We start from the raw sequence: 48687 nt of genomic DNA on the forward strand, positions 1-48687 counted from the left end.
AATGTTACCAAACCCAAAATTTCCTCTTTTACAATAAGCACAATATACTTTGCATTTAATTGCTGAAACACCTCATAATTAACGAAAAGTTTTTGAATGATATTGGCATCTCGCTCAATATGCAAGACAATCGGTTCACCTCTATAACGTGTGTCAACTAACTCTATTTCTGTATAGTATTTTTGATAATTAGTAACGTCACGGTAACCCTTGATTTTTATGACTTCAGTAACAGCATCATATATACCAAAAGAAGTCACCCTACTACCTGATACTTCACTAAATACTTCCGTGGCTATCGTGTAGAGTTTTTCCAAAGTCACTTCAGATAACATCACTTTCGTATTTTGATTAATTGCAAACAAGTCGAAATTCTTCTGATCTAATTTAGCATTCGATTCTTTCAATTCAGCAAAATAGTTGCAATTTTCCAATGAATTGTTAATTAAACGCATCAAAGCATCTGCAATGATGTAATCATCTTTCTTAAAATCATCAACAACTTTTCCATTAGTTAAAATAAAACCAACCATGTAATTGTCAACCATAAGCGGAATAACCAATTTGATATTAAACTGCTCTATGATTTGCTTTGAAAAAAACGCATCAAAGTTATCGACAACAATATTACCAAAGTGAGCTGGAAAATGACGTAGCTCTGTAGAATCTGGAATTATACATTCATCAAACGGATATAACCTGTTGTACTTTAAAACATACGCATCGTTACTTTTTATAAATAACGCAGATGCATTTAATGTTAAAATTTCATTTGAAAATTCAAAAGCAAATTCTGTAATTTGCTCTGTATTAAAACGCTGCGTGAAAAATTCAACAGCCTTTAGCAAACCTTCATACCTATACAAACGCTTTACTCGATCCATAAGAATCCCCCATTTATGCACAATTAAGTGAAATCGACCCAATCTTCGAATTATTCAAAAAACAGTTTGCCTTTTTTAACATAATACATCCCTGTCATCGATTTCTTAAGTTTCTTCTGAATATTTTTAATTTGCATCGTCGTTTCAGGATACGCTTTATAAATGGCTTGTATCTCTCCCTCTCCCTTCGTCTCCAAGAAAGAAACAATTACTTGCCTTTGTTTTTCCAACATAAACACTTCTTGACTAAGCTTCTCTTGCACATCGAGATTGTTTTCATACTCTTTTAAAGCATTAACTTTACCATCAGACTCTTCCTGTAGACTGAAATAGGTTTCATACACTTCTAATTCTCTATTTACTTTCTCTAATTCAATCAATCGTTTTTTATAGTCTTTCAACAACGCTTCTAATTGTTGTTTTAATTCTAATCGATTAAAGCCTTCAATTTTAATCTCGGTTTCACGTTCATATTGATTGCCAATAAAAGCTGATATAACCTGAACCTTTGCTTTGACACTTCCCCCAATTATCTTTCCTTTGTGCTGATCTAAGACAACTTTTTTGGCCATCAAATCACTTCCGATAGAGTAATATCCAATATTTATTTCATTCCCCGCGACAATTGTACATTCATTGGCATGTTTTATATACACGTTTTGCGCAGCTTCGATGTAGGCTGTTCCCTTACCAAATACGCCACCTTGTATATATACATCCCCTTGTCGAGATATAATCTTATCTATTCCACCAATACCCAACGGGTTTAATATCGAAATATCCTTAGTCGCAGTAACTGAAAAACTATCAGTAACCGTCCCGGTTATCTTGATGCTCCCATCAAATTCAATATTTCCAGTGTCTACGCCAACATCCCCCGTAATCACTAACATATCATCAACTTTAATTTTTCCATTTTCAATGACAACCGCTCCATTTTTCTTCGCATATAGCGTAATGGCGCCATTCTCTTTTACTTCCTTAACAGATTTAGGATCGAACTTAAAAAGAGATTCGTTTCCTTTTTTAGCTGGAAGTATCTCACCAGTAACTGTCCACCCAGGGGTACCCTCTGTTGCTATAATTTTTTCACCTAGCCAATCGCCTTTAGCTACTTCATCAATAAGGTTCATTTCATAAAAATTAGCCGAATGATCTTCGTTAATTTGTGGTCTTTTTTCTGAGAGCTCAATATATCTGACCTGTGCACCTTTTCCATCAACCGGCTCAGCACCCCGCGCAATAACGACCTTTTCGTTAAAAGGAAGTTCGTTTTTAAGAACTTCTGGTAATATACCATCCGTCACTCCTGCTGTTTCCAGTGCTTTTAATATTTCAGATACCATATGTTTGTGATCACATACTTCAATTTCTTCCTCTAACAAGTTCAACTTTATTGATGCTTCAAGCAAGTCTTTAGAAAGGATCACTTCAATAATAGGCTTAGCTTCTCCAATAACGACTGGCTCATTTGTGGCATTTTCTATCGCTTGTTTCAGTTGCATAAAGTTAGAAATCTTGATCATAGGAAGTTCTGCTAAGATTGAATTAAAATCGAGCAAATTAAACCCCTGTTTACTTACCGCTATCAAGACTAAATGCTCCTCTGCCCACAAGCTAAAATATTCATGATCAACTAATTTTCTTTGTGTTTTATTTGTATCCATATACCCTACCCCTTAGTTAGAATACTTTCGCAACATAAGAATAAATGAGTCTTTTGATTTATGACAATAGTTCCGTAATTCTTCTATACCAAGTATAATATGATCATTAATAAATTGATATAAATTATTAAAAAAAAGCTGGATTAAGATGCTTTCTATAATGATTTATATATAGATTTGTCACAAAAAAGGTAACTATATACTTAACAATGACACAATTTAATAGCAATTATAAATTTTAACATCTCAGAAAAGTGAAACAAACATTTAAAAAGACGTGAAAGTAGGACAAGGGGACATAACAGCTCGTGAAGCGGGAAGTTTGCGAAATAAGGAGTAGATTGCTCAACTTTAAAAGAGTGGAAGTTCATGTTTCTCACTCCCACCCTACTCACCATATTTTTTTATAAAAAGGCTCGCTAAATCAATACGCATGATCTCTACTAACTGTCTAACTAATGAGACTGTTAAATATTTCCAATTTACTAAACGAACCTTCAATCGGGACTTTAGCGGGCGTTTTACGAAAGGTGATCTATGATAAATGTGATCAAATCTATATCAAATCTCATTCAAGAGTAAAAGAAGCTAAACTTGCTCGGCCATTACCTGTATAAGTTAAATAAATGGACTGAACACCATCTGGAATAACCACTTCTGATCGATATTCTGTCCATACATTGGTAAACGCAACCGGAATGGTCGTAAGTGTTTCTCCATCCCAGGATGTTTTTACTTCAAATGCTCCACTACAATAGCCCCTCACCTTAATTGTGATCGCTTTAATACCTTGGCAATCAAAATATTTAAATCCTGCTGTGGCCGATTCGGTCATGTTGGCAATGTACCCTATCTCTTCGTCTCCATCCTTGCCATCTTGCGTAATTTTAGGAAAGTGAGAATCCATCCACAAATCACCTGTGTACATCGCCTCATCATTACAGAACAGATGACACGCAATATAGGCTGGATACTCTCCTCTACCCACAAGTGGACCACCATTAGAACCACAGGACGTCATCTCTACTTGAGGAATCGTCCCATCGCTTAGTATCTCAATCGGCTCGACACATCCCTGTCGACTAAAATTAGATCCGTTCGTATGGCGGTGATAAAAAATGTACCAACTTCCTTTTATATCAACAATACTCCCATGATTATTACCACCATAGTACATCGGCTTTTCAGCAGGCTTATAGATATCAATATGAAGATCGTTATTGCTTACAATCACCCCGCCATAAACAAAACCCTTTGTCGGGTGCTTACTCGTCGCATAGCACAATTCATGCATGACAATGGAGGAATAAATAAAGTAGTAAGTATCATCTTTTTTCCTAATTGAAGGTGCTTCAAAAAATTCGTGCCCTTCAAAGCCACTACCTGCACTATAAGGCTGACTTGGCATGATAAATACCGGATCCTCTAGTATCGTCAACATATCTGCATCAAGCACTGTCGCCATCGCCCCACTCCTTGATCGATCGCCTGGCCCACAAAATCCCGTATAAAGATAGGTTTTATCGCCTTCAGTTAATACACCTGGGTCAAATTGAGGTTCATCACCTTCTCGTTCCCCTAAACGTGTACCATCAGAATAATGAACATACCCGTAAAATTCGTATTGCCCAGCAGGTGTATCTGACACCGCCACGGAGACGATTGGAACCTTGTCTAACACATAGTATAAGTAATATCGACCGTCTGGCCCAACAGTGACATCCGGCGCATAAAGACACATGTTAGCTGCTGTATTCAGTGGATCATCAGTTTTTTTATAGATCACACCTTCATATGTCCAATTTGCTAAATTATCGATCGGCGCAGACCAGCATACGTAATCATTAAGACAATATGCATGGCCGTTAAAACGATCATGTGAGCCATAAACATAAATACGATCATTAAAGACATAAGGTTCACCATCAGGAATATACTCCCACGAGGGGAGATAGGGATTAAAACCTTGTTTTTTCATTAAAAATGCACCACCCGAATTTTAATTTTTAATTTTTTTATTGATCATCATTAAACAGCTTTGAATATCCAGCAATGTATTTCGATGTTTCTCTGATAATAACCATTGATTAATTAGTTGTTCTCATGCCCAGAAAAAAGAAAGCGCTATCAAACTATGACACAAAGTAACTCGATTAACCACTACCTCCTTCCGTGCTTGTAGTTTTATTTCAAACTGTTTCACTATTCTTTATGTTATATAGCCTTCTTCTATTGGATTCAAAAATTACCTAGTAATCTTAATTTACAATATAACGGAAATTATTTCAAGATTGTAATGGATGCTTTTCTATTGCTTGTCTGACTTAAGACAAGCAGATCTTATAGCATTCCAAATCATTCGCATTACTAGACCCAAATCGAAAAAACTTCTTCACTTATAAAATGACAAAAAAGCAATAGATTTACGCGCATTAAGCCCATGGCACATTCGTCCGTCGCCCACGGATTGGTCGTTCAGCGAATCAGGACATTAACATCCGTTATCTCTCCCTAAATAGAATTGCTCAACACCCTATTTTGAAGCGGGCATTTTACCTCTAGGGGCATCTATGATAAAACTTTTTTTATACCACTCTAAGTATCTCTATCCTTTGCAAACCACTCAACCTTTAGTTATCTTGGATACTAACATACTTAGAATCCTTTATAAAAAAAGCAAACACCTTTTTTCAGGTGCCTGCTTATTATTCAATCGACCAGATATACTTCGAACCTTTTTAAATTTTTCTAATAGCCGAAAGTAATTTCTCGAAACCTCATTATTCCAATGGAAAAGGTCTCATTCATCTATATAGCGTTGCCTCACTAACCTCTAGGGTAATCTCGATTTTCAAAGCTTTCAGAAACGCCTCTAGCCACTTTACAGCTTGATGAATAAAGCGATTTGACATATTGACCATATTGACTAAACATTACTGGTTATGACGTATTACACCATTACAACTTAATCGCAATTGTCCTTTGAAGGACTATTCATTCTTAAACCAAAACTCACTTAAGTTTGCTCCACCACTAGTAGAAACAATATAAACATCATGAACACCACGCACACTACTATCTAAATTCGGGGTGCCATTCCATTCATAACTTGACCAACCTCCCGTCGGTCCGTAGTTAACGGTACCAATTCGCCTGCCGCTCGGACTACCAATTCTTATATCAAAGCTTCCTTGAACAGATGATGCGTAACTAACCGCAAACGCATTATAACCAGTAGAAAAATTAACATTATTAAACTTGATCCAATTTCCCGGACTGAAAGACCCGACTCCACAATTCCAAGAGGTCACACCTCTCGAATCATTAAAATCACATGCCCGCAATTGAAAATCCTGCGCTACTCCGGGTTGTTGCCCCCCACTTGTAGTTGGTGTATATCGAACCCACTCATAGTAGGCATTTGCATTTTGACCTGAGTAACGCCCCGCCCATTCATCAATACCATAAGTATTCCAAATGTTCATCATTATTTTACTTGGACTACTCGGTATATTTTCTGTAGCTGTCGCAACTAATCGACCATTAACGTACCATCTAATATAGTTTGGCTGCCAATCAAACGCATAGGTGTTAAAACTTCGAGAAGCATCAAAACCTAAATCATAAAGAATCTCATTTCCACCAACACCGTTTGTGTAGTAATTAAACTGGACCTTTGTCGTATCGTTCCCTAAAAACTCTATATCAATCTCATCCCAAGGAGCGCCATTATAGGAAGGGCCAGTATAAGTGAAAAATGAGGAAATTACACCAGATACATTAGACGGCCTCATTGACACTTCATACAGTCCATACCCGTAAAAATTATGCGTTGTATATTCGCCACTTTCATAATTATACGGACGTGCATACGCGTCATTTCTACGCAGTGATAATTCTAGTACACCACCACTAAAATTCACTCGATTAGCACTCCAATGCGAGCCGAAGAAAGCGTCATCATTTTTCCAGCCATCGGACATTTGCCAATTATGTGAATCATGATTATTAAAAGGGGCAAATAAGCTATCTCTTGTCACGGGATTGTTTGCGTAGGTTACTGTAGGTAATGAGAACATGAATAGCGTAAAGATAAATACAATAATGGTTTTTTTACCTTTAATCATAACGGATCACACTCCTATTTATTTTTTCCTTTTTCACTGTTGTTAATTCTAATTAATTCGTCAAACCAAACTCAATTTAATTTCCTTGATCGCACTTCTAAAGTGTTGGCTTCGAAAAAGTTAAGACGAACTCAAATCAGCGATAATCTTTTAAATCATCTTTAGACAGATTAAATGTAATTTAGCATCCCCCCCTTAACAGGTATTTGGCTTAAAATTAAGAATGAAGCACTGTCATAATACGGAAACTAACGATGTCGTTTGGTCATCTTTCATATATGTGTAGTCTGAAGTTTCATCCCATTAGCTAACGCGTGTTAGTTAATGGGTAAGAAAGAATAAGAATAGACTTGTAACTGCAGGGGTGTCGTAAAGAAATTGCCAACATTCAGAAAGCGCTTTCATTAATGATATTAAACTATTACACAAAACTTTTCAATCCTTTTTTGTAAAATTTTCCGAAATTAAATTGGGGCATGTGATGCTAGTGTGACAGCTTATATTTAAAGCGCTTTTGCTAATAATATGATGGTATAAAAAATTAGAAATGGAGGGTTTTGATGCAACAACCTAAGAAAAATACAAAAAACACAGCTTCCAAAACACACGCTGCAAAAGTAAAGCAAGAGATTGAAAAAGATGTCAATGCAGGACAAGGTGACATAACCGCACGCGAAGCTGGGGGATTAAAACACAAGAAGTAAACAGCAAAGGGAGGAGGTTCGTTAACTTCCCCCTCTACCAACACTCCCACTACATACACGATTCGAGTACACAGCATCCAACCTTTTGTTAATATATCCATGATCCCTCACGTGCATCGGCATCTTCAGAACATTTCCTGCCATGGCGGGCTGGACCAGGCGATTGCCGAGCCATTTTGTAGACATCTTGGTGTTGACCGAACACCCTCAACATGTTGTTTGAGTCGCTGATTAGGTTCATGGTACTGCTTCTCTCGTTTATTTGCCAGGGTATTTGCTTTGGCTAGCGATGCTTGGTGCACTTCTTCTGTAAGACGTTGTACTATTAAAAACACGGTAGCTATCACTTTAGGATTGGCTACCGCATTCTAATTATTTTATTCTTTATAAGCTTCCTCAAATGCTTCCAAAAACTTATCTGGTAGCTTTAATTTACAGTAATTATCTAATTTACCCAAATAAATATTGAGTTGCTCTCTATCATTATCAATAATTAGTCTCTCCCCAAATACGTTTAAAACTTTGTGCTCTGAGTTTACTATTATCCCCATACCAATTGTATGGGTTCGTTCTTCGATAATACATTTAATTACAAAAGTATCATACAATACAAAGGACAATTCTTCTTTTTCAACATTAATCTTCGGACTAGTGAACTTATATCCAAAATAATTTTGTAAAATAACATATAAATCATTAATACTTATCGGTTTATCCATAGAATCATACCCTCTTATTGTAATATTGGTTTTGCAAGCATATTTACTTCATCAAAAAAATAACCATTTCTCTGCAAATATTCTAATTCTTGCCCTAAAAAACCGAAATCATCTACAGGATTATGAGAAAAATGAATGGTTTTACGGGCATTGATCGCATCATCTAAAAATGCTTCATTATACAACTTAAACATTTCATTATCTGTTAAGCCTTGGGACTTCTTAACTTCTCCCCATTGTGCACCTAAATCAAAATAAGTATGGTCTTTTCCAGCACGTGTTATATAACTTGTTTGTCCACCACCATCATATTTACCTAACATCACTTTATTTGCATCCGCATTTTTAACACTCGTTTCGTATACTTCAGTGTATGCTTTAAAATCAATTTTTTTTGCTTGACTAGGTAATCCAGTTAGTTTTTTGGGTTTAAACGCATTGTTTATCCCTTTCAACATATCAGGTGCAAACGGAGCAGCAAATAATGTTGAACCTAAAACACCTTGAGCAAGACTCGCACTGCGCTGTTCGGCTGTTAATTCATTACCAAAAACATCTTTGCCAGTGATATATTCTGAGAAACCATTGGCGGCAGCTAAACCGTAAAGTCCCATCTCTGCCTTTTGAATTGTCGAAAATGCATTGGCTGTTTTGTAGATATCTAAGCTTGTATTAACCGCTTTGACGCCTTTGGTCGTCGCGTAGATGTCTTTGCCACCTTTGATCGCTTTGCCTGCCCAACCGACAAACGGAATAAAGCCAGCAGCGGCTAGACCCGCATAAGCGATCCGCTGCCCGGCGGTGTATTCGACGCCAGTAACTGGATCGACCCCTGTAGTGGCGCGAATGGAGTCATAATAGCCGGTCGCTTCACCAACAAAGGTTTTGGTTCCATCCCAGAGGACTTCGTACCACTCACGGTTCTGTAGTTCTCTTGCATGGGCTTGTTCTTGTTTATGAGCGAGATACTCAGCCGTATAAGCTTCGGCATCCTCAATATTTTTGTAAACATCGCTACTGTGATAAGCATTAGCGTCAAAATGTATCGTTGACGCATCGCCACCTTGCATGGTTGCTCTCAAGAGCTCGTCAAATAATTCCATTAAGAAACTTTGTTCCGGTAAAGAGGCGTGATATTCTTCACTTAATAAAGCATCGATATCATCAATCGCCTCAATCGTTTCTACCCGCTTCTGATGCAAGTCGCTCATCTGCTGATCAAATTGATCTCTTGAAAACGGACGTAGGGTCATGATATCTTCGATGTCACTAAAGATCTGTTCTAATGTTTGTTGTTGATCACTGACCATTTCATCTGCCTGGACTTCACGCTGGACAAGGTCTTCACTTAAAAACTGGCTATCTACCTTTGTTTGACCGCTTAATTCAAAGTCAGATAAGGTACCTGATACCCCCTCGAAAAAAGCAATTTGATGATCGATAAAACGATACCAAGCATCAATCACATCCATTTGCCCTTGATAGAAACCTTTAATCGCTTCAGCCCCTCGCCCTTCAAAGCGATCTAAGCCGATGATTTCTTCGAAAGATTGGCGAAGTTGTTCAAATTGGTCTCGATACTCTTGGTAATGCTTGACTCGTGCTTCCATTGTATCACGTAATCGCTCTGCATTTAATTGTTTCATCGGACATAGCCTCACTTAGAAAAGATAAAAATGATCTATTATTTGATCAGTGGTGATCATTTTTCCTACCTTCTTCATTTAGTCTGTTACGCGTCGTTATTGATCAGCGGAGCTAACCAAGCTGATTTAACTGTAATAACCGTTCATAAATCAATACTAATTGAAGTGTTTTTTACCGTAAATAGGAAAAATGCTTTGTTTTTTAGCCACTTATTCTAATGTGAGTTTTTTTTCTCAGACCTTAGGAACTAGTTTTTAAGGGTTTAACTAACTATATTTATAATGCTTAATTATTCGCCTTTGTAATTTACTGGATTTGCTTAAGTTTATTTTCTATTTTCATTAATATTAGTTTACTCCAGTTGTGAGTGATTTAAATGTTAATTTGTGTTGTTACTTCTCCCAAATTAATTCTGCACGTTTTAAAATCGAATCCCAGGAATCTTTTCCTGCAGTGATTTTTTCTACATCAAAATCGACATAATACACCGCATCAACCGTGTCACTTTCCACCAGATTAAAGGTATATTCCTGATCATTAAAACCTTTTTCATAATTGAAAAGATTTCTTGAAGGCGACTCGGCCATCGTTTTTGTATAAAAAATAAAACTCACATTCTTTTTCTCTCCATCAATTTCAAATGTCATAGGATGCGTTTCGTTAACAGCTGCATAGCTTTCACCTGAATAATGTAAAGTCAATTGATTATCATTTTGTTTTTCAATCTTAAATAAAGCTTCCGAATAAGGAATAACTGTTTCATAATAAAAAACATAGGCAAATGCCCCCAATAAAATGATCGCCGTAGTAACAATAGAAGCCATTGAAATAAACACTTTTTTCTTACGCCATTTCTTATTAATCTTTTTAATAATGGGGGCTTTATTTTCTGCTGGAATATACAGTTTCCCCTTCATTGTTTCATATGCCTTTTGGCATTTTTCACAATGCTGTAAATGCTTCTCTACCATTTCTCTTGTATCTTGACTAACAACCTCATCAATATAAAGAGGTAAAAGATCTTGTATAATTGTACATTTAATCTCTTTCATCATTCTTCTCCTCCATATACTCAATAATTTGTTTCCTCGCTCTGTAATAAGTCACCCTTGCCCATCCTGCACTCCTGCCAAAAAGACAGCCTATTTTCTCAAAGGATAATTCCCCAAAAGTACGCAGTGAAAAAACCTCCTTATATGGATCAGTCATCGAGTGAAGAAACTGATGGACGATGAAGGCATCTTCCTCATTCATCAAATGATTGACAATTTCCACATCCATACATGATTCTTCTACTCTACCTAAATCTATTTGTCGTTTACTTCTTTTGTAGTGAGAAAAATATGTATTCCTTGCGATGGTAAAAAGCCATGCTCGAATATCTTTAGAACCATCGAATTTTTCGATTGCCTTTAAGGTCTTAAAAAATGATTCTTGTGTTATTTCTTCGGCTACTCTCTCATCGTGACATAATGATTTGACAAACAAATAAACTTCTTTAAAGTATTTTTGATAGATTTCCTCAAAGTCCATCTCTCTTCACCCCTTCCACTTATATAACTCCTGAAATTTAATTTCGTTACAAAGATATCTATGTATTTTACACTATAAGCATTAAAACGAGTCCTCAATCAGCGGACATTTGCGTTCTTTTCCGCTAATCGCTTTTAACTTTAAACCTTGAAGGTAGGGTATACCTCCACTTCAGATGCGTTTGTTATGCGGTATCCTGTTTTTTAATTATTAACCATGCCATAAACATTCAAAGTAGATTTCTCTTTGGCCATGAATAAAAGCTCTTTCTTTTTAAAAAAAGAGCTTTTATTTAGTATAGAAGAAGAATGGAAAATAAATGGACGACACACAGAACAAGACATCACTTATCCCTTCTTCATGCTCGATTATAAATTGCAACCATGGCAAGCGCCGCTTAATACGGCATTATGACCTTATTGTAGGTTGAGTCAAACGCGTCGTAAATAAAGGGTTATCAATATATATATCGGATACAATAAAAACGCTAGCAAAAGGACTAAGCCGAGGACTTGGGCAGGTAAATCCCCTCTATCTGTAAAGGGAAACAGATAATAAAAGATATTTTCCATAACTTTAAAATAAGGGAACCACAGTACAACCAAAATATAATCAAGTTTTTTGCTATTATTTGAAATGTTTTTCATTTTTAATACCCATGGAACCGAAATAACAGCAGCTATAAAAATAGCTACTGCTACTAAGTTAATCGTAGAAAAATTAACATTTAAAACCCTGTTAATTCTGTAGACATTTAACATAGTTGTCGCCCAGATAAACAAGGGAGCGGCCAGCAAAATCCCAATTATATTTAATCTTAAGAAATATTTCACGTTAACCCTCCTAGAATATTGCTAATGTGTTTGATAGTAATTAAGAATCTATGTTTTAATGATTAATAACGTTCAAATAAATAGAAGGGGCAACTCAAGCCTTTTTATTTATTAGACAAACTTAATTCATTCAGTTGAATTTTTTGTCTTCCCAGTCTTTTTTAGTCATTTTATTACCTTCCGGGACTTGGTTTAAGCATTGATTTATGCTTTGATATTTATTGATATGATCATTTTCCGCTGACGCTAAACGTTGCATGTCTTTATAATAATCATCAAATACCAAAGGAACTTCTTCTAATATTCTTACAAACACTTTTATGTTTTCCTGTCCACTTGCTTTATTCAATTCTTCAATAAAATGTCTCTTTTCTTTTATCTTAGCTACATGCCCACCATTAGAGTCAAACATCCTTTCATAGATGCTAACTGAGCGCCCTACATATACACACCTTATCCTTTTATCCACACTATTTTCATCCTTTACGAAGATGCCGTAAATACCCCTAATCGGATTTTTATAATCTTCAATTCTTTTATCAAGATCAATGTTTGTTCTTTCTTGTAGCCATTTCACGCTTGTATTTTTATTTTCCATTGTTCTTCCTCCCTTTGCCTAAATCACGATTAGTGTGAACAAATATGACCGAAGACGAATAGCAAGCTACTTATAGCTATCCCAAGCCAAAAAGAGATGATGCTGAGTGAACATGAAGCTAATATAGCCGATTGCTAATACAAGCATTGAAAAAAATTGAAGCGCTTCTTCTCTTTTTTCACCATCGTTATTACACCACCCTTACCAATAAATTGAATTATACATTATTTATAAAAAATTTACCTTATTGAAATCATCCTAAATGGTGGCATTTTAATTAAACAGATACTAAATGCTATTGCTTGTCCAATTTATTAACAACAAAAATATTAAACATCGAACTGATAATGTTGTCTTAACGAATTAAAAATAATAAAACCTAAAATCTTAAGCGTTCTCAAAGTAAATGCCAGCACAGACGTTAAAGACAGAAATAATTGCAATAAGACTCAAATTAATGTGAATGGAGTATTTATTTCATAAAATGCGTTTTATTATATTAAATATTGGAAAAAATGACATTATAGTTTTATATTTTTTCGGGAAAAAGAATTCTAGAAAAGAGGTGTAAAAATGTTTGAATTTATAAAAGAAATACTATTAACCTTGGGTAGAATAGCAACTATTTTACCGTTGCTATTGATCACAACGATATTTATGGGAAAGCGAGCAATCGGTGAATTGCCTATCTTTGACCTTTTGATCATCGTCATACTGGGAGCAGTTGTGGGGGCTGATATCGCAGACCCTGATATCAATCATTTTCCAACTGCGATAGCAATTATCGCAATTGGCATTATTCAAAAGGTTGTGGCGAAATGGAAAATCTCCAATCGAAAAATAGGTCGCTTAATTACATTCGAACCAACTGTCGTTATTCAAAACGGCAAACTCATCAAGGATAACCTTAAGAAAATACGTTATTCTATTGATAATATCCTTCAAATGCTTAGAGAAAAAAATGTCTTTGATATTAATGAGGTCGAAACAGCATTAATTGAGGCCAATGGGGCTTTAAGCGTGTTAAAAAAACCACAAAAAAACACTGTAACGCTGGAAGATATGAAGATGGTAAAAACAACATCGTCGATTTCCTTTCCTGTTATCTTAGAAGGGACTATATACTCAAATGTCCTAAAGGAGTTCAGCTTAAATGAGACGTGGTTAAAACAGCAATTAGCCAATCAAGGTGTGAATGAAATAGACCATGTTTTTTTTGCTTCTATCGATCATAATCACGCATTACACGTTTCTTTAAATAATGAAAATAACATAACCACTCCACCCATCCAGCACTAGTTTCTCATTGACTTTATCAAATAAATCGCTTAGCCCGTAAACAGAAGCTGATTAATTGGACTAACTTCGCACTACAAGTAGCGCCTAACTATTTGTGGTGCGACTTTACATGGTGGATGTAAATAAGTTTTTTTAGTTCAAGGCAAACACATGGTCAATTCCTGTCTTGTATTCTGCAATTTTTTAAAGATAATTGAAGAGTACATAAAACGAATCTTCAAACAGTAGGATTTTCAACAAGAATTCCCCCACTTACATATTTTCTAGCATCATTTTTCTAAAAGAATTTGCTCACATTAATTCAGGTAATTAAATGTCATTTGACCATAAAGTAAAAAAATTTGACATTAAGTAATATAAAGAATACAATATGTATAATATTTATTACGTTATATATGCGTGAACGATCCTCATTTTAACGAGAAGAATGGCTGTTATTCTCGGTCAACTGTTCATATCAAGTTTGGTTTTGGCAACCTTTTAAGGGGGTTACTCCGTTTGAAAGAAAACCCAATGTGAAAGGGGAGAAGGAAACAATGAAAGTACTGGTTCTTGGGGCAAGTGGTGCTACCGGTAAACGCGTTGTCAGGCAGTTGATGAAAAGACAAATCAAGACGCGGATTCTGATTAGAACAAAGGCTGTGCTTCCAGACGACATACAGAAAAATACTTATGTAGAGATTGTGAAAGGGAATGTGAGCGAGTTAAATGATTTGGAAATGCAACAACTCTTATCTGGATGTGAGACGATTATTTCTTGCCTTGGTCACAATATGACGCTTAATGGGGTGTTTGGTAACCCTCGTTATTTGGTATTTGATGCGGTGAAAAAAGTTATAGAGAACCGCGATCAAAAAACTGACAACAAGCTAAAACTCATCCTGATGAGTACAACAGCTTATACAAATGCTTTGGCACAAGAGAAACATTCGATTGGTGAAAAGCTGATCTTTTCATTGCTTAACCTCTTGCTTCCTCCACATCGTGATAACGTTAGAGCAGCCAATTACTTGGTTACCGAAATGAGGAATGAAGATGCACAGGTTGAATGGACGGCCGTTCGACCAGATACCTTAGTCAATACCGATCATGAAAGTAGCTATAAAGTTTATGAATCTCCTGTACGAAGTCCCATATTTAATGCAGGTAAAACGAGCAGAATCAATGTCAGTCATTTTATCGCTGAACTTGTAACAAATGAATCACTTTGGGAGAAATGGAAAAGGAAAACACCCGTTATTTATAACGCGAATTAAAATGCTTGTTCCACAATCCTAATAGATGACTTAAGAAAAGGGGGTGAATGAGTGATGTCCTATCAAGAGAAAAAAACGATCGTTTCAATTTTAACTGGTTTATTGATTTTAACGTACTATTGCTTTTACGCGTATGGGAAATATCAGTCTGGTGTGGTGGCGATCAATGATTTGGCTTTTTGGGCAAGGACAATGCTTCTTTTTATTGCGATCAGTATTGTCGCGACGATTGTGATTCAAATCGTATTTAACATTTTACTTTCGATTGCGATTGCCGTACAGGAAACAGCGAGGACCGGAAAAAGTGATGATAAAGAAATCGAAAAAACAATTGAATCAGAAATGGTTACAGATGAAATGGATCGGTTAATTGAAATGAAATCAATGCGTATTGGCTTCTTTTTTGCTGGAATCGGCTTTATTATTGCGTTAGGTGCAGTCGCACTTGACTATTCAGCTGCCATAATGATTCAAATTATCTTTATCTCCTTTCATCTGGGTTCATTATTGGAAGCATTTACGCAGCTTTATTTTTATAGGAGAGGAATCAAACATGGCTAAGAAATTGCAGATTACAAACAACATTAGACGTTTTCGTTTTTTTGCAAATGAAATGACACAGAAACAGCTTGCCGAAAAAATAGGGGCTTCCAGACAAACGATCGTCGCAATCGAGGCAGGGAAGTATTCACCTTCACTAGAACTTGCTTTTCGTATTGCTGATGCATTTGGGGTGGAGATTGGTGAAGTGTTCGACTATAAAATCATAGAGAAGGAAAAATAAAAGTATCGGAAAGAAGGAATCGAAACATGGATACGAATCAAATGATTGCTCGGTCTGTCGGCGTGCTTTATATTATTGGAACCGTGGCTGGCATACTTAGTGTTGTATTTCTCGGTTGGGTTCCAGGAAATGCGTTTGCGAATATGTCTGCTAATCAGACTGAGGTTCAAATAGGGATACTGTTTATCTTAATTATGGCCTTTTCATTGGCAATGGTTTCAGTCATCATCTATCCTGTAGCCAAAACATATCATCAAGTATTAGCACTGGGATATGTCGTTTTTCGCGGGGCACTTGAGACTTTCACGTATATCATAACGGCGATTTGGTTATGGCTTGTTCTGTTAAGTAATCAACATATCGATACAGCTACTTTTGATAACACGCCCTTTCTATCTGGAGCAGGCGAGCAAATCCATTCAATAACAATGATCGTTTTCAGTCTTGGTGCTTTGATGCTTTATTATTTACTGTATCAATCGAAACTTTTACCAAGATGGCTATCAATCTGGGGACTTCTTGCAAGTATGCTTTATTTACTAACAGGTATCTTTGACTTTTTTAGAACAATCCCGACGATATTACTAATGCCACTTGCCCTACAGGAAATGGTGATGGCTGTATGGCTAATTATAAAAGGGTTTAATCGCCCCACAAACTAAATATATTTTCAGTATAGCCCTGAGTGACACACCTAGTTGGGAACGATTTTAGTAGAAGCTCTTTTTCTCAATGCATCATTTTTATTGCACTTTCTGAACGGCGCTTAAGGCAAAGATATTTCCCAGGGAATATGCTAGCCCGAATCACCCACTGATCAACAAAAAAGCAAAGCGAAAGCGACTAGAAGGTCGCCGATCACTTTGCTTACCGTTCTTAACTATTTACTTTTCAATACGTGCCATCGACATCTAGCGTGACATTTTCACTTGTCTTCGTAAAGGTCGAGTTCACGATCTGTTCCTTTAATTTTTCATAAAACAGTGCTTCGTCTAGCGGGAGCTCTACCCAGCCGTCTGTCCACGCTGACAAATGCATCGCGTTGGAGATTGTCAGGCCGTTGATGCCCTCTACGCCTGGTGCTAACAGCGGGGTGCCGTTCAGGATCGCGTTTACCCAGTTTTTCAGGATGCCAACGTGTTGTTCATTTTCGCCGTGAATTGGGATGTCGCACTTCCAGCATTCTGGACTGCCGAAGCCGCCTTTGAATTCTTGGTTGAATTGGCTTTCTGATGTACGCAAGCGCCAAAAGGTGAGCTTGCCGTTCTCGATCACCATTTTACCTTTGTCACCACTGATTTCAAATCGGTTTGTTCCAGGGGCTTCTCCAATGCTGGTGACGAACAGGCCAGTCGCACCGTTCTCATACTCGACATAAGCGGTCACGTCATCCTCTACCTCGATGTCACGATATTTGCCGAATGACATGAACGAGCGGACACGTTTAGGCATGCCGCAAATCCATTGCCAAAGGTCGAGCTGGTGGGGGTCTTGGTTAAGTAAGACGCCGCCACCCTCTCCACGCCAAGTTGCGCGCCAGCTACCGGCATCATAATAGCTTTGCGGGCGATACCAATCGGTAATGATCCAATTCGTTCGCTTAATTTGACCGAGCTCATCGGATTCGATTAGATCCTTAACCTTTTGATAAAGTGGGTTCGTTCTTTGGTTGTACATAATCCCGAAAACCTTATCGCTTTGTTCAGCGACTTGATTCATTTCTCTGACTGCTTTTGTATAGACGCCCGCGGGTTTTTCGATTAAGGTGTGATAGCCCGCTTGCAAGGCTTGAATGGCTAAGCTCGGGTGATCGTAGTGTGGCGTTGCGATAAAGATGGCGTCACATGCTTTGGCGGCAAAAAGCTGCTCTGGTGTTTCAAAGCGCTTGACACGATCGCCAAACGTTTGCTTGGCCCAATCTAATCGTTCAGAATTGACATCACAAATGGCGCTTAGTTCAGCGTTAGGAACGTGATGGTCGAAGAGCTGTCGTGCATGAAAGCTACCCATGTTACCAATGCCAATAACCGCGATACGTATGTTTTCCAATGTGCTTCCTCCTCACTATTTTTCAATCTGCTTGAGCAGCTTTTTCAATGCCTGTACGGCGACCGCAAAGCTTTTCGCTCCGCCTTCTGGTAAATGAAAGCCAGGTGAATCCTCTTCTAAAGCATCAAAGCCCTTGAAGTCCCACAGATGCGGTTCGAGCGATAGAAAGCCGTCAAATCCGGCTTCATAGAGTGCGGTTAAAATCGGCTTCACATCGCCGTCCCCTTCTCCTGCTGGGACAACGTGGTGATCGCTATAAACGGCATCTTTGATATGAATATAGACCGTGTAATCCTTGAGTAATTCAAATGCGCCTGGGTAGTTCTTCACATCACACTGAACAAAATTTGCAAAGTCAAAAATGCCCTTTACGTAATCACAATTTAATGTCGACAGTAGATCATGACAACGCTCTGGTGTATCACCATAAATGCCTTTTTCGTTCTCATGAAGCAGGACCACATCATAGCCCTTAGCCGCTTCGACAAAGGCTCGCCATCGTCTGATGACTTCAGCGCGATGGTCAGTGGGGTTATCCTCAGATGGGATGAAAAAACTAAACATCCTAATATAAGGGGCATCCATTAGCTTAGCAATTTCTAACGTATGCTTGAATTTTTCTAGATGGGGTGCGAATACATCAGTGATCTTAATTTTTCCAATTGGAGAGCCTATTGCGGAAAGCTTAAAGCCTCGCTCATCTAGCTGACGCTTAATCTCACGCACACCATCTAAATCGTAATCGACGAGAAATTTGCCATTGACGCCCCGCATTTCAATGTGCTCAATGCCGTGCTGTTCTAATACGTCCATTTGCGTCTTTAAATCCTGATCAATCTCATCTGCAAAAGCTGATAAAGTAAATTCACCCATGTGTTAGCATCCTTTCAAATTATGATTTCCTCTCACTACTTAGTATTCTATTGCATGTCCACGTTGAATATCATTGACTTTGTTGCTCTATAAATTGCAAATCTTGCTTTTTCTCCATTGAAGTAAGCCCTTACATAAAGTAAAATGAGAACGGAGGTGAGTGAAATGAACAAGGAAATCCTGAATTACAGTAGTCGTCCCTTTTCATTTATGCATATGGTAACGGCGTCGCCAACGGATATCGCGACGCATATTCACGACTGCTATGAGCTGTTTTTCTTTATTTCTGGAGATCTCACCTATTACATTGAAGGGCAAGCTTATCAGCTCCAGGAGAATGATTTAATTATGACGAATGCAAAGGAGCTCCATCGCGTTGTGTTCAATTCGCAGGCAACCTACGAACGGAAGTATATCCATTTTAGACCTGACTATGTGTCCTCATATCAAACGGAGCAGTATAATTTGCTTTCCTACATTGAAAAGCGCAAGTTGGGGCACTTTAATTTGATTCCTGCAGACAAGGTGCTGAAGCATGGCATTAAGCACCTATGGGGAAGGGTTGAACAAGCCTCTACTGACCCAACACCAGAGGGACAAATTTTAATGAAGACGTATTTTATCCAAATGCTTATTGCCATTAACAAGGTGCTTGCATCGTACCGAAACCCACTCGTTGATCATCATAAATACGATCACAAAATAGTCGCAATGCTTGAATTCATCAACCAGAATCTTGATGAAAAAATCACCTTAAATGCATTGGAGCAGCGCTTTTACGTCAATAAATATTATTTATGTCACATTTTCAAACAGACAACGGGGTTCACAGTAATTGAGTACATTACCTACAAACGGATTATGAAGGCATCTGAGCTGCTTATGTCGGGTACGACAGCACTCGATGTTGCCCATGCGGTTGGCTTTGGTGATTACTCGACCTTCTATAAAGCGTTCAAAAAAATAACCGGATTATCACCTAAGCAGGTTATCAATAGTCGAGCCTAATAGATCATTAGTGGGTAAAACTAAAAAATTTGGAGATCACTTGTCATGACATCAGATGGGGACACTTTTAGCTGACATTCTTTTTATTTTTGAAAATACGGGTCAATTTTACGATGTCTTGGCTGATCAGTACGCGTCCTTCTGCTTGCCAATAACGAAATCCTAGCCAAACCTGTACCGCTCCAATAACAAAGAATAGCAGATGGAGAAAAACCACATCAGAAAGCACATAGCATTGAATGATGATCCATAAGCAAAGGATCACCCCCATAAGTACACTTGTATAGCTGTAAAAGATCCATTTCCTCATTATCAGGATACCGGTCACAATATTACCACCACCAATGACTAAGAACAGGAATAATCCCGGAATCAGGAAGCTATTAAACGGACCATTAACTAGTGCATCAGCAGGCATCCCCATCGGATTAAACGGATCTAACATTGCTGGAGTTCCACCTGCTAAAGCCCCTATACCAACCCAAAAGTGCAGCAACACCAATCGCCATTTTTTCTGCATCTTTTTCACCTCATTTAAATACCATTATAGCAAGCACCACCCTTTTCGTTAGCCTTTTTATATGCTTCGTACTGTTTTTTTACAGATGTTCACAAATTTGACACAGGATAGAGGTCGACATGAATGGAATAGTTTTAATTGACATACTGGCAAGTCTATAAAACGAACATTCAACCAGTGGACTTATTCCCACTGATTGCTCGCTGAACGAACCAGAACATTTGCGACCGTTAGCTCGTGCCTAACCTGCTCGCTATTTTGATGGGGGATGTTTTACGGACAGTTATCTGTGATAAAGCTGATAGGAAGACTGAAATAGATATAATTACAAACTTCACAGAAAAAAGCAGGGAGCTTATGGCGTGTATAGATAAGTTCCCTGCTTAGATAATATTTTTTACGCTTTAAGAAATGTTGTTTTTTTCTAATACATTCAAATTAAACTTTACTTTTTGTTGCCCAAGCACCATATCGTCCTCATTCTTCCATTGTAGAATCACTAAACACTTTGTAATGCCCGGGCCTGTATGAGGAGCAGTATAAGAAAAAACACCATTTGGTATTTCCTCTTGCCAATATGCTTGTTGCCCATCCTCAAATACAGCAAAAGCAATGAAGTAATTAGGAATATCTTCTGCCGTAGTGAAATCAAAATCAAGATAATAATTATCCAACTCCACTTCATAGGGAGGTAATTCAATAGGTTCAGAAGACAATTCCATCGATGCTTCGAAAACATCATTATCAGAAAGCATTTCTCTCTCTTCATTCCAGAATGCGGTTTCAATTATCATTGAATCTTTGTCTTGTACATAAGTTTTTATTTGATCTTCATTAAAGGTTGCCATAGATAGTTCAAAGTCAGGCGCCTCACTTCCGCTCAAACCAAGTTGGTTATTACATGATGATAAAATGATTAATAATAAGAATATTAAAAAAAACCTTAAATAATGCTTCATTTGACTTTAACCCAAGTAACTTTTCCGGCCTTAGGTTGGTATGCATAGCCAGTTTTTTTCTTTCCGGTTGCTTTACTTTTCCCCGTCTTGTAATGGTATTCTGCTTGATTAACCTTGTATTTGTCTTGACCTTCTTGGTAATAAGCTCTGTAAACCTCTCCTTTTTTTGTCGGTCCAGAAGTGGTTCCAACAGATACCACAGAATACGAGTTTCCTGGCGTGAAACCGAGAGAAACCCCCACTGCATTCCAAGTCACTGAGAACGAACCAGACCAAGTAGCTTTTTGTTTATAACTAATATTAACGAAATGTTGTTGGCCTTTTCTAGTCGTTTCAAATTCATCAATGTAATTTCTTTTAGACTTGTACTCTTTACCGATTCGAGTCGTACTAGTAATTTTCCAATATTTATAGTCACAAGTTGCACAATTAACTGTAATCAGATCTTCATTCTCTGAATTAGTTGCCCCTAATATTTTGTCTGGAACAAAGGTAGTGAACAAAAACATAAAAACGAGTGAAAATTTTATAAATTCTTTCATACACAATCCTCCATCTCAAAGATTTATTATTACCTTTATAAAGTATAATCAATATTCAAAAAAAAGTCTATAAAATACTAAAATTTTACTGTAAAATTTATATTTGTTGTTAATATACATTATTCACCTTTATATAGCGTGTAATTAAGTTACAATAAAAGCTTATAAACAATATTATTTATTAGCTAAAGTCATGTTGAAGAATGAATTTCTTGCTAACTGCCTACAAATTGTTTTGTCAAATAAGTAGTGGCTGTTATATGTTAAATTAAAGATGAGGCACTGTGTTAATCCACTGATTGTTAATTGAACCATTCGGGGTGCTAGCGTCCGTTACTCCCACTTAAACATCTTGGTATTCTCCTTGTTTTGAAGTGGAAGTCTTACGGACGCTTGCTCCGGGATAAAATAATCGTCAGTAAGACATTGCCCTACCTAAAGGGCAATTAAGCTTTAAGGGCGTAAAAAAACAGGGCATAACTTACATGCCCTGTTTGAATAGGCTTCGGTTAGCGTGAACCACCGCCTCCGCCGCCGAAGGAACCACCACCGCCACCGAAGCTGGTCACACCGCCTCCGCCACTGGCTGAATTAACCGCACTGCTATAGCCGCTTGACATATTTCTCGAGAAAATATGCATCATATATATATCAGCATACGAGATATGCCCTTCCTCAAAATAGGTCGGATGAAAGTCCTTTAATTGCTCGGCAACCTGTTCGGCAATGCCATACAGGCTCGCCCAAATCAGCAGGTCATCCCACAACGCAACCTCTTTTGCTTCCCTTTCGTCCAATAATGAGAAGTCCTTCAAATAATTTTCAAATTGGACGATATGGTTAAACAACTGCTCGCCCTTCTCGGTACCTTTCATCACCTTTGTCTTCATATTACCCAAATACGTTACCTCTATTTCATCAAGGTAAAACTGATCAATCAGTGTTTGCTTTGATTTTTCAGGCAAATCGGTTTCAATGACCTGGATTTTTTTATAGTTCTTTTGCGCCCACTTTTTTAGCTTACTATCACTGACGACCCCATCATCATTAGCGGCAGAAGCAAGGATCTCCCAGAATCGTTGCTCAAATTCATCGGTAAATGATTCCCTTGGATCAAGCTTTATTGACGTTTTTTCACTTTTAAAAACTCGGCCCGTTTCTTGATGTGAAAGGGTCACACGTTCTTCTTTTAACCACTTCAGCATAAAGGCATTAAAATAAGCTGCCATGCCTCCGTTACCGACTTCTTTCAGTAGATAAGCTATATCGGTAACGGAACCGTACTTATACGGCACATCACGATGATACTGATCCTCATTCATTTGCTTACGCTGCTTACCCGTTATAAGCGGGTTGGCACGTTTGATTGCGCGCGAATAAGAACCACCAAAAACAAGTGCCATAAGCGCCACAAGCAGACCTACACCACCAAGCGCAATGCCCACCAGCAGTCCTAATCTATCGCCAGCGTTATCCGTATTATAGGTACTCCCATCTGTAGCTAGCTCTTGCTGCTCGCTTAGCGTTTGGTCTAGTGATAAACTCGGTTGAAACGGGCTGTCCAAAAATTGCATAAGAATGGTAATGTGATGTGAATCAGACAGGGTAGCGTTTGACCAGCCCACTAGCACACCATCTTCTAGGTAAATCTCACCATCAAAACCAAAACCCCAAATCCGTGTATCATCCGTTGTAAACGGCTCTGGCCCAGTAATTGTGAGCGTAACTTCTTCAGGATTAATATTGTCTCGCCCATCAAAAAGCCGCCAATTCATCCCTTGTCCATCCTCAAGCTGACGGACCATATCAGTAATCGTATACGTGACGGTATACTCGTGCTCTCCATACTCACCAATTCCCCAGCTCAGCTCTTGTCCATTACTCGTTTCAACAATCCCGTATTTACCGGCTTTTTCCTCACGACTCGCGTCAATATCCCAGTTAGGCTCATAAGTTAGCGGCTCGCCAAAGTCACTGACATGAAAGTCAGTCACCTCTGATCCGCCTAAGTTTTCCATCACAATATAAATTTCCGTATCCTCTGTTAAATACATCTGTCTGGTTTCCGTAATAATACCCGAACCACCCTCCTGCAATTCAATAAAATAGTCGAGTGAAGACATTGAATTAGCAAAAATTCGTGTTGAAAATGTCACACTAAGCGCTAGCGTGACTACTAATGCTATAAGAACGTTCCGAACATTTTTCCTCATTAAATCAACTCCAGCTTGGCATTTCAGTTTTTGTCTCCGTGTTTTCGAAATAAGCTTCTTTGGTGAAGCTAAATAGTGAAGCAATAATATTTGAAGGTACAGATTGAATGATTCTATTATATTTTGTTACCGTATCGTTAAAGATCATCCGTGATTGTCTGACCTGCTGTTCGTAGCGATCAACATTTTTTAATGTCTCCTGATAAACTGAGCTTGCTTTTAAGTCTGGATAGCTTTCTCCAATCGCAAGTAAGCGACCCATCGCTTGATTAAAAAGCTGATCGTCCTTATTCACTTCAGATACAGAAGTATTCTGACCGAGTGAAGCACGTTGCTCTGTAATCGATTCTAGCGTTTTCGCTTCATATTCAGCATATTGCTTCGTGCCTTCAATCATATTCTGAAGCGCATCCCAGCGCGACTCAATCTGAGCTGATATTTGTCCCATCGAATTACGGACAAATTCTCTCGCACGGATAAGCTGATTGTATGTAGAAATCGCCCAAAGCACTACTATCACAACCAATACCATCAATACAATAAAACCAATGTTGCCTGTTAAAAATCCCATTATAATTGTCCCCCTTAATTGCCATACAGGATAAACTTTTGAAGCTTATCCATAATCCACCCTTATTACCTCTATACCCTTTTTATATGCCTTTCTAACCTAATTATAACCTAAGTGAGCGCTTCTAGGGCGATCATGCACTGTTTTCTTCAGGCTAAATGTCATGTGGCAAGCTAATGCAAAGAACCTGATCCAACGCGCCCTCAATCAGTGAGAGGTTCATGTAATCCAATACCTTAAAAATTTTAACTCAGATGAGGCAGGGTTAGAACAGTAATTAGCCTAGCAATGACTGCTAAAAGGTTTCTGATTTTCATGCTGTTTGATTTTCTGTTCTGTAATTATATGTAAAAATAACAGGGTGGATATTTACATAAGAAAAGGGGGCGAATTGAATGTCGAAAGGATTACTCCATCATATTGAAATATAAGTAACATATTTAAATAGAGCAATAAACTTTTGGCGTTGGTTTTTTAAAGAATTAGGATATACCCTAGTTCAAGATTGGGGTAGTGGGTGAAGTTAGAAAATAGACGACATCTACATTGTTTTTGTACAAACAGATAGATACATAAAGTGGTGATCGTCAGTTTCCATAGAAAAACATCTCCACCACTTCGAGTGCTTAAGGTTCAATCGTTTTACTGTTTTTATTTACCTAATTTGACATAGTATAAAAACCTGATTATATACTAAAAAAGAGGGGGCGATGTGCTAAAATACCGTCTCAGACCATATTCTAGCACAACGCGTATCTTGATAGATGCCCATCTGCTATCTAATAATCACTGACTATGGTTAAGGTATTTATTAAATATCTGATTTAAGAGACGTGCATTCATATAACCAACAAGTGAAAAACCAATAAAAAGAAAGAAATAGAGCCCAAGCAATAAGAGCTCAGCAGACACTAGCATAATGCCAATCGGCACTACGCTAATACATGCAATGCTTAATGTTCGAAATATATTATCTGCTATCATCTTCAAAACGTTTTTACTGGCATTTCGCATCGAATCATGAAATTTTGCAAAGTAGGGGTAAATCAAGGTCGAAAATAAAAATATAATAATCGAAATAATGATAAGTGCACTATTTACCAAGGGTTTAAAGACACCTTGGTAAATAGGATACAGCATGATATTTGTAATCAATACACTTGAAATGAGTAAGATTAATAAATTCATAACTGTGCTCTGCTTCCAATTCTGTTTAAAGGTCCGTGTGTAGCAAACAAAAATATTCTCTTCTCGATTTACATCATAATTTAGTAGAACACCATAAAGTGCACTTAAGGCGGCACCTAAAGTGAAAATGGGCAGAGCAGTAATAATAAATAAAAAGTTAACGATCATGAAGTCAGCTATTATGGCCATCGCACGATAAAATGGTCCATCCATTTCAAATAAGTTAAACATCATTCACACCTCAATTAAGTAGACTATCAATGTTTGTTTACTCTTTAACCGAGCCCACTACAATCCCTGTTATAAAGTATTTTTGTAACAATGGGTAAATAAGAATTAATGGGATACTTGATACGACAATTTTTGCTGCATTCAAGTTTCGATCCGAGACACCCATAAGTTCAGACAAATTGGTTGAATTAATGCCTTGCTGAATCATCTGTTGAATATCAACCGTTAATGACTGAATATAGGTCATCAATGGATAGTTAGTCGTTCTTGTCATATAGATGAGACCAGAGAAAAAGTCATTCCAGCTCCCCACAATACTGAATAAGGCTACTGTTGCTAATGAAGGGATTGAAATTGGTAAATAGACCCTTAATAAAACCTGCATTGGTGTGGCGCCATCTATAATAGCTGCCTCCTCTAAAGCCTTTGGAACCCCTCTAAAAAAGTTCATCATTAGAATAACACTAAAGACTGGTACTGCACTAGGCAATACAAGTGACCATATTGTATTGAGTAAACCTAGATTACGGACAACCAAATAGGTTGGAATCATTCCACCATTAAAGAGCATTGCAAAGATTAATAGGTTCATATAAATGCTACGTCCTTTAAACTCAGACTTTCTTTTTGACAGTGGATAGGCCATGAAAATAATTAAAATCATATTTAAGCCTAATGATAGAAACACGCGTTGTACTGATATACCGAAGGAACGCCAGAACTGTGGATCGTCAACAAGCATTTTATATGGTTCTAACGTGAAATTTACTGGTATAATCCCCACCGCATTTGCCGTTACAGCCCCACTACTACTCAAAGAGATTGCAACAATATTTAATAAAGGAAGCAGTGTTACTAACCCAAGAAAAATAATGATCACATATATCAATGTTTTACCGATCTTCGCGGATAAGCTTTTATTTTGAAGATTCATAATATCCCTTCTCTCTAGAATAGTTGCCGTTCTGTAAATTTTTTTGCTGTTTGATTAGCAGATAGAATTAAAACTAGACCTATAATTGACTTAAATAAGCCCACTGCTGTACCAAAGCTATAGTCACGTCCCATCAGCCCTACCCTATACACATACGTATCGATAATATCCCCCGACTGATAAACCACTGGCGAATAGAGGTTATAAATTTGATCAAAGCCACCATTTAAAATATTAGGTAGGTTTAGAATCGCTAGTAATAAGATGATCGGGAGCATTCCTGGCAAAGTGACATGCCAAACACGGCGCCACCAGTTTGCTCCATCAATGCTGGCCGCTTCATGTAGGCCTGGATCAATGGAAGTAATAGCAGCTAGGTAGACAATCGAGTTAAAGCCAAAGCTTTTCCATACATCGGTTCCAATTATTAATGGTCTAAAGAGCTGATTACTCCCTAGAAAATTAAAAGGCCCGACACCAAAGTTGTCTAAAATATGATTGACACTTCCGTCTAGATTGAACATGTTGACCACAACTGAAGCAAGAACAACCCACGATAAAAAGTTGGGCAAATAAACAATGGTCTGAACCGACTTCTTCAGCCAGCGAACCCTAATCTCATTCAGAAGGATGGCAAAGACAATCGCCAAGAGCGTATTAAAAATAATTTTACCCCCTGCGATCACAATTGTATTTGTAAATACACGTTCAATGCTTGGCAGTGAAAACATATAAGCAAAATGTTGGAAACCAACAAAATCCGAATTAAATATCCCTTTTGCTGGCACATAGTCTTGAAAAGCCATAACCAAGCCAAACATCGGTGCATAATTAAAGATAAGTAGAAAAACAATCCCAGGAAGTATCATCAAATGATAGGTTAGATTTGAATTAGTTAAACGTTTTGAAGCAGTCCTTTTTCTTTGTTGCATGATTCTAGCCCCTTTGAAAATATAGTCTAACTTCATTCAGCAGAAATCTCCCACGTCTACAAGTGTTAAGATGGCTGCTCATTTGCATTCCAATTCAGACGGGGGCTAAATCCCGACTGAATAAGGTAAAGCTTCCCGCCGATGCCACAGATTTTCAACTGAAATACAGCTAGCAAACGTTTGATAAAATCCGGGCACAAATACGCCAAGGCACATTTGATTAAGGGCTGCCCTCGGACAGGACAGCTCCTTAGTATGCTTTAATTTCACTCAGCTATTTCGGCTTCAATTTCAGCTAGAATCTCGTCACCACCTTGACGATGCCACATCTCTACAAATGTATCGAAGTGATCGATCGATTCTACGCCTGTTACAATCTTGATAAATTCTTCTTCTTCCATTGAAAGTAAGTTACCATAATATTGTTCAATAGCCGGTGTTGTCCCAAAGAATACGGGATGCACCCATTCAAAGTGATTATGATCAATTAGAGACTGACCTAACTTAAGACCTTTCATACGCGAGTGATAAAGCGCCCAAGCCGCTGTTGAGGCCCCCTCTGGGTTATCATTGTATTCCATAATTGATAGCGCAATCGACTGATTCCTAGCATCTGGTATATCAGAGACTTCAATCTCTCCATTAAGTGCATCTCTGATCTCTGCATAATGTTCAAGTTCTGAGGTTGATCCAAGAATCTCCATGTTTAGCGGTCGTACAGCACCATCAACATCTAACACTTGATACTGATAAATGTCCGGGTATACCTCTTCGAGATTTGGCTCATTCTTTAACGTATCGTAGAACAGATTAATCATCTTAATCAAAATATCTGGGTCACTAAAGTCTTTTCGCGCTACTGCAATTGAACCACTAGGATTTTGACTAGCGATATTAACTTTATGTTGATCGTCAACTAACGTATAGGCTTCAAACACAACATCTGGATGCATTTCTTTAACATTGCTTAAGCCCCAATCTGGCATATGCCACGCTCCAGTTACAATTCCTGTTTGGCCGTTAACTGCTAGTGCCATGATGTCATCCCATGAACGTGTACCAAACTGGGGATCCAAAATCCCACGATCAAACCAGTCTTTAACCTGAGCCAAAGCTTCTTTGGTTTCTGGCATTAACGAACCATTGGTAATGTTTCCATCCGGACGCTCAATCCAGTTTCTTGGATAAGAACCAAATATCGAACCAATAGTTGTCATGGTAAAGGCGCCACCGTAGCCGGGTTCATTTAACCAATGTGCTAACGGTATGCCGACTGGATTGCCCGTATGACCAGGATCCTCTTCAATAAATGTTTGTGCGAGGGATTCTAATTCTTCTATGGTAATTAATTTATCACCATCAGCATCAAAATCTAATTGAAGCTGATCAATCCAGTCTTGTCGAATCCAGATCATGTGCGGAGGCGTCACATTAACCGCTGCCGGAAGTCCATAAATGCGCCCCTCAAATGTTGTATCCTCTAGTGGATTAATGTCATAAGAGTCATAGAGCCCTTGAATATAATCACTCGCATGTTCTTCAAAAACATCTGTTAAATCCGCAATTAAATCGTTCTCATAAAGTTCTTCAAATTCCTCTTGGCTAACCTGCATCATATCAGGCAACTCTCCTGACGAGATTGCTAAAGCAACCTGGCGATCATAATCTTCTCCATTTGCTTCAAAATCATTAACAAGTTCAATGTCTAACACTTCTTCAGCAAGGCGCGTATAAGCATTATCTTCAAACGTGTCGCCTTCAGGTAACTTCGGATTGGTTGCTGTTTGCTTGCCTAATTTGACAATTAACTGACCGTCTTCATTATGCTCTGGCTCACTTTCTCCAACACAACCTAGTAAACTAAACAAACTAATTAACAAAACAAAATAGATCAAGCTTTTCTTGGTGTTCATTTTACTAACCCCCATAAAATAAAATCATTGCCAAATTAATATGATCATATCAAGTATGCCTAACTTTAGTTTAACGCAATGGCATCGCCACACCTATATTAAATAAACCGCTTTCATATCACTTTTTCCTGCTCCCCCTTCTCCGTATTGTGATTGCATGATTAGCGTGGTATGTTATAGGCGTTGAACCATTCACGACTAGTGATCCACGCGGAAAGGAAGCTTCAAGATGAAAAAAATCAAACAATTTTATTTACAATTAAAAATTAAGAATAAAGTACTTATTATTAGTTTAATATCCGGCTTTTTTCCGCTTTTACTATTGGGCATATTCGGATATTTGCAAATAAACGAACTCTTACATAATCGGGAACAAGAAGTATTAGAAGAGACAATGAATCACGCCATACTCCATTTGGATTATAAAATGAATGCTTACCATAATAGTTTGAACTATGTCTTACTCGATCATAATTTGAATACGGAGCTGACAAACGAGTTTACCAATAATTACGAGATGTATTTATTTTTCCGTGATACATTAGAACCTTTATTTTTTAATACACTTTCTTTAAATCGAGACTTTGCCGGGATCACAGTCTATACCGATCAAAAAATCAATCGATATGACCGATTCCTCCGTCCTTTATCAGAAATTGAAGCTAACGACTGGTATGAACAAATTCAGCGTACAACACGCCCTGTTTATTATGTATCTGAAAACCAAGATTTCCTAAACCTTTCAGCAGAGCTCTATACCCATGCAAAGGATACAACAAGCATTATTAATCTATCCATTTATTATCATTCACTATTCGATTCGCTTTACAGCCTTTATGAGGATCAGTATGAAGTATTCATCTTTGATACGAATCAAAAGTTAATCTTTGATTTCCAAAAAAATACGCAATCGGACCAAGCTTTTATTGATCCTGCTTCTATTCCTGATTTCCTTACAGATGCTTCCTTTAAGCAAAATTACATTTTTAAACAGGATCGCATTCCAAGTACAGATTGGTCGATTATGATCATGAGGCCAAAGCATTCCATTAACCAATCGATTATGAGCATTGCCGTTACTTTCATTATTGTGACGCTAACCAGTTTATTTTTGTTAGTCTTACTTGTTTATCTATTTTCAAGAATTATTGTTCGTCCATTAGAAAACCTAGCCTTAAATATGAAAGCTATTGACTCAGGTAACTTTAATGTCACCGTTACAACCAACTCAAACGATGAAATTAGCACACTTATTCATATGTTCAAAAAAATGGTTGGAAGAGTCGAGCATCTTATTAATGAAGTCTATATCTCAAAGATTGAAAAGCAGGAATATGAGTTAAAAGCCTTACAAGCTCAAATTAACCCGCATTTCTTTTATAATGCTCTATCCCTCATTAATAGTAAGGCCATTTTAGCCGACCAAGTAGACATTAGTCTGATGACCCAATATTTATCTACGTTTTATCGTACAACCTTAAACCGTGGCAAGGATTATATTACAATCAAAGAAGAACTAGAAAATGTCCGGTCGTACTTAAAGATTCAACATATGATGCATAATCAATCATTTGATTATTATCTAAATATTGATGATCAGTTATTGACGTATCAAATGCCTAACTTGACTTTACAGCCTTTAGTCGAAAACGCAATCCATCATGGATTAGATCATAAAGAAATCGGTCTGAAGGGTATTGTATCAATAGATGGAAAACTAGATCATGATCAAATTGTCTTTATTGTGAGTGATAATGGCAAAGGGATGAATCAAGAACAAGTTGATCAAATTTTAACTACTAAAACGAAGGGCTATGGCGCTCGAAATGTTCATAATCGAATCCAGTTAAACTATGGCAATGCTTTTGGCCTCGAATATGTTAGCTACCTAAATAAAGGCACACATGTGACCGTTAGATTACCCCTAATAAAAAATGAGTCGTAAAGTGCTAACGACTCATTTCTGGTATGATTGACCATTATACTGGTGTTGTCTACAGATTAAATCAACTTTTCACATCTGTATCTCGTTACATTTTCGATAACAGCGCCCCCAATCCTACGAGAGCATTTAAAGTTCATTTTTAGTAAACAGCTGTAAACAGTCTATTGGGTATTTATTGCTCTTTTGACATAGGCAAATGAAGGTGCTTTTGTCGATACTTCTCAGGAGGAAAACCTGCCTCTTCTCTAAACGTCTTAACAAAGTACGGATAATTTGTGTACCCCACTTTTACTGCGATGTCTGCCACCTTTAAACTTGTATTTACCAACAATGCCTTAGCTTCCGCTATTCGAATCTGCTTAATGTATCGAGTAATACCGATCCCCTCTTCTTTTTTGAAAAGATCACTTAAATATCGCGGTGATAAAGAAACTTGCTCTGCTAACAATTCAAGATATAACTCTTGGTGATAGTGCGTAATAATGTACTTCTTAACATTCTGAATCGATAAGTTAGTGGAAGCATAGACTTCATTTAAATAGCTGTTAATACCCGCTATAATTGATTCGACAATCACAATAATTTCTTCGAGATGATTAGCCTCAATAATTTTCTTTATCATGGTTTCTTTATTCTCTGGTAAGCTGATCAGCGTTTCGCTGCTAAGTCGCTCAATAAAATTAGCATAAGAGAAGCGAATAAATGGTATCGATACAGTTGGACGATAGGTGTAATAGTCTAAAAATGCTAGAATGTTTTGCTTAAAAGCACTTTTGTCTCCAAGTTTAATGGCCTTTATCACCTCAGACATTAACAAATTCTCTTGATCAACATCTTGACATGGGTTAGATGGGTCAGTGATCGTTCTTCCATATTGATAGAAGGCTTTTTCTTCTAGTTTTTTTTCAGCCTTATAAAAATGTTGATGCAGATTCTCTACTGAATCAATCCGCACGGTTATTTGATAGATCAACTTATGACCAAGAGCTGTATTCAGGTTTGCCATGGCTTGCTGAATTGCTTCAAAATGATCCTGCCTATGAAAGTAAATAATGAATTGGTTTGCACTATGTTTAAAATAATCGGCACCCTCTAATTGCCTTACATATTGGTCAATTTGTGGCGTATGTTCCGAGCTTACATACCCCTTGATTTGGCAGAAAACATAATAATAAATCGTATTTATGAAATCAAAACTAATAAATGGATATTGCTTTTTAAGACTAAACAGAGGAACTTCATTAATCAGCTCTCTAATAATATGTTTTTGTAATGCACGCTCTCTTTTTTCATCTGTTAATTTAGCATTTTCCTTTTGATCTAATTCCTCGACAATTTGATTGATCGAATTAAAAAATTCATGTGGTTGAACAGGCTTAAGCATATAGGTTGTTGCATTAACTAATAGTGCCGTTTTCAAATGGTTATAATCATCATGTCCACTGAAAAAGATAATCTTCAATTCTGGATGATTCACCTTAGCATATTCTGCTAATTCAGTTCCCATCATAAAAGGCATTTTTACATCTGTAATCAAAATATCGATTGCATGCTGATCTAAAAAATCCAACCCCTCTTTTCCATTTCTTGCTTCAAGAATGTTAAACAGGTTAGGCCATTGATTTAAGAGAAATTTAATCATCTCACGTTCTTGTTTCTCATCGTCTAAAACCAGAATATTATACATGCTGCCCTCCATCCAATGAAATTGACTAGAGTTTAACCCCCTACTTCAAATCTCAGACTAGGGGATGGTTATGAAATGGTATAATCAACGTTGGTTAGCCAGAGAATGCGTTTCCCCCTTCTACCCGTCTATAAGTCGCTCAAGGCATGGTGTTGGTGTTTTTCACCGTCTGGATCGCCAAGTACACTAGAACATGTTTTGACAATTGGCCCACTTATAAGGCCCGCAGTATTTTAAAATTCTTTATCAAATCCTGATCAGGTAAAGTAAGAATATCCGATCACTAAAAGCACTAATGGTTAAGCCACTATTTGTTAATCTTTTCAAGCATGCCCCTCATTTAGCCTCGCTTCCCAGTAACTCAAAAGGCTTAGCATACTCGCCTGCTTGTGCCAATTTCACTAGCATCTATAATCCTGCGTCCTCTAACATTTATGATTTTTCTGATATCCTCTCAAGTGACTGTACATTCCCATACTTATGGATGGGTGTGTCCAGTGGAGCAGCCCAGTTCACCGCATTTTTTATTACCGTTTGAACATTTTGATCGTAATAAGTTGGGTACGTTTCATGTCCTGGACGGAAATAAAACACTTTACCCTTGCCACGTTGATAAGTCACACCGCTTCGGCATACTTCGCCACCTTCAAACCAGCTAATAAAAATGAGTTGGTCAGGAACTGGGATATCAAAGTGCTCGCCATACATTTCTTCTTTTTCAAGTTCAAAATATTGATCCAATCCTACAGTAATCGGATGACTTGGATCTACCACCCATAGTCGCTCCCGTTCATCAGCTTCACGCCACTTTAAATCACAGCCTGTTCCCATTAATTTTTTAAATATTTTCGAAAAGTGCCCTGAGTGCAACACGATTAAGCCCATTCCCTCTAAGACACGTTGATGAATTTTTTCAACAAGCTGATCTTCAACCTCATGGTGTGCAAGGTGCCCCCACCAAATTAAAACATCCGTATTAGCCAGCTTATTTTCAGTTAAACCATGCTCTGGCTCATCTAATGTAGCTGTTGACACATCGTGCCCAGCCTCCATTAGAAATTCAGCAATTGCTCCATGAATGCCATCTGGGTAAATGTCGGCAACCACTGGGTTTTGTTTCTCGTGACGGTTCTCATTCCACACGACAACTTTCATATCCCATTCTCCTTTTCTATTTTGTTAACGATGATCATTAAAATTTGAATGCGTCATTTTTCTCTACTGATAAATGGCATTAATCACCTCTCCGGCGCTAGTGCGTTACAAACAGCCACTAAAGTTGTATCCTCGCGCTTTACACAGATGCGACAAGCATATTAAAAACATGACTACATCAATAATCCACATCTGCATTTTTACTGCATTATATAAAGCGCTTACAAAAAACAATCTGATCTGGTGAAACAGTCTATACCCACATCCTAATGTTATATTGTTATTTTTTATATAGACGATATAACAAATACGTACACTATTTTGCTAAAAGAAATTGAGCAGGTGGTTAAATGCTTAGAGAAAAATGCATGTGATATTCATGCCATTATCAAGATAAATGATAAAATAAACGGCTATCCAGAAGATAACCGTTTATTAATCGTTCTTAACTTAATGACCGCTTCTAAACTTAAACCTGAATTTCCAACATTTGTTTCTTTTGCAAAAAATGTGTTAGAATAAGTGAATAATGAGCTAACCAAAACAAAAGCTATTAATATCATAAGCTTTTTCAAACCATTTAATTACGTCGAAATTTAGCACCGATTATAGGGAGTTTATCATAATATGACAATAACAAAAAACAGAAAATACAAGTATATTTTTATCATAATTATTGCTTTATCTCTATTCATAGGAGGAACAATTTTTATGTTTTTCTACAACAAGAAAAAAGATTGTACTGAAATAATAGATTCATACATCTCTGAAAATAACTATGAAGACCTTATTAAAGAAAAAGACATTGTATTTAACTCAAAACAAGGAAATTATAACGCAGAAGTTGTTTTCAAAGATGAATCGGAAAATTTCTATGAATTTTACGTAGAACCATCTACAAACACTGTATACGCAGCTGCATTTGACAGTGAAAATGTAGAAATTACAGATAAATCAAAAGCAAAATATATTGATAATTAACTAAAAGGCAAGTCAACAAAACTTGATGGTTTAACCATTATCAGTCCAAGTTCTGGATGCCGTCACCTAATGATTTGACCAGACTTGCTAACCTATGACATTATTTTTCTCCAGACGTTAGTGACAATAACATAAATGAGATAGAGAGTTCCTAGTATTAATACCAAACTCCCTACGACATTAAACAGCTCATCTTGATAGATGTTTAAAAAATTCACTCCCATTCTATCAAGTGTGCCAAAAAAATTTTCAGTTCCAATTGTATTAAAATTAATTAAATCCATTAAAAACATAATTAAATGGAGAAAAAATATTGTGATTAACCCAGAGAACACTTGTATAATTGTGTTTTTCATGTTTTAAACAACCCCTTTGTCAACCGATTTTATTTACGATCTTTTAATCGCAGCCGCAAGAAGGGCTTTTATTTATCCGTTGGTCTTCGATAAACATAGTACAGATTATCAATTCATTTCTTTTCTTAAAGCGCTTTTCTTTGGTAAATATAAGTGGTAATCCCCCAAGAAGCAGTATAGAGAAAGATAATAATTACAGCCGATCCCATATACATAACCGTGGTGGATAAATTAATAATAAAATCAGCAACTACAGTTATATTATCCATTAAAAATATTACAATAGGAGGTCCTATACCAGCTAATAGGAGAAAACTAATGAGAACAACGGAATAGATATAGCCTGGTTTGAATATATAAAATAGCGGAAATGTAAATGCGGAAAATAACAGGAATAAGCAACAAGCAACAGCGATATCAGTTAAACGAAAAGGAATACCAAAAAGAAACAATTCCAAACTTGTCACTCCGATAGCTAAAATCATATAGATCATCGCACCAATATAGCGTGACGCGATTATTTCTTTCCGTGTATAAGGTAAAGAATTTAATAATATATTTGTTTCTACTTTTTCATCATAAGCAAATGCATTAAATGGAATAAATATACTAGCAACAAGAAAAGTCAGAGCTGGGTGCGCGTCCATAATAATAAAAAAAGTAATAAAAGGGATAAAGATTAACATTTGTCGCTTTTGTAATATGACATCTCGCCTAATCAAATTAAACACGTTGTACACCCTCTTTCATGTAAACCATAATATCTTCTAATGACGCTTGTTCAATGACAACCGAATCACCAAATATCTTTTTTGCTTGTTGAACATTACCGGTCAATGCTTCAAAGCCTGTTGGTGCACGATGAACACGAATTAAAGCCTTTTCCGTGTCTCTGTCTAAAAGATCCATTCTCCCTTTAACGAGTGCATAGTTTTCAGCTATATCATGAATAGACTGATTAAATATTAATTCTCCTCTATTTATAAATGCAAGATAATCTGCAATGCGATTTAAATCTGTAGTCATATGAGTAGAGAAGAAAATGGTACGATTGCCGTCCACCATTAATTCTTGTAATAAATCAAGCAGTTCCCTTCTAAAAATAGGGTCTAATCCCGCTGTTGGTTCATCCATTATTATCAACTCTGCATGATGTGACAAGGCAATAGCCAATGACGCCTTCATTTGCATCCCTTTTGAAAATGTTTTAATCGCTTTTTTTAGTGGTAATTCAAATTGTTCCATATATTGATAAAAAAGTTTATCATCCCATTGTTTATAAGAAGGTCCAACTATACGTTTAATATCTAACAAATTTAACCCTTCAAAAAAAACATTACCATCGTATACAAACCCCATACGTTCTTTCATCGCCTTTTCATGCGTCTTATAATCCATACCAAATACCTTTACTTCACCGGCATCAGGCTTTAACAAATTCATCATTAACTTTATCGTTGTTGTTTTCCCTGCACCATTTGCTCCTATAAACCCAGTAACAAACCCCTTTTTCACTTGTAAGTTAATGTTGTTCACTGAAAAGTCTTTGAAGTTTTTTGTTACATTTTCTAATTCAACCACATGCTCCATTATTTATCCCTCCTCGTATAAAAGCTTCAGCAATTGTTGTAAGTCATCTATGGTCAATCCAATTTGCCTACTATTCACTATGACAGCGTTCAACTGCTCCTCAATGACTTTGAGTTTCTTCTCTCTAATGATGTCTAAATTTTGCTCCGCCACAAAAGAGCCCTTACCAACAATAGAATATATAAATCCTGCCTTTTCCAATTCTTCGTAGGCACGCTTTGTAGTTATAACACTAATTTTTAAATCCTTTGCGAGTACACGCATTGAAGGTAACGATTCCCCCTCTCTTAGATCACCCGCTAAAATAGACGATTTAATTTGATTGGTAATTTGTACATATATCGGCTCCTTTGAACTGTTTGATATAATAATTTGCATAACATTCCCTCTTCTTTTATTATTTGTAATTACACTTTACAAAAAACATCATCTCCGATAAAAAACAATATTAACATGACTCTTTTTGTAAACAGATTTAAGTTAACATGGACTAAATTAACTTATAACTCTTCTTTTAGCAAGGCGTCTTGAGTCCAATATTCAACCTTTACACTATGGCAAATAAGCAACGCGATAGATATTGATCAACTCAAGCTATGTGTATAAACGGCAAAAAGATTAAAGAACAAGCAACAACTCAGACCTTTTCTCATGGTTCTTGCTGTCAATACCATGCACATCATTCCACATCTTTTTAATTCATTACTTACATAGTTAAATCAATATGTTAAGATTTCTAATGTTCTTATAATAAGTTTATATATTGGATATATGTTATATATACATTGTACACAATATACACATATATGCAACCATTTTTATAAACTAACCTTTAAAAAATAGAAAAAGAATTTTTAACTTAGTGAATGTACGTGCCTGCTCAAATCGGTCTCCATCCCTTTCAAACAAGGTGGATAATCGTAAAGTTTTTACTGAATAAAAGTTAATATCTCAGAAACATAAATCCAAAAATATATAATCGATACCAATTTCTTTACCGTTGAATAAAACAATTTAATGTTAATAGTCTGGACAGATAAAATGAGGACTTGAAAGTTTAAAAGAAGCTTGACTACGAAGACACGTCAACGTTGAATTTTTACACCTGAACTTGAACTGCAATTATGAAGGTGGTAAATCGCATGCAGATATTGCGAGAGAGTGTGATATTACACCTTCTGCGTTAGAAGTCTGGATTAAAAACCTCAATAAACAAGTTCATTTGCCACCAAAGATAATCGTTCTGAAGAACTTCTCATAATGGAAAATAATATTTGCCCTAAAAGATAAAAGATTCTAAGAGCTAAAGCTCAAAGAATCTTATTCTCATCTTTCATTTTACAACTAGGTTTACGAACATTTTCATTTATAACTTCTGCTATATTCTCTGTAAGAGTAGAATAGTTAGGTTTCTTAGAAAAGCGGTTATAATCACCAATTACATATAACTCTTCTTTCGCCCGTGTAACAGCAACATTTATCAAGTTGGGCTTTGAACAAGACCAGTTAGCTGCACCATCGCTATTTTCATCTGTACCAGTAACTAAATAAACAATATCAGCTTCTTTTCCTTGAAATGTATGAACAGTACCTACTGAATTTTTCAGCCAATCATTTAAAATTTCTTTAGATATATTCATATTTGTTAATCTCTCTTCTAGAATTTTTTTAATTCTTTTTTTTACTGCAGTAAATGGAGAGATTATATACGCATTCGGTGGACCTGAAGTTTTTTTCCATAATTCAACAACATGATCTGCCACCAAATCTCCCTGCTCTTTAACAAATTGGTCTTCTATAGCCGAACCTTTACAGTCCAACCATACACCCTTTCCTTGTCCGTTTTTGCCTAATACCATTTTATTATCGTAGGCTATTTTGTTAGAAATAGAAAACATGGGATTTAAACACCTTCTATGAACCCATAATGGGGTTCCAACTCTTTGACCATAGCTGTTATACATGCCATATGGATTAGCAGCATCTGCTAAAGTTTGAACGGAAGTACCTATCCCAATATATTTGTCATTTAAATTGAAGTACTTCTTAATATCCCCTAAAATTGTTTTATCAATAGTTACAACAGGCTCAATTTGAATTGGGTCACCTACTGCTATCACTTTTTTAGATCTCCAAATAGCTCCTGCTGATTGTTGAGGATTAGCTTGTCCTGCCTCATCTATAAACAAATAATTAATAAAGTCTTCCTCTATACCCTTATACATAGAACTAAAGCTAGCAAAGGTTGTGCTTATCAAAGGGGTAATTAAATGGATAGATTGCCACATGTTCCTTAGATATTCTCTATGATCCTTATCATTAAGATCTAAATTTGTACGGTTAATTAATATGCGCAAAGTAGACTTTATTGCTTTAAAATTAAAGGCCAAAATTAACTTATGGATTTTCATGGCTTTTAAAAATAATAATCCTCTATTGAAGTTTAATTCATCTGTAAGCCAAAGCGTATTTAATTGGCGAAACTCGTATGCCTGTTTCGTATTAGACCAATAGTCGTCCTTTGGTAAGATGAGCCCTTGCTTACTATAATCGTTTAACTGTTTTGTAAGGATAGATATTTTCTCTTTCAGTTCCTCTACAGTTTTGTTATCCTCATTTATTTTTTTCCTTTTTAAATGTCGTTTATTTTCTTCTTCTTTTAAACGCGTGATAATATCATTAAGTTCAATTTTTAACTCGTTTTTTTTGTCATTTTTCCCGAAAATTCTCTTAAAAAGGGATGGTTTAGGTTGGGATTTAATCTGTTGTTCTGTCAGTTTCTTTTGGCGTTCTAAATGTTGTTTCTCATGCTCTAAATTTATTTGTTCTTGCTCAAGAGTAAGTAACTGATCCTCTAATGATTTTAATTGATCCGTGTAGGCTTGTATACGCTTAAATTCATCATGTAATTTTTGAAGATCTTCCTTCTTTTGTTGTACATTTTTAAAGATATCTAAAAAATCCCTTTTTGCATCTTCCCAATCCTTTATATTTACTTGTTTACTGTCATGTTCCAATTGTTTAAGAAACGCATGTTCATCGTTGCTACTTCCATATAATCCCCAACCAAAGGTAGCTATATTATCAGATTTTCCAAGAGCGCCTGAAAAAAGTCCCCATGTATTATCATTGCTCTCAAGTAGATCTTTTGCGGAAGATGGATACATTGATAATTCTTTTGCCTCTTTAGCATACAGCTCTTCATATTCTTTAAATTTACCTTTAACAGGTTCTCGAATAACTTCATCTCGTTTAGGAAGATCCTTTGAAATATTTTCTACTGCACCATTATTACTTGAAGCAACAACCATTGAATACTGACTTAATTTTAAATCCAATAAATAGATCGGATAATGGAAACCTTCTAAATTGATCGTTTTTGCTCTTGTAAATGCTTTGGAAGGGTTATCTAGTTGTATCATCTCTGTTGCTCTTTGAACCACTATGTCTGCAAAGATATCTTTTAATAACGTCGTTTTCCCGGTTCCTGGTGGGCCATTCACAGAACTAACTTTTTCATTCTTATTCAAAATTTGATTTACTGCTACTTGCTGCATTAAAGACAATCTGTGATCTACAGGTGACGGCCATCGGCCATCTGGTAGGTTTACGGGCTGTAAAGTCTCTTCAATATATTCTCGGTTCTCATTTATATCCAAGTATTCATCTGTTGGTGTTCCATCGATAAACTGACGGAGTGTTTCATTTTCTCCTTTTGATAAAATAAGTTCCAAGTCATTTATATAAAAGCTATTAAAATTCTTTGATAATGATTGTTGGTCTGCCTTCATAACCTCAATCTCTAGATAATTTAATGAACTTTTATCTAGTTTATGAAAATATTTCTTGTAAACTTGTTGAATCGACTTCAATGAATCTGCTGTTACGCCATTAATAAAAACGGTTTGTGCTTGTTCTTCAAATAATTGCATTTGATCCCAAAAAGGGGTCTTTAATTCCCCATAAGGTACATTAGCGGTTTCTTTCATGATTTTCATTACATACATAAAAAAAGGCACAAACATTGAATCTTTTATATAATGCCCATTGCTATCCACCAAAAAAGAAAGACTAAATAATGTTTTATCATCCTTATTAATAATCTCATCGTCATTTTTAAAAATATCACGCATAAAGCTAACAAGTTTATGATGCTCGAAACACGCTAAGTAATAGCGGAATTGAACTTGATGTTTTTTACTATCTTTTACTTTATCGCTCTTCCAAGGATTTTCATTTAGTTTTACCCACCGCGTTCGGATTCGTTTTTTATTATCTTTAAAGTAATGCTTTTCCAAAACTTCTCCCTTACCTGTAACTTCACTTGGTGCTAAAGCTTCAACTAAGTGCCAAGCTTTCAACACCGACTCTATTTTCGGTTTGTCCATCTCTTCACTCCCACACTATTACGCTTAAGTTTAATGATATCATAATCAGAATTTGTAAACTTGCTGTTTAGCTGTAAAAAAAGGACAAGCTTTACACTAATACTTGCCTCAAACTGTCTTTGATTGTTGTCAACACTCGCTATTTTGATAACTTTCACAACCATTCACCTTAAAAATTAGCCATAAAATAAATCTTTATACCCATGAAAATCGGTTGCAAATGTCATTGTTTTTTAGAAAATGTTCAGGACTATTTACTACACTAAACAAGGTGCGCTTATTTAGACTAAACACTAATTAAAGGGTGTGATGACATGAATCCACATTACATAGAGATATAAATGTTAACTTTATTCATTGATAAACCTAGATGACTAACGAAAAAAATTTGATGTTGGAGGGCTATAAATGAGACGAAATATAAGTATGGTGCTGTTGTTTGTACTGCTTATCAATACACTTACAAGCAGTCTAATTGTGCCACCTGTTACAGCTGAGTCATCACTTGAGACCTCAGTAATCGACACCATTGTCTTTAAAAGTAATGAAGAAACGGTCTCGTTAGAGGAAGCGCATGGAGAAGGAGAGATTATTGTTTCCTGGTCGACTGACACCATTGATACGATAGAAGAATTCAGTGAAACAATTGAATTACCAGATCATATACAAGTCGATGATCAATCAGATGAATTGATCAATGAAGACAATCAAACAAGCGTCGGATACTTTGAATTAGAGAACAGAACATTAACACTATCATTTGATCAAGCTATCGCAAATGATGCAAATGGGCAACTGATTTTTCCTGCTCTATCCGATCAAGAAGCATCAGATGCTGAACCATCTGATGCTAGACCCTCTTCCTCAGAAGAAGCGGTTTTAGATACAACAACTGAAGCAGAAGAAGACAGCGAAACAAGTGAAGAAGTTGATGATACTGATACATCCGAAATAGAGTCCCATATGAATATCACTAACTATGAAAACAACGCTGAGATTACCGATGATTTTTTTATTGAAACAACTGTCAAAAAAGATGGGAACGTATTAGAAGATGGGACAGAAATCATTGTTGAAGCACCATTTAGTGATACATCATTAGGATTAACCTTTGATTTTGAATTAGCAAATGGACACAGTTATGGCGATGGATCGACCTATACAATTGAAGTTCCCTCCATGTTTACCATACCGAACATTTCAGAATCTGATCGACAACCATTAGTACGAGCGGATGGTATGAAATTCGGCTCCTTCTATACAAGCGGGAACGACATTGTGATTACCTTTAATGAAACGATCACACAAGAGTCAAATATTGCAGGAAATATTAATTTGGAAGCGGTATTTGATGATGATTACGATGGACCGGCAATAGGTGATTCGATTGTTTTTCCTTATGGAGAAAGTGACACCATTGCGTTCCCGATCTCATTTCAACCGGATGAAAACGGCCTAGACAAGCAAGGGATTGGAAATAGGGGTTATAATACCGAAGTGATCACTTGGACAATCGATGTTAATAAAAATTTGCAATTAATGGATAATGCTATCTTAAATGATCACACTTCACAAGGGGATCACCAAGTAATTGACGATTCATTTAAAATATATGAACTTTCTATGAATGCTGATGGATCATATGATGAACCGATGAATGACGTAACCGATAGTGTCTTAGGAGATCGTTTTACACTTAATGTCGATGCATTCGGTGAATCGTTTGAGCTAAACATGGGTGTTCTCAATCAAGAAGCCTACCAAATTCAGTACCAAACAAGCGTTAATGACCGTGTCGGTACAGAGTACAAAAATGATGCCACATTGACATATGATGATAGCGATGATTTAACGACAGAATCGACCGTTTCAGTTACAAGAGGAAAACCACTAACAAAAGAAGCTGTTGATTATGACGATGTCACACAAATGATTGATTGGGAAATTCAATATAACTATGATGAAAAAGAAATTGCACAAGAGCGTGCGATTTTAAACGATACATTCGAGGATCAAAATCAACGTCTAGTCGAAGATTCGCTAGAAGTCTATCGCGTGTCCATCGACCCTCAAACAGGCGAAGAGACTGGCGAAGAGCTTTATGAAAATTACACTTTAACTACAACAGGCACAAACGGTTATCACATTCAATTTAATGAAGCAATTCACGATCCGTTTAAAATTCAATATCAGACCGAAACAGTTGATCGTGTGTCTGAAGACGATATCGTGACCAATACGATTGAAGACGATTTTGGCAATGTGTCCGAAGGTTCTCAAGATATTAGACAGGGCATTTTAATTAAAAGGAACACCGGAGTGGATTATCAAGAGAAAACAACGGATTGGGCCGTAACGATCAACCGAGATTTATTAGTGATGGAAGATGTTATGTTTAACGATACATTGCCCAATGGTTTTACATTTGATCAAGATTCATTAGCGCTTAATGGTTACAGTGGCGATTATGATGTGACTTATAACACAGATAATGATGAGGTGACAATTGAATTTTTAAATGATATAACGAACGAAGTCACTATTTCCTATTCAACATCCATTGATTTTGATCTTGCTGATAGAGCAGACAGTTATACAAATAGTGCGCGTATTGACTGGATTCCTGAAGGCGAGGAACAATCAGTCTCTAAAACAGGCACAGCCACTTTCAATCCAGATGATTCTACTAAAAACAATGGTTTTAAATTTGGAAGCTATAACATCCAAGAAAAAGAAATAACTTGGACAATCGGTGTCAACTATAACAATGAGACATTGCATGATGTCAACGTACTAGATCCGATTTTGGGTGATCAAAACTTTAACATTGATCATGTGAAAATCTATGACATGGTTTTAACAGGCGATGAAGATGGATTTGAATATGGTAATGAAGTCACTGATCAATATACAATCAACCCGTTACCAAATGATCCTGGCTTTTCTGTTGATCTTGGTGATCTACAAACCGGATATATCATCGAATTCACCACAGACCTTGACGACACAGTCGTTGATAGCACATATGATAATACGGCGACAATCCAAAGCTCTAACCACGAAGATGCGACCTTAGACGCGTCACTCAGCCCTAGATTCGGTGGTGAATATACCACCAAAAGTGCTGAGCAAAGTACAGAAAATGGACGTATTGTTAATTGGGAAGTCAATATTAACCGTAGTCAATCAACATTGGATCATGTCGTGGTTACGGACACACCAAGTATCAACCAAACGATTTTACAAGAAACACTAACCATCTATGAGACAACAGCAACTGAGGATACCATTGAGAAAAATCCAGACGAAACACTGGAAAAAGGAACCGATTATACGATTGAATTTATTCAAGACGATGAAGGACAAGAATCTTTTGTTATTGAATTTATAGGTGATAAAGAGACGATTGATCGCGCATACGTACTCGAATATGACACCTATATTCTTTACAGTGGGGCAACAGGTTCCATCTCAAACGATCTATCAATTGAAGGTCAACAGGTTGAAGGGGATGATGGCGATTCAAGCGTTGATCAGACCATTAACTTCAGCAATATTTCCGGATCCATTAGTGGTGAAGTTGGGTCACTCACGATTAAAAAAATAGATGCTGAAGATAACGACCTTACACTCGAAGGCGCAGCATTCTATCTCTATGATCAAGACGATGTTCTAATAAGAACAGGTGAGACAGATAGTGACGGCGAATTGAGATTCGTTAACTTACTATTTGGTGATTATAAATTAGAAGAAGTCACACCTCCTTCTGACTATGTGATCGATCCCACGAGTGATAATCCACGAGAGGTCACAGTCGGAAGTGGAAATGATGGAGATCATAACACAGAAATAGAGATCGAAAACTATGAGATTAAGCGTGATATTAAATTAACAAAAGTGGATGGAACAACAGATCAACCATTAGCTGATGCAGGATTTACACTATATGATTCAAATGATAATGAAGTCATTAATGAACAGATCACTGATCAGGATGGCGTCATTTATGTAGAAGATTTAGAACCTGGTGATTATTATTTTGTTGAAACAACGCCACCAGAGTATTACCAAGAACATACTAATGCATACCATTTTACAATTAATGAAAATCACACGATTCTCGATATTGAGGAGGATGCAATCACTGTTGAAAATGAGTTAATTCCAGGTAGCGGTTATATGATGAAAATTGATGCCGATACATTAAATACAGACTCAAATGGCTTAGGTCATGCGACATTCGAGATCCAATCCGCAGATCCAGCAGTTGACTTTGATCGAACGGTCGATTCAGACGAAGACGGTCGTATTGAAACAGGCGATTTACGTCCAGGTGATTATACGATTGAAGAAGTCTCAGCACCAACTGGATTTACGCTTTCAAATGAAGGGCCAGTAGAATTCACAATTCCAAGACAAGAGACACCAGATGAAGCTGCAATTGAAATTCGATCTGAACCTTTTGAGAATAATGTCAAGACTACATCAATTGAATTAACTAAACGCGATAGTATTAGTAATCAACTATTATCCGACGCAGCATTTGAATTAACCTACACATCAGGTGATTATGAGACAGACCTCTCTTTAACAGAAGTGACAGATGAAGATGGGACCTTGAGGTTTGAAGAACTAAAACCGGGTGAATATCAACTTGTTGAAACAACCACACCAGAAGGTTATATTTTCGATGGTACACCTATTGAAATAACGATAACACTTAATGATGTTGAAAGTGACGTTCAAACAATTGAAGTCGAGAATGACCCATTTGCTGAAGTCCTATTACAAAAGGTTGATGGTGAAACCGCCGTCCCTTTAGCTGGGGCTGAATTTGAACTCATCGATTCAGACGATGAGCCAATCAACGGCTATACATCATTAACAACAGACAGTAATGGACAGATTCAACTGACAGGTTTGCCAGAAGGTGAGTATCGTTTACGTGAAACCAAAGCACCTGATGGTTACACGATTCAAGATGGTGGTTACACATCAGAAATCTTTACAGTTGATGATACTGTTGATGAGACAGAACAGATCGAACTTAATGATGTCAATAATGATATCATGAAAGGATCTGTCAGCCTCGTAAAAACAGATGGTCAAACAAGTGAGCCATTAGAAGGTGTGGCATTTGAACTAAGAGCGATCAATCTTGTTAACGATGGCACTTATACGGACACAACTCACACTACAGATGAAAATGGAGAGATTGTTGTTAATGGACTTCGCCCTGGTGAATATGAATTCATCGAGACATCGCCATTAGAAGGTTATCAAGAACATGTCGGGGATATAACGTTTGAACTTGAATTCCCTCATGATCAAGAACAAATCGAGCTTGAGATTGAAAACTATCAACTGGTGTCTATACCAGTAGAAAAAACGTGGAATGATAATAATCATGAAGATGATCGACCAGAGGTCATCACCGTACAGTTATTGCGTAACGGGGAAAGTATAGATGAAACACTTGAGTTAACGCGTGACAATGACTGGAAAGGTAGCTTTGAAGACTTAGAAGCTATTGATGCGGATAGTAATTTTTATACGTATTCAGTCGATGAACAAGAACCAGGCGCAGGCTATCAACTGCAAGGCATTCTTGGCGATCAAGAAACTGGCTTTGAAATCCAAAACGTGATCACACAATCTTTAACTGTAGACAAAGAATGGTTAGATGAATCAGCAGATCATCGTCCGAATGAGATTGCGATCACACTTTACCAAAATGACACTGAGTTTGATTCATTAACCCTTAACGCAAATGATCAATGGGAAGGTACATTTACTGATCTTCCTGTTTATGACGCAGAGGGCAATGTCTATGACTATCGTGTAGAAGAGGAAAGTGTAGACAATTATGAATTAGTAGACATCACCGAAACAGATGCAGGTTTCTCTATTGAAAACGTTAGGGTCGGAACAATTGACATTAGTGGGGATAAGACGTGGCTGGACAGCGACTCAACTGACCGACCTGAGTCCATTACATTGAATCTTATGCAAAATGGTGAAGAAATAGCAAGCCAAGAAATAACAGAAAGTGATAACTGGTCATACAGCTTTGATGAGCTCGATGCATTTGATAACGAAGGGCAAGGCTATGTTTATACTGTTGAAGAAGAACCTGTTGACGGCTATGAAACGATCATTGATGGCTATGACATTACAAACGTCCGTGTTGGTGAGGTCGAAGTGAGTGGTGAGAAGACATGGCTCGATGACGACGCGTCCGATCGACCAGATGACATTACCGTCAATCTCCTACAAAATGGCGTGCAAATCGATAGTCAACAAGTCACAACAGATGATGATTGGATCTTTAGCTTCACAGGGTTGAATCAGTACGATGATGAAGGTATAGCCTATGACTATTCTATTGAAGAAGAACCCGTCGAAGGTTACGAAACAACCATTGAAGGGTTTGACATTACAAACCTTCGTGTTGGTGAAACCGAAGTGAGTGGTGAGAAAACGTGGCTCGATGATAATAATCCAGATCGGCCGGATGACATTACCGTCAACCTTCTACAAAATGGCGTCCAAATCGATAGTCAACAAGTCACTCCAGATGATGATTGGACCTTTAGCTTCA

39 protein-coding genes and 1 pseudogene (1 of these 40 running past the window's edge) are annotated in these 48687 nt (G+C 36.9%); 12 read left to right on the plus strand and 28 right to left on the minus strand.

What is annotated here, in order from left to right; all coding sequences use genetic code 11:
• The 5 genes and pseudogenes from B494_RS0105820 to bglS all read right to left on the minus strand — a co-directional run.
• Positions 1 to 884, minus strand: the beginning of a protein-coding gene (locus B494_RS0105820; protein WP_017471437.1) for a GAF domain-containing protein. The gene continues 937 nt to the left of window position 1, outside the view; 884 of the gene's 1821 nt are visible here — the first part of the coding sequence; its start codon is at positions 882 to 884; its stop codon lies beyond the left edge, outside the window.
• A gap of 50 nt (positions 885 to 934) precedes the next feature.
• Positions 935 to 2551 (minus strand): FapA family protein, encoded by a 1617-nt coding sequence (locus B494_RS0105825; RefSeq protein WP_017471438.1) that lies wholly within the window; start codon positions 2549 to 2551, stop codon positions 935 to 937.
• Positions 2552 to 3119: 568 nt separating this feature from the next.
• Complete coding sequence (locus B494_RS0105830) at positions 3120 to 4529, minus strand: family 43 glycosylhydrolase (RefSeq protein WP_017471439.1); 1410 nt, start codon at positions 4527 to 4529, stop codon at positions 3120 to 3122.
• 1012 nt (positions 4530 to 5541) lie between these two features.
• Positions 5542 to 5895: a carbohydrate-binding protein gene (locus B494_RS21705; protein WP_420884340.1), complete on the minus strand. Its 354-nt coding sequence runs from the start codon at positions 5893 to 5895 to the stop codon at positions 5542 to 5544.
• 42 nt (positions 5896 to 5937) lie between these two features.
• Positions 5938 to 6678 (minus strand): annotated as a pseudogene (bglS, locus tag B494_RS20125) (beta-glucanase); the annotation flags it as partial.
• Positions 6679 to 7238: 560 nt separating this feature from the next.
• Between bglS and B494_RS21145 the strand changes: the two are divergent.
• Positions 7239 to 7382: a hypothetical protein gene (locus tag B494_RS21145; protein ID WP_017471441.1), complete on the plus strand. Its 144-nt coding sequence runs from the start codon at positions 7239 to 7241 to the stop codon at positions 7380 to 7382.
• Between the two features lie 377 nt (positions 7383 to 7759).
• Here B494_RS21145 and B494_RS0105850 read toward each other — a convergent pair whose 3' ends face one another.
• The 4 genes from B494_RS0105850 to B494_RS0105865 all read right to left on the minus strand — a co-directional run bounded on the left by B494_RS0105850 (position 7760) and on the right by B494_RS0105865 (position 11281).
• Positions 7760 to 8101 (minus strand): hypothetical protein, encoded by a 342-nt coding sequence (locus tag B494_RS0105850; RefSeq protein ID WP_017471443.1) that lies wholly within the window; start codon positions 8099 to 8101, stop codon positions 7760 to 7762.
• A 14-nt stretch (positions 8102 to 8115) separates the two neighbouring features.
• Positions 8116 to 9747, minus strand: a complete 1632-nt coding sequence (locus tag B494_RS19025) for a ribonuclease YeeF family protein (RefSeq protein WP_017471444.1) — start codon at positions 9745 to 9747, stop codon at positions 8116 to 8118.
• A gap of 393 nt (positions 9748 to 10140) precedes the next feature.
• A complete protein-coding gene (locus B494_RS0105860; RefSeq protein ID WP_017471445.1) occupies positions 10141 to 10800 on the minus strand; it encodes a zf-HC2 domain-containing protein in 660 nt (219 codons plus the stop codon).
• Positions 10787 to 11281, minus strand: a complete 495-nt coding sequence (locus B494_RS0105865) for an RNA polymerase sigma factor (RefSeq protein WP_017471446.1) — start codon at positions 11279 to 11281, stop codon at positions 10787 to 10789. The genes B494_RS0105860 and B494_RS0105865 overlap by 14 nt, the downstream gene beginning before the upstream one ends.
• A gap of 246 nt (positions 11282 to 11527) precedes the next feature.
• Between B494_RS0105865 and B494_RS20970 the strand changes: the two genes are divergently transcribed.
• Positions 11528 to 11695, plus strand: a complete 168-nt coding sequence (locus B494_RS20970) for a hypothetical protein (protein ID WP_017471447.1) — start codon at positions 11528 to 11530, stop codon at positions 11693 to 11695.
• A gap of 17 nt (positions 11696 to 11712) precedes the next feature.
• Here B494_RS20970 and B494_RS0105875 read toward each other — a convergent pair whose 3' ends face one another.
• Positions 11713 to 12114 (minus strand): hypothetical protein, encoded by a 402-nt coding sequence (locus B494_RS0105875; protein ID WP_017471448.1) that lies wholly within the window; start codon positions 12112 to 12114, stop codon positions 11713 to 11715.
• Between the two features lie 130 nt (positions 12115 to 12244).
• Positions 12245 to 12712, minus strand: coding sequence for a hypothetical protein (locus tag B494_RS0105880; RefSeq protein WP_017471449.1), 468 nt, complete (start codon positions 12710 to 12712; stop codon positions 12245 to 12247).
• Positions 12713 to 13285: 573 nt separating this feature from the next.
• Here B494_RS0105880 and B494_RS0105885 point away from each other — a divergent pair.
• The 5 genes from B494_RS0105885 (at position 13286) to B494_RS0105905 (ending at position 16713) form a co-directional block, all read left to right on the plus strand.
• Positions 13286 to 14011, plus strand: a complete 726-nt coding sequence (locus tag B494_RS0105885; protein ID WP_017471450.1) for a DUF421 domain-containing protein — start codon at positions 13286 to 13288, stop codon at positions 14009 to 14011.
• A 536-nt stretch (positions 14012 to 14547) separates the two neighbouring features.
• A complete protein-coding gene (locus B494_RS0105890) occupies positions 14548 to 15267 on the plus strand; it encodes an NAD(P)-dependent oxidoreductase (RefSeq protein ID WP_026065165.1) in 720 nt (239 codons plus the stop codon).
• 54 nt (positions 15268 to 15321) lie between these two features.
• Positions 15322 to 15828: a hypothetical protein gene (locus tag B494_RS0105895; RefSeq protein WP_144032197.1), complete on the plus strand. Its 507-nt coding sequence runs from the start codon at positions 15322 to 15324 to the stop codon at positions 15826 to 15828.
• Positions 15821 to 16051, plus strand: a complete 231-nt coding sequence (locus B494_RS0105900; RefSeq protein WP_017471453.1) for a helix-turn-helix transcriptional regulator — start codon at positions 15821 to 15823, stop codon at positions 16049 to 16051. The genes B494_RS0105895 and B494_RS0105900 overlap by 8 nt, the downstream gene beginning before the upstream one ends.
• 26 nt (positions 16052 to 16077) lie before the next feature.
• Positions 16078 to 16713, plus strand: coding sequence for a DUF4386 domain-containing protein (locus B494_RS0105905; RefSeq protein WP_017471454.1), 636 nt, complete (start codon positions 16078 to 16080; stop codon positions 16711 to 16713).
• Positions 16714 to 16942: 229 nt separating this feature from the next.
• Here the strand turns inward: B494_RS0105905 and B494_RS0105910 are convergent, their stop codons facing one another.
• Together B494_RS0105910 and B494_RS0105915 are read right to left on the minus strand one after the other, a co-directional pair.
• Positions 16943 to 18100 carry a Gfo/Idh/MocA family protein gene (locus B494_RS0105910; RefSeq protein ID WP_017471455.1) on the minus strand — a complete coding sequence of 386 codons (1158 nt, stop codon included), beginning with the start codon at positions 18098 to 18100 and terminating at the stop codon, positions 16943 to 16945.
• A gap of 15 nt (positions 18101 to 18115) precedes the next feature.
• Positions 18116 to 18973, minus strand: a complete 858-nt coding sequence (locus tag B494_RS0105915) for a sugar phosphate isomerase/epimerase family protein (RefSeq protein WP_017471456.1) — start codon at positions 18971 to 18973, stop codon at positions 18116 to 18118.
• Positions 18974 to 19138: 165 nt separating this feature from the next.
• On the opposite strand from B494_RS0105915, the gene B494_RS0105920 reads away from it, so the two are divergent.
• Entirely contained in the window at positions 19139 to 19981 is an 843-nt protein-coding gene (locus B494_RS0105920) for an AraC family transcriptional regulator (RefSeq protein WP_017471457.1), read from the plus strand.
• Positions 19982 to 20048: 67 nt separating this feature from the next.
• Here B494_RS0105920 and B494_RS0105925 read toward each other — a convergent pair whose 3' ends face one another.
• From B494_RS0105925 to B494_RS0105965, 9 genes are all read right to left on the minus strand, one after another.
• A complete protein-coding gene (locus tag B494_RS0105925; RefSeq protein WP_017471458.1) occupies positions 20049 to 20501 on the minus strand; it encodes a hypothetical protein in 453 nt (150 codons plus the stop codon).
• Positions 20502 to 20905: 404 nt separating this feature from the next.
• Entirely contained in the window at positions 20906 to 21460 is a 555-nt protein-coding gene (locus tag B494_RS0105930; RefSeq protein ID WP_017471459.1) for a hypothetical protein, read from the minus strand.
• Positions 21457 to 22002: a hypothetical protein gene (locus tag B494_RS0105935; protein ID WP_017471460.1), complete on the minus strand. Its 546-nt coding sequence runs from the start codon at positions 22000 to 22002 to the stop codon at positions 21457 to 21459. The genes B494_RS0105930 and B494_RS0105935 overlap by 4 nt, the downstream gene beginning before the upstream one ends.
• Before the next feature lie 509 nt (positions 22003 to 22511).
• Positions 22512 to 24215, minus strand: coding sequence for a DUF2207 family protein (locus B494_RS0105940; RefSeq protein ID WP_017471461.1), 1704 nt, complete (start codon positions 24213 to 24215; stop codon positions 22512 to 22514).
• A 4-nt stretch (positions 24216 to 24219) separates the two neighbouring features.
• Positions 24220 to 24786 carry a LemA family protein gene (locus B494_RS0105945; protein WP_017471462.1) on the minus strand — a complete coding sequence of 189 codons (567 nt, stop codon included), beginning with the start codon at positions 24784 to 24786 and terminating at the stop codon, positions 24220 to 24222.
• 786 nt (positions 24787 to 25572) lie between these two features.
• Entirely contained in the window at positions 25573 to 26205 is a 633-nt protein-coding gene (locus B494_RS0105950) for a DUF624 domain-containing protein (protein WP_017471463.1), read from the minus strand.
• 37 nt (positions 26206 to 26242) lie between these two features.
• Entirely contained in the window at positions 26243 to 27139 is an 897-nt protein-coding gene (locus tag B494_RS0105955; RefSeq protein ID WP_017471464.1) for a carbohydrate ABC transporter permease, read from the minus strand.
• A 14-nt stretch (positions 27140 to 27153) separates the two neighbouring features.
• Positions 27154 to 28071: an ABC transporter permease gene (locus B494_RS0105960; RefSeq protein WP_033193473.1), complete on the minus strand. Its 918-nt coding sequence runs from the start codon at positions 28069 to 28071 to the stop codon at positions 27154 to 27156.
• A 266-nt stretch (positions 28072 to 28337) separates the two neighbouring features.
• Complete coding sequence (locus B494_RS0105965) at positions 28338 to 29984, minus strand: extracellular solute-binding protein (RefSeq protein WP_017471466.1); 1647 nt, start codon at positions 29982 to 29984, stop codon at positions 28338 to 28340.
• A gap of 229 nt (positions 29985 to 30213) precedes the next feature.
• On the opposite strand from B494_RS0105965, the gene B494_RS20130 reads away from it, so the two are divergent.
• Positions 30214 to 31929: a sensor histidine kinase gene (locus tag B494_RS20130; protein ID WP_017471467.1), complete on the plus strand. Its 1716-nt coding sequence runs from the start codon at positions 30214 to 30216 to the stop codon at positions 31927 to 31929.
• A 172-nt stretch (positions 31930 to 32101) separates the two neighbouring features.
• Here the strand turns inward: B494_RS20130 and B494_RS0105975 are convergent, their stop codons facing one another.
• Together B494_RS0105975 and B494_RS0105980 are read right to left on the minus strand one after the other, a co-directional pair.
• Complete coding sequence (locus B494_RS0105975; protein WP_017471468.1) at positions 32102 to 33616, minus strand: response regulator transcription factor; 1515 nt, start codon at positions 33614 to 33616, stop codon at positions 32102 to 32104.
• Positions 33617 to 34048: 432 nt separating this feature from the next.
• Positions 34049 to 34771, minus strand: a complete 723-nt coding sequence (locus B494_RS0105980) for a ThuA domain-containing protein (RefSeq protein ID WP_017471469.1) — start codon at positions 34769 to 34771, stop codon at positions 34049 to 34051.
• A gap of 342 nt (positions 34772 to 35113) precedes the next feature.
• Between B494_RS0105980 and B494_RS0105985 the strand changes: the two genes are divergently transcribed.
• Both B494_RS0105985 and B494_RS0105990 read left to right on the plus strand, forming a co-directional pair.
• A complete protein-coding gene (locus B494_RS0105985; protein WP_017471470.1) occupies positions 35114 to 35293 on the plus strand; it encodes a hypothetical protein in 180 nt (59 codons plus the stop codon).
• Positions 35294 to 35398: 105 nt separating this feature from the next.
• On the plus strand, positions 35399 to 35752 hold the full coding sequence (locus B494_RS0105990) for a DUF3139 domain-containing protein (protein ID WP_083855736.1): 354 nt from the start codon (positions 35399 to 35401) through the stop codon (positions 35750 to 35752).
• 481 nt (positions 35753 to 36233) lie between these two features.
• Here B494_RS0105990 and B494_RS0106000 read toward each other — a convergent pair whose 3' ends face one another.
• The 4 genes from B494_RS0106000 to B494_RS0106015 form a co-directional block, all read right to left on the minus strand.
• Entirely contained in the window at positions 36234 to 36839 is a 606-nt protein-coding gene (locus B494_RS0106000) for an ABC-2 transporter permease (RefSeq protein WP_017471473.1), read from the minus strand.
• Entirely contained in the window at positions 36832 to 37698 is an 867-nt protein-coding gene (locus B494_RS0106005; RefSeq protein ID WP_017471474.1) for an ABC transporter ATP-binding protein, read from the minus strand. Before B494_RS0106005 ends, B494_RS0106000 begins: the two co-directional genes overlap by 8 nt.
• Positions 37699 to 37701: 3 nt before the next feature.
• Entirely contained in the window at positions 37702 to 38076 is a 375-nt protein-coding gene (locus B494_RS0106010; RefSeq protein ID WP_017471475.1) for a GntR family transcriptional regulator, read from the minus strand.
• A 932-nt stretch (positions 38077 to 39008) separates the two neighbouring features.
• On the minus strand, positions 39009 to 42086 hold the full coding sequence (locus B494_RS0106015; RefSeq protein ID WP_017471476.1) for a DEAD/DEAH box helicase: 3078 nt from the start codon (positions 42084 to 42086) through the stop codon (positions 39009 to 39011).
• Between the two features lie 408 nt (positions 42087 to 42494).
• On the opposite strand from B494_RS0106015, the gene B494_RS19035 reads away from it, so the two are divergent.
• Positions 42495 to 48687 (plus strand): SpaA isopeptide-forming pilin-related protein (locus B494_RS19035; RefSeq protein ID WP_194291165.1); only part of this gene is annotated, 6193 nt, incomplete at its 3' end.

This window comes from Amphibacillus jilinensis Y1 (genome assembly GCF_000306965.1).
In the GTDB taxonomy this organism is placed as follows: domain Bacteria; phylum Bacillota; class Bacilli; order Bacillales; family Amphibacillaceae; genus Amphibacillus_C; species Amphibacillus_C jilinensis.

Coding starts and splice junctions, on each gene's coding strand:
- B494_RS0105825 (WP_017471438.1), bottom strand. CDS start 2,551: ATGGATACAAATAAAACACAAAGAAAATTAGTTGATCATGAATATTTT.
- B494_RS0105830 (WP_017471439.1), bottom strand. CDS start 4,529: ATGAAAAAACAAGGTTTTAATCCCTATCTCCCCTCGTGGGAGTATATT.
- B494_RS21145 (WP_017471441.1), top strand. CDS start 7,239: ATGCAACAACCTAAGAAAAATACAAAAAACACAGCTTCCAAAACACAC.
- B494_RS0105850 (WP_017471443.1), bottom strand. CDS start 8,101: ATGGATAAACCGATAAGTATTAATGATTTATATGTTATTTTACAAAAT.
- B494_RS19025 (WP_017471444.1), bottom strand. CDS start 9,747: ATGAAACAATTAAATGCAGAGCGATTACGTGATACAATGGAAGCACGA.
- B494_RS0105860 (WP_017471445.1), bottom strand. CDS start 10,800: ATGAAAGAGATTAAATGTACAATTATACAAGATCTTTTACCTCTTTAT.
- B494_RS0105865 (WP_017471446.1), bottom strand. CDS start 11,281: ATGGACTTTGAGGAAATCTATCAAAAATACTTTAAAGAAGTTTATTTG.
- B494_RS0105880 (WP_017471449.1), bottom strand. CDS start 12,712: ATGGAAAATAAAAATACAAGCGTGAAATGGCTACAAGAAAGAACAAAC.
- B494_RS0105885 (WP_017471450.1), top strand. CDS start 13,286: ATGTTTGAATTTATAAAAGAAATACTATTAACCTTGGGTAGAATAGCA.
- B494_RS0105890 (WP_026065165.1), top strand. CDS start 14,548: ATGAAAGTACTGGTTCTTGGGGCAAGTGGTGCTACCGGTAAACGCGTT.
- B494_RS0105895 (WP_144032197.1), top strand. CDS start 15,322: ATGTCCTATCAAGAGAAAAAAACGATCGTTTCAATTTTAACTGGTTTA.
- B494_RS0105900 (WP_017471453.1), top strand. CDS start 15,821: ATGGCTAAGAAATTGCAGATTACAAACAACATTAGACGTTTTCGTTTT.
- B494_RS0105905 (WP_017471454.1), top strand. CDS start 16,078: ATGGATACGAATCAAATGATTGCTCGGTCTGTCGGCGTGCTTTATATT.
- B494_RS0105915 (WP_017471456.1), bottom strand. CDS start 18,973: ATGGGTGAATTTACTTTATCAGCTTTTGCAGATGAGATTGATCAGGAT.
- B494_RS0105920 (WP_017471457.1), top strand. CDS start 19,139: ATGAACAAGGAAATCCTGAATTACAGTAGTCGTCCCTTTTCATTTATG.
- B494_RS0105925 (WP_017471458.1), bottom strand. CDS start 20,501: ATGCAGAAAAAATGGCGATTGGTGTTGCTGCACTTTTGGGTTGGTATA.
- B494_RS0105930 (WP_017471459.1), bottom strand. CDS start 21,460: ATGAAGCATTATTTAAGGTTTTTTTTAATATTCTTATTATTAATCATT.
- B494_RS0105935 (WP_017471460.1), bottom strand. CDS start 22,002: ATGAAAGAATTTATAAAATTTTCACTCGTTTTTATGTTTTTGTTCACT.
- B494_RS0105940 (WP_017471461.1), bottom strand. CDS start 24,215: ATGAGGAAAAATGTTCGGAACGTTCTTATAGCATTAGTAGTCACGCTA.
- B494_RS0105945 (WP_017471462.1), bottom strand. CDS start 24,786: ATGGGATTTTTAACAGGCAACATTGGTTTTATTGTATTGATGGTATTG.
- B494_RS0105950 (WP_017471463.1), bottom strand. CDS start 26,205: ATGTTTAACTTATTTGAAATGGATGGACCATTTTATCGTGCGATGGCC.
- B494_RS0105955 (WP_017471464.1), bottom strand. CDS start 27,139: ATGAATCTTCAAAATAAAAGCTTATCCGCGAAGATCGGTAAAACATTG.
- B494_RS0105960 (WP_033193473.1), bottom strand. CDS start 28,071: ATGCAACAAAGAAAAAGGACTGCTTCAAAACGTTTAACTAATTCAAAT.
- B494_RS0105965 (WP_017471466.1), bottom strand. CDS start 29,984: ATGAACACCAAGAAAAGCTTGATCTATTTTGTTTTGTTAATTAGTTTG.
- B494_RS20130 (WP_017471467.1), top strand. CDS start 30,214: ATGAAAAAAATCAAACAATTTTATTTACAATTAAAAATTAAGAATAAA.
- B494_RS0105975 (WP_017471468.1), bottom strand. CDS start 33,616: ATGTATAATATTCTGGTTTTAGACGATGAGAAACAAGAACGTGAGATG.
- B494_RS0105980 (WP_017471469.1), bottom strand. CDS start 34,771: ATGAAAGTTGTCGTGTGGAATGAGAACCGTCACGAGAAACAAAACCCA.
- B494_RS0105990 (WP_083855736.1), top strand. CDS start 35,399: ATGACAATAACAAAAAACAGAAAATACAAGTATATTTTTATCATAATT.
- B494_RS0106005 (WP_017471474.1), bottom strand. CDS start 37,698: ATGGAGCATGTGGTTGAATTAGAAAATGTAACAAAAAACTTCAAAGAC.
- B494_RS0106010 (WP_017471475.1), bottom strand. CDS start 38,076: ATGCAAATTATTATATCAAACAGTTCAAAGGAGCCGATATATGTACAA.
- B494_RS0106015 (WP_017471476.1), bottom strand. CDS start 42,086: ATGGACAAACCGAAAATAGAGTCGGTGTTGAAAGCTTGGCACTTAGTT.